The organism is Gottfriedia acidiceleris (assembly GCF_036421055.1).
Lineage (GTDB): Bacteria > Bacillota > Bacilli > Bacillales > Bacillaceae_G > Gottfriedia > Gottfriedia acidiceleris_C.
The window spans coordinates 288,357-346,027 of the sequence record NZ_JAZGQS010000005.1 but is presented as its reverse complement, the minus strand read 5'-3'; the positions used below and the strand labels follow the sequence as shown (position 1 = coordinate 346,027).

Genomic DNA, 57,671 nt, shown 5'->3' with positions numbered 1-57,671 from the left:
TTCAGACATAAATACCCTGCAATTAATCCTATTCATTCAACATCTACACTTTTAGAAGATAATCAACCAGACCATACCCATAATCAAGTACAAAAAGCAGCTCAGAAATTACTACGTAGATATCGTGAGTTACGATCATTAGTAGCAATTCATGGAATTGATTCATTACCAGACAATGAAAAATTAACATATAAACGTGGTGAATTATTAGAAGCCTATTTAACTCAACCATTTTTCGTAGCAGAAGAGTTCACAGGTACAAAAGGGGCATCTGTTAATTTGCAAAATACTTTACAAGATGTTCGAAAACTAATCGATGGTGCTTATGATTCGATGGAAGTAGATAAAATGAATTTTATTGGAAGCCTGTAGAAATATAAAACATCAATGAACAGTGTGATGCTAATGCGTGTGTCACACTCTTTTTTTATTTTACTTAGACATAGTTTTCTGGCGAATGGTAGTATAAAATTTAAGAATTGATTATTTAGTTGATCGTATCGAAGAATTGAAATTTGATTTAGAACCGTTAAATGTAAATATTACATATAGTGAAAATGTGGTTCGAGAAAATAGTATTGTACGAATAGACCGGGAACAATTTAAACGTGTAATGACAAATATCATTCAAAATAGTTTGAAATACATGGATAAAGATGATAAACGAATTACTATAAAATTAATAGATGACAAAGAAAAAATAACGATAAAATTTCATGATAACGGTAAGGGGATTTCTAATGAGGCGCTTCCGTTTATTTTTGATCGTTCTTACCGAGCTGATCAATCCAGGAATCTATCAACAGGTGGAACGGGACTAAATCTCTTTGTAATAATGCGATACTTTGATCATCTTCAATAATTAAAACCTTTTTCATCTTGTCACCTTTACTATTGATTTCTTATTTAATGAAAGAAAAATGTTTGTATATTCACCAATTTGACTTTCTGCCCACACCTCTCCACCGTGCTCTTCTATGATTCTTTTTGCAATAGCCAGCCCGTAAAACCATTTAGTCCAAGTGAATTAATAGCCAGAGTGAAAGCTCATCTTTCAAGGTATCAACGATTAGCAAGTAAAGGTCAAATGAATGAAGAAGAACTTCAAGTAAGGGGACTTACAATTCAAAAAGATTCTAGAAAAGTTCTTGTAAATGGAGAAGAAAATATATTCACAACGAAGGAGTTTAACTTACTTACCTTTCTTGCTTCAAATCCAAATAAAGTATTTAGTAAAGAATTATTATTTGATCGAATTTGGGGGTTTGAAACGGTTGGAGATATTTCAACTGTAACTGTATACATCCGAAAAATAAGAGAAAAAATTGAAGTTGATCCGTCCAACCCGAATTATATTGAAACGATATGGGGAGCGGGATATCGGTTTAAAGATTAAAGTTAAGGGCGATCCTATGAGGTAGTAAGCTGACTTATAGGATTGCTCATTTTTCTTTGCTTAATTGTTTTCAAAGAGAAGAAACATTTAATTCAATACTTCACCAAAATAAAGACAAATATATTCATGTTAAGACAGTGGGATATAAATTTATCAGGTCGTCATACAAAAACTGACAGAAATGATTTAAGAATGATTTAAGAAACATTATCAAGTATGCATATCATTGATGAAAATTTACTAAAATATCCTGCTCTCGCAACTTTAGTAACAGGAATTTTACTTTCTGTCTGGACGCAGTGGGGGTTAGTAAAGTATTATTGGGTTGTTATAAAACTTGTTCTAACTGTCTTAATTATTCTGATTGGTATCTTTTTGATGAATGATTGGTTTGCGTATTTAGTAAAAACCGCTGAAGGATTAGGGTTGAGCGCACTTAATCAAAATAAATTTGAGTCAACCTGGCTTTCGATTATGATAACTGGAATATTTAACTTAAGTTGTTTAGCATTCATGACATTCATTACGTATATTAAACCTTTTGGAAAAATAAAAAAGAATAAAAAAGTGGCAGCTCTATAAAAATTGCTTGATAGGGCGTGCTAATCAGTTAGAAAGTAATACTATTCGAGTATTACTTTTTTTTATGAAAAAAATATCATATTTACAAAAAAATGAAACATTCTAATTAATGTGTTTTTATAATATCAAGTTTGAAAGTAAGCGTTTAAATTAATATGACATTTGTCATCTTTTTCATATGACGCCTGCTACTACCAATGGGAAAATTAACTTATATAATTAGGATTATATAATAATGAAAAGTTACAACATTAGGAAGGAACTTCTAAATGTCAAAAGAAAATCAAAAGAATTTACGAAAGCAAATTATCCCTTATGAAAAATCAAATTTAAAAGCTAGTATTTGGCAAATGATTAATACTTTTATTCCATTTATCTTTTTGTGGTATCTTGCTTATAAAAGTATGTCTATTTCAGTAGTATTAACAATCTTTATTGATATCGTTGCTGCACTATTCTTAATAAGGATATTTATCATCTTCCATGATTGTTGTCATCAATCATTTTTTAAGAATAAAACAGCGAATAAAGTTCTTGGTACAATTACAGGCGTAGTTACTTTATTTCCTTTCAGCCAGTGGAAGCATAGTCATTCAATCCACCATGCGACAAGTGGGAACTTAGATAAGCGCGGAATTGGAGATATGTGGGTTTTAACTGTTGAAGAGTATGTTGCTGCACCAATCTGGACAAAAATACAATATCGTCTATACCGTAATCCATTAATCATGTTTGGTTTAGGACCAATTTATATCGTATTAATTTCAAATCGATTCAATACGAAAAATGCAAAAATAAAAGAAAGACTAAACACCTATTTAACTAATATTTTAATTGTTGGGGTTTCAGCGTTATTTTGCTATACAATAGGTTGGGAAAATTATTTATTAGTGGAAGGTCCGATCTTTTTCATTTCGGCAGTATTAGGAATTTGGCTTTTCTATGTACAGCACCAATTTGAAGACACTTATTTTGAAGAAGATGCGAATTGGGAATATGTAAAAGCAGCCGTTGAAGGAAGTTCTTTTTATAAACTTCCAAAATTATTGCAATGGATTACAGGTAATATTGGATACCACCATGTTCATCATTTAAGTCCAAGAGTACCGAATTATAATTTAGAGTCTGTTCATAATAATACGCTTCCATTACAAAATGTACCTACGATTACACTAAAAACAAGTTTAACATCTTTAAAATTTAGATTATGGGATGAAGAAACAAAGCAATTTGTAGGATTTAAAGATATAAAATCAATCTATAAAGTAAATCACGAAAGTTCAGACACTGTCTGAACTTTTGATGTATTTTTTTTATATTTTTATAAAGATTAACTTTGCTTATATATGATAAGATTGTTAAAGTAGGTCACAAAACGTTTGAATAATGAGGTAAATTTATGTTTAAAAGATATTTAGTTTTCCTAAAAAGTACTGGAATCTCACCATATATTTGGACAGTTTTAGGAATTTCGCCATTTTATTTTATTTTTCTTTCTGCTCACTCCACTTTAAGAATTATTATAGGAATTTTACTAACAATATCATTTTTTATAATCTATCGATTGGCATACATATCAAAAGGATGGTCAATTTTTCTATGGTCATCAATCTTAATCATCATTTCCACTTCAATGAATATACTTTTTAGCTATGTATATTTTGCATTTTTTATAGCATATATGATTGGTAAAAGAAAAAATCGAGCTACATTTTTAACTTTATATATCCTTCATTTAGTAATCACTACAATATCAATTAACGTCACGATTATCCTTCAAGAAGAATTAATTATTAGGCAGCTTCCATTTATTATCATTACTTGGATTAGTGTTATTTTATTACCATTTAGTCTATACAGTCGAAATGAAAGAGGTCAATTGGAAGAAAAATTAGTAGATGCTAATAAACGAATATCAGATCTTGTAAAACTAGAAGAACGTCAAAGAATTGCTCGTGATTTACATGATACGTTAGGTCAAAAACTTTCACTGATTGGCTTAAAAAGTGACTTAGCTAGAAAGTTAATTACAAAGGATCCAGATTTAGCTCAAAATGAATTAAAGGATGTACAACAAACGGCTAGAACAGCTTTGAATGAGGTTCGAAAAATCGTTTCTCAAATGAGAGGGATTCGAATAAAAGATGAACTAATAAGGATCAAGCAAATTTTACACGCTGCTGAAATAGCTATTGAATGTAATGAAAACTTTCAACTTTCAAATGTTTCCTTACTGACAGAAAATATTGTCAGTATGTGTTTAAAAGAAGCTGTAACAAATGTTGTAAAACATAGTAAGGCCACTTTATGTAAAATATCAATTAAACAAATGAAAAATGAAATAATTTTTTCCGTAATAGATAATGGGATTGGTTGTAAAACGGAAAAGTTTACAACTGGTTATGGGTTAATTGGAATGAAGGAACGACTCGAATTTGTCAATGGAACATTAGAGGTAAACTGTGAAAACGGAATGACTTTAATTATGAAAGTTCCAATCGATGTAAAACAAATTGAAGTGGAGGAACTAATATGATTAGGATCGTAATTGCTGAAGACCAACGAATGCTATTAGGTGCTCTTGGTTCTTTACTTAATCTAGAAGATGATATGGAAGTAGTTGGTCAAGCATCAAACGGTGAAGAAGCAGTTAAACTAGTCAAGCAATTACAACCTGACATTTGTATAATGGATATAGAAATGCCTAGTAAAACTGGACTTGAGGCTGCAGAAGAATTAATACCTTTCGATTGTAAAGTGATTATATTAACTACTTTTGCTAGATCTGGTTATTTTCAAAGAGCATTAAAAGCAGGTGTAAAGGGCTATTTACTAAAGGATAGTCCAAGTGAGGAGTTAGCAAGTTCAATTAGAAGCATTATTGCCGGGAAGAGAATCTATGCTCCGGAACTTATGGATGATGTATATGCTGAAGAAAATCCGTTAACTGATCGAGAAAAAGAAGTTTTAGAACTAGTAGCAGATGGTAAGAACACACAAGAAATTGCGGATGAATTGAGTCTAAAAACAGGAACAGTTAGAAATTATATTTCTATGATTTTGGACAAATTAGAAGTTAAAAATAGAATTGAAGCTATAAAACAATCAAAAGAAAAAGGTTGGTTTAAATGATGAAAATGGCAGGACGAATGAAAACAAGAAAAGCAGGTAGGACAAGAATTGAAAACAAAATTTTTCAATCCTTTAAGGCCTAAATCCTGCATTCTGAGTTCATTATTTAGTTTCCTGCTTTTCTTTTTTCTTTTTTTCTAGATTTTGTTTTTCCTTTTCCAGATTTTTGTACTTCTTTAAAAAATTGGTCTAGCTCCTGATTGAACTTATCTGTTTCTTCTAAAAATAAAAGATGGCTACTATTATAAAAAGGAACAAATTTTGAACCTTTTATCTTTTTTTGAATAAACTCACCAGCGGCTAATGGGAAAAAACCATGACTTCCAAAACAAATTAATGTTGGAATATCAACATTACAAAGAGTATCCCGATAATCAACAGCAGTTTGATTAAATACGATTGTACTTGCAACCGCTGGAGGTAATTTATTCATTTCTTTTAAGATCCATTTATGTTCTTTTGGGTCAGGTTGATCCATATACATACCATATATAAAATCGCTATTAAATTTGTTCTGATCTTCTTGGATAGACTGCATGACATTTTTTAAAATCGTAAAATCAAATGCTCCAAACTCCCAATCTGGCCATATATAATCGGAAGCTGATTGATCAACAACAGTAAGCGCCTTAATATTTTTAGTCCCAAATTGATTAACATAATCCCATAAAACAAAAGCTCCCATTGACCAACCTACTAAAATAATATCCTTTAACTCTAGTTTTTCGATAAAGCATTTTAAATCACGAGCGTACTGAGCTACTGTATGCCCATATTGAACTTTTGAAGACTTCCCATGTGCTCGTAAGTCTAAAGTAATGACGCGATAATTTTTACTAAAATATGGTACTTGTTTATGAAAAAACTTACTACTCATCATAACGCCATGAACAAAAACAACTGTTTGACCTTCTCCGTGATCTTCATAATAGAGCTTTGTATGAGAATCAAGTTCTACATATGCCAATTTAATCGCCCCCATTCTCTCCTATATTATTTCATTTCATATTAATTCATGACTATCTTCAATTTCTTAGAATAAGAGTGTCTAAGTAAAAATAACTAAAATAATTACTTTATTACAAACAGGGTATGTAACTGTTTAGGTGTGGATTAACTTGTAAAGACATAATGTTTTTTCTATTTAGAATAAAAATGTGGTAAAATTCAGATAAATGTAGAAATTCAAGTATAGATATGAAATAATGCCTATTCGTTTATTTTTTATAGGAATGATCTTTAAATATAATTTCCTGTAATACATAAAACTGACTAGGGTGTGAATTAATGGAATATGCTGGATTCTATTGGGTAGGTTTAATTTTTTGGTTGTTAATTAGTACTGGATTCATTCTTTTAGTTTTCGGTCTATGGAAAAAATCCTGGAAATCATTAGTAGTTAGTGGAGTTGTATTCATATTACCATCACTATATTTTAGTGGGGGAGAGAGTTGTTTTAAGTTGGTTGTATTTCTTCCAATGATTCCATTAGCATTTGCTTACATCATCAAAAAAAACAATATTTAATTATCTTATTAATCTACTGTTTTGAATGAAAAGGAGAGAATTAAATGAATGTGATTGAAGGTTTTATAGAAGTAACAGGCGGGAAGGTATGGTATCAGTTTCATAATAAAAATTCATCTAAAATCCCTGTTGTTGTTTTACATGGAGGGCCTGGATCATCGCATTATTCCATGCAAGGTCTACATGTATTAGCAGAAGATAGGCCTGTTATTTTTTATGATCAATTAGGTTGTGGAAAGTCTGACCGTCCAACAGATACTTCTTTATGGAATATTGATAGATTCGTAGAAGAATTAGCGCAAATCCGAGAAGCTCTTTCGCTTGATGAGTTTCATATACTCGGTCATTCATGGGGCACAACACTAGCAGCAGCTTATTATTTATCGAAACCAATTGGAGTGAAAAGTATTATCTTTTCAAGTCCTTGTTTAAGCGCTCCATTATGGGCTGAGGATCAAGATCGAAATCGAAAATTACTCGGGCTTGATGTACAAGAAACATTAAAAAAGTGCGAAGAAAATGGATCAACAGATTCAGAGGAATACAAAAATGCCAACGCTGTATTTAACAAACATTTTGTTTGTAGATTAGACCCATATCCAGAATTCCTTAAAAAAGGAAAACACTACAGAAATCCAGAAGTGTACAATATAATGTGGGGTCCATCCGAGTTTCACGTAACTGGAAACTTGAAGGATTTTGACTGCACTTTAAAATTAAAAGACATCCAAATCCCTACAATGTATACTTGCGGTAGATACGATGAAGCAACACCGAAATCAACAGAATATTTCAGCGAGCTAACGCCTAATGGAAAATTCCACGTATTTGAGCAAAGTGCACATATGCCGTACATAGAAGAGCCAGAAGAATATATACAAGTGGTGGAAAGCTTTTTGAAGGAAGTTGAAAACAATTAGATTGTAAAACGTAAGGTTGATACCTTGCGTTTTTTTTGGTAGATTTTTTTAGTTATGGAGTGTTTACGAGTAGGTGGAAAAGGGGGAATTTTTAGTAACTATTAGAGGTATTAATTGGGAAAGAAAAAAAGAAAAAAATTGATTTAGAACACCAAACATAAAATAGGACTAAATATTATTAGAATTATCTGAAATATTTAGTCCTAAAGATGCACATATTCGATTAAATAATCTTTTAATTTTTTATACTAGCGAATACGTTGTCGCCTCATCCACTGAGTCGCAACCCATTTTTCTCCACTAATAACAGGGCTACCTGCATGAATCGTTAGTTTATTGATTGCTTCATCCTGATAAAAATATTCAAAGTATAAAGCAGTGCCTTTTTTGGCGGCAACAGAATAATTAAGTGTAGGAAAAATCGTTTCTCCGCCTTCTTCCACATCATTTAGATAAAAAATGAGTGTACTAATCCTATTATTATTTGTACGATGATTGGAAAAGTAATCAAAATGTGGTTTATACTGTTGTCCAGGCTCGTAATGAAGAACTTGTAATGGTTCAGCATGTTCGATTGGAATATTCATAATCGTTTCAATTCGTTTTTCGATTCGTTTGATTAGTTCCGTTTCGCTTTCCTCAAAAAACATACCACTACTTGTTCGCATCTCATTTTCCTCATGAGTTAATCCAACTTTTGACCGTTTCATTCGTAACTTTGCATGGTTGATTAACTCGTCACATTCTTCATCACTTAAAACATTATCAAGTAAGACAACTAATGGTTCTTCTTTCCGAGTGAGAATCTCAATCTCACGATCAATTGTTTGGATAATCGGCCCAGTATGATCAAAAATGGTTTGTTCGGTTTCCTTTAAATGTTCTACTTTTAACATTTGTCACATCTCCTTGTATATTTTATTAATGCAAGTCCTAGGATAAAGTGGTGAGATCATTTCTTTTAAACATATTTCGTAAAATCATTTTTGTAAAAAAGTAAAAACTGGAATTAGGATTGTTGAATCAAGGCTACTATACACATTGACAAAAAAACTTGTTTTAAGAATAAATTCCTCATTGTATTGTCATTTTCCTGCTTAATTCAAAGCCTATCAGACCGTGTTTAAAGAAAATTTAGAAAATTAAATTTTAGAGTATTAAATTGGTGGGAATTCTGGGGTTTTGTCGAATTTATGTGTTGAAAACTAATTGGATTGATAATAAGGGGGAGTGGTTTGAGTTAAATAAAACTAGAAAGATAAAATTTAATCATATCAAGATAGTAATTATCCAATCTTATGTTATGTTTGATAAAGAAAAAAGGTTAGATGAGATAAAACTAACTCATCTAACCTTTTTAAGCTATTTATTTCATAGGTTGTAAAGCCTTATATCGATCGACTGCTTTTTCATCTGCAGTTTTTGACATTTTATAATGATAGATTGCATCTTCCCAGTCTCCATACATGGGATTTGGTAATTGGATATACTTTATACCTAGTTCCTTTGCTATTTTATCGACATTCTCTTTTCGAGTTTTCAAATCCGCTTTATAAAAAATATCTGATAAATCGTTTGAATTATCGCCTACTAACATAACAATTTCATGTGTTTTTGCAATCTCTGCTTGTCTCGGTCCTTTTTGAGCTGTATCTGTTTTTAAAAATAAATGTTTTGAATCAACATTCGGTAGACCATGTAAATTTAAATTTTTTATTGTGTCATCCCGTGTTTTTTCAGGACGATTTGTAAGATAAAAAACATCTACATTCATTTTTTTTGCTGCATACAAGAAATCTTTTGCACCTGGAATTAAATCAGCTTTTGCCATATGGATCCATTCATCCCAGCCTTGTGGGTAAGAAGTATTATTTTTAATGGACCAAGCAGTATCAGGGGAATTATCAAGGATTGTTTCATCAATGTCTAAAACAACTGCGGCTGGTTTCGCTTTTTTATTTAATTTATCACTTGCCTTCTTTTTAACCATTGTTTCAGCAAGTTCTTCTTTTGCCTGATTATAAATTTGAATTTGCAAAGCCTTGTTTTCAGCAGAGGATTGAAACCAATTAGTAGACATAACATTATGTTCTTGTGTGCTTCTTGCAAATTCAGCTTTACTAAAACCAATGCCAGCCAATGAACCAAATGCAAATGCAAATAAGATAGAGAGAATAATAACAATTTTTTTCATCATAAGTTCCTTTCATATTTATTAAATGTACTAGCTAAATAAAAATTAGGTAGTAAATATGAAAAATTGCCTTTCAAGGTTGTTATTACCTAAAAACTAGAAAATATTCGCCTAGAATTAGAAATTTCATTTACCGTAATATCAGAAATTTCTGAATCATACAAAGAAAGTGATATGATATAAGGGATATATATTTAGAATAAGGGAGGCTCTCGATGACTATTCATTTAGAAATCGTAACAAGAGAAAATTGGGAAGAAGCTTTAAAACTTGAAGTAGATACAAAACAATTGAATTTTGTTCCTTCGGTTGCTGTATCTATTGCAAAAGTATATATAAAACCAGATGGCGAAAATGTGGAATATATTCCATTTGCAATTTATGACGATCAGAAAATGGTCGGATTCATTATGCATGCTTATGAAGAACATACAACAAATAGTTATTGGATAAATGGGTTTTTAATTGATAAACAGTTTCAGGGTAAAGGTTATGGTAAATTAGCATTTTCCGAAATGATAAAATGGATTGTGAATAAATTTCAGCAATGCAATGAAATTCGCTTAACAGTTCATAAAGATAATAATTTAGCTATGAATTTATATAAGAAATCTGGATTTAAACCGACGGGTGACTACTTTGGAGATGAAGCAGTTTGGTATTACATTGTTAAGAGATAACTGAATTTTATTTATTAATTTTGAATAATATGTGAACAATTTCTTAAATAAAAGGAATTAGTACCAATTTTCATGAAATAGTAGGGTATGTCAAAAAAATAGAGGTTTTTACGCTATGGAGAAATGGGAACGGAGACTCATTGAAACGAAACGAGGTACATTTGAAGTATTTTGTAAAGGTGAAGGAGAGCCTTTATGTGTAACACATAATTACTCTGAGTTTAATGATACTGGAGATTATTTTGCAAATTCATTTACTAAATTATTTAAAGTATTTTTAATAAATTTAAGAGAAACAGGTAATTCCGAAAAAGCGCATTTTCCTTATGAATTAAGTATGTTAGAAACAATTTTTGATTTAGAAGAAATTAGGAAAACGTTAGGTTATTCATCCTGGGATTTTGCTGGACATTCTACTGGTGGCATGCTTGGAATTATTTATGGAATCTATTTTTCTAATTCTTTAAATCATAATATTATTGTTGGGGCTGCTGCAAGAGACTATGCAACATTTTCAACAAACTGTATTTATAATCGGGCTCATCCGCAATTTAAGATTATGCAAAAATTAATTGAAAAACTAAAAAGTAACGAATTGTCTAATGAAGAAAGAGTAGCTCTATCAATTGAGCGGACAAAACTATCTTTACATAAGCCTGAACGATATCATGACTATTTTAATTTACCAATCTCTAAAAAAATGTCAGCAATTCGACTAAATTATTTTAATAGGGAATATCAAATTTACGATGTAACAAAAAAGTTAGCAATCATAAGCTGCCCAACTTTAATCATTTGTGGCAAACATGATGTACAATGTCCAATTGAATATTCAGAAGAAATGGCTCAAGAAATTAAAAATTCAAAATTAGTCATTTTAAATGAAAGTAATCATTATCCATTTTTAGAAGAAAAGGATCTATTTTTAAAGGAAGTTAAACAATTTACTACAAAAACACTTGTCTAAATCCGTATTATGGAGTTGTCAAGTGTGTAAACAATTCGGATATAGGGTATTGAGTACTAAATTATGTAATAAAGTAAATTTATTAAATAAACAATCGAGGAACCTAATCCTGATTCCAAAACGATTCAAATGAATCGTTTTTTTTTTAGAATTATTAAAAAAATCCAAATTCATGGTAAACTCATTTTTAATATAAAATAGTTTTAAATATGCTTAAAATTTTTTACTTTTCATTTAAGGAGAATATAAAATGAATTTGCCAGTTCTATTCGTTATTATTGCGTTTTTCTTATCATTAGTTTGTGGTTCTAATTTTAGTCCATTGTTAATTACAAATGTTTTACTTGCTTTAATCGCAGGGATATTATTTGAACGAAGAGAAGAAAAACAAGTTAAGGAATAAATTACTAAACCGGAGGAGGCCTACCTAATTTAAATTAGGTAGGCTATTATAATGATTATATTGATTGGAAAGATTTTTCATTTTTATTGAATTTGCTAACTTCTTGATCAATCACTTTAATTAATAGGATTGTAACTAATACAAAAACAACGTCTATAAAATAGATTAAAATGTTTAAATAAGTTTCTTGTAGCATAATGCCAAGCATTGCTCCCATCATTCCACCCATAATTCCCGCAGTTATACCTTCAAGTACAGACATTAATGATAACGGTTTACCCGTTAAGTATCCTATAAAAACGCCTACAATCATTGACATAATAGTAGGAATTGTTAAATCTGTATTCCGAAAAAAAATACCAAAGATTGTACCCAAGGTGACACTTGTCATCATTGAATTCGTCATACTGATCATTTTTCCAGCTGTACAAGAAAGTTTTTCTTTTTTTCTATTTGTGATTATGATGACATATGATGAAAGTAGAACAGTTAATACAATACTAGCCCATTCTAAGAACATTAAGTTAAACTCCTCCCTATGTAGGATCTTTAGTTGTTCGAGTTATAACGTTCAATTATATGTTGAAAAAGCTTAATTGTATGTATGAGATAAGAATAATTTTATTTTTACTTGTGCTTTCACATTTTTATTACAAACTTAATTTACCTTTTTAAGTAAAGTAATTGTGAGGATTTTATCCGAAAAGGAGTGATGTTCATGAAGAAATTCTTTTACATATTCATAACTATGTTATGTATTTTACTAGTTTGTTCTGGTTGTGGAAAAAAGGTTGAAGTTAAATCGAACCCTTTTTTAGACCATATTCAATTATCAATTTACGAAAAAAAATTAACAAATACAAACCATACACATGTGTATCAAGTAAATTTAGTAGATTCAAATGGAAAAGAAGTAGATGTAGATTCGATTCATTTTAAAATGGAAATGAAAAGTATGAATCATCACGTTCAAGCGAGTATGAAGAAAATTAATACGGGTTTATATGAAGTGAGCTTGGAACTGCCAATGGAAGGTACTTGGAGTAAACAAATTACTTTAAAAAAGGGTAAAAATGAGCGTAAAGTATCAATAAAATGAATAAAAAAGATAGTAAATTTTGTAAACTAGACGATTTTTACTATCTTTTTTTGAGATATAATTGGTTGTCCATTTAAGCCAGATTGGTTTACCTGCTTAAAATAAATAATTAATCTACAACAATATAACCAATCATTGGTGCTCCGTCATGAGAGTGAGTATCACAAATTAATCGGTATGTACCTTCTTTTTTAAAGAATAAAGGTACTTCAGTCGTTTTACCTTTGACAACTACACCCGTAATATTTGTTCCTTCGATATGGAAACTATGTTCTTTTCCGTTTATTCCATGAATCTTTAATTTTACTTTTTGGTTTTTTTCGATTACGATCGTACCTGGGTCCCATCTATAAGCTTCAATTTCCGTGCCATCATCTAGCTTTGTACTGAATTCGGCTGTAATCATATCGATGTCTATTGTTTTTACGTGCTGCTGCTCTACTGCAGTCTGAACTGAATTTGGGGTTAAGTAATACCAACCACTTAATCCAAACACGATAAGGAGAAAGCAAATTAAAAACCATTTTTTCTTAATAAATATAAAGTGCATAAGACACCTCCAAAATTAATCTCATATTATAAAATATGCATATCCAATTAATAACTTGTCTACTAATTCAATTTTCATAAATTACATCATTATTTCTTTTTTTCATACTGTATAAAAGGGAATAATTACTAATTTTGGATTATTCAAGTCTGGTAATCTACTATATAATGGAAATGTAGTAATTTTTTTGGAGGGGATCTGATGTTTAAAAAAGTACTAGCTAGACTAGGAATTGGAGCAGCTTCAGTAGATACAATTATTCATACTCGAGATTTATATCCAGGAAAAATTGTTGAAGGTGTAGTTGAAATTAAAGGTGGTTCAGTTGCACAAGAAATTAATCATATTGGGCTTAAATTAAAGTCTTATGCTAAAAAGAAAAGTGGAGACGATGAGGTAAACGTTAAAATCCAATTACATGAAGAACGTGTATCCGGAAAAATGAAAATTGAAGCGAATGAACAAAAAATAATTCCCTTTTCGTTCCAATTGCCATTTTACACACCGATTACTATTAGACATGGCCAAGTTTGGATTGAGACTGATTTAGACATCGATTTAAGTATAGACCCTACAGATACTGATTTCTTAATGGTTCATGCACATGAAGAATTAGCAAACTTTGTAGAAGCATTTAAAATTTTGGGTTTCCGTTTACGTCAGGTCGAGGTGGAAGCTCAAAATGGTCGATTCTATCAAGAGTGGGAGTTTGTTCCAAACTCTAAAAGAGAATGGCGATTTGATGAAATAGAATGTATGATCGAACCAAATAAAGATGGACTGTTTATGATGGTAGCAGTAGATAAAGCTGGTTCTTATCGTGGTTTAACAGGTTTACTACAGGAGTCATTCGGATTAGATGAAAAGAAAACATCTCTTAGCTTTAAAAATGAGCAACTTAAAGATGTACAATCAATTGCAAAATCGGTAAAGGCATTTTTACAACAATATAACTAATTAAAAAGTGAGGGACAGTATTTGTCTCTTGTTTTTTTATGTTTACCAAAAAATTTCATTCTTTAGACTGAATTTTAATGAATTTATCATAAAAGCTATCCGTATAAGAATTTATAGAATACAATGGTACTTATTAGAAATTAACATATTTATGTTGTAAAGGAGTTTTTATGAGATCTAACGTAAAAAATATGAAATGGATTTCGGGTGGGTTTGAAGCATTACTCGGGATACCTTTTTTAGGTGGTTCGATCGTTATTGGTTTTGGTTATTCACCATTATTTATAGCTTTAATCCTCCACATTATTACACTCGTGCTAGCCAAAAAGGCTGGTGTTTCTGCTAGTGGAAATATTTTTGGGATCGTTACATCTTTTCTTGCATGGATTCCAATATTAGGTATGATTATGCATATTTTATCAGCCATTTTTATTTTAATTGGTGCTGCGGTCCAACGTTCAAAATAGAAAGTTTTATAGTCAAGATCTAATTAGTAAGTTTGTTACTCAGAACAAGACTAACATCAGGTTAGTCTTTCATTATTTTTAAGAAAGAGTGGTAAATTTGGTCTTTTTCTTAATCAGTGGTTTTTTTATACTTCTTATTTTAGGAATTGTCTTAATTATAAAGGGTTTTTTAGTTAAAGGACTAATAGTGATTAGTGCAAGTATCGTTTTTGGAATTATAATGATTATTTACTATGAGCGGAGAAGACGGAATAGGCGATTCGATTGGTGTGATTGTGGTGATTTTGGTTATATCCCTGATTGTGACATCCCTGATTGTCATCATCACATGCCTGATTGCAAACCGGATTGTGCACCTGATTGTGATTGTAGCCCAGATTGTCCAAACTAATAGGGGGATTAATTTTGAATTTAAATTGGTTTCCATGTCATCGTAAGCAAGAAAGGTCATTTCATATAGGCTCTTATACTTTTCCACTTTGTGCAAGATGTACTGCCATACTTTTGGGGTATTTGTTTCTGCCATTTCTATTTATGTTCTCCTCTTTTATATACTGGTGGTACATACCTATTTTAATGACTCCATTATTAATTGATGGATATACACAGAAATGGAAATGGAGAGAAAGTAATAATCTCTTACGTTTCATAACAGGACTCTTATTTGGAATTGCTCAAACAATCTTGATTGTAAGGGCTGTATTATTTTTGATAAAATTTCTTATGTAACTTCTATATCACGAAAATATGAATTTTTTCCTACCTGATTGGTTAAAGTAACATTTAGATTCTTTACTAAGGAGGATTAAAAAAATGGAAGATACACATGAATTTGTCGAAAAATTACATGAAAAACAAAGAAAAGACCAAAAAAATAGAGAACATCAAGGTAATGGAACACCAAACGAAAAATTGCCTACTAAACAACATGGAACAAACAAATAATGAATGTTTTACTAGCCGTGGCAATTGTCATGGCTAGTTTTTATTTGATAAAAGAAAGGAAGACAACTAAATGTCTTCCCGCTCCTTAATTATCCTTTTTTACCATCTATGTGCCTTAGCGTTGCTTCTTAAAATGATCGTGTTCTGAGACTCCATAGTATGTCCATTGACTTGTGATTTAGCATGTTTAGGTCTAGTCCAATTGTGGTAAAATTTCTGAGAATGAGGATCTAAATGATTTTTTAATGTCATGTTTGATTCACCTCTAAGATAATTTAGGATATCTTTGATATTCAACTGAATATCGTTTTTAGTATTTGAAAATTAGTTGAAAAAGATACTATTTTAAGTCACTAAATTAGATTCATGTTTATTTTATTTGTTAATGAAATGAATAGATTATATCACTCTTACAGATTTTACCAGAATTCAATCGATTAAATTTATTTTGAAAGAATTAAACATTTTATTGAACTCTTAAAGCTAAATTTAAGTTTACGCCGCTTTAGATTAATGAATTTTTTAGTGAGCTTCTGATGGAGTAATTGAAGAACAAATAAAATTCACAGAATTATTAGTTGAAAATAGAATTCCATTTATGCAGATTGTTAAATCTAGAAAGAATGAAATGTTTTTTGAGCGTTTTAATTGAAAATCAATTGCATCGTTTTATATTATGTAAATGGATAGATGGAATACATATCACTAAATTTATTCATATGATAACCGAAAAAATTGGAATTAAAAATTTAAAAAGAGGGAAAGAATTAAAGGCGTTCTTAATTTAAAGACATTGTTAATATACTTTTTTCAAAGGGGAAACCGGGATGGATATTCAAAATGAGGTCTTACAATTTAAAATGGATATAGGTGTTAAAAAACCTGATAGTATTAAAAATAAAGAAGTTAAATGTCCATTTTGTGATCGTGAAAACTTAACGGATATTATCGATACATCAGGATCGATCATTTATTTGAAAAATAAATTCCCAACATTAGAAGAAACTTTTCAAACTGTTATTATTGAAAGTGATGATTGTGAAGGAGATCCTTCGAAATATTCGATAACACATTTGACAAAATTATTAACCTTTGCGATTGAAAAATGGGATGAAATGGAATCGACAGGAGAATACAAATCTGTTATTTTATATAAAAATCATGGCCCATTATCAGGGGGAACATTAAGTCATCCGCATATGCAAATTGTTGGCTTAAAAAGCATTGATTATAACAAAAAGGTAACGGATGTGTATTTCGAAGGGATAACTATTTCGGCTGGTAATGGTTATGAATTAAACATTTCTACTCATCCCATTATGGGATTTAGAGAATTCAATATTCTAATTGATAATCGGAAATTTATCCCACAAATGGCTGTTTACTTACAAACTGTTACACATTATTTACTTAACCATTTTTATAAAGGTCTTAATAGCTATAATTTATTCTTTTATAATTGGAAGGGGAAGATTATTTGTAAAATTATTCCAAGGTTTGTTGTATCTCCTTTATTTATCGGTTATTCAATTTCTCAAGTGTCAAATCAGTTAGAAGTACATAAAGATCAAATACTTAGTGTTTACCAAAAAGAATTAGAGGCAATTTCTTCAATATAAAGAAGATCTTTGTCAATTAATTTTATCACTGATAAATAAGTTGTGTGGTAGGATATTTCCACTACAGGGTTATATTGACCACAACATTAAATGTTACCATAAAGTCCATTTTCATATTGACCATTTTATCTTTCATCACTCTAAAAAAAGAGCTTACATGTTGTAAGCTCTTTTTTATATTGGCTAGAGAGGTTTGAGTAAAACCCCAAGAAATATTAACAATCTATTTAAAAACAATTGGACATAATAAATTGAAAGATGAAAATTATTTTAAAATTTGAAGTGCCTATCATCTAATTCAAAGTTTCTTATTAATATGTTTATTTAATGAATAATTCGTTTTTTAGTTCTCTAATTTGCTCAATATGACGTTTTTCATGAATGCCTATAAAAGGAATCCATTGTTTTAAATTGATTTGTCCAAAAATCGGATGTGGCATGCCTTTATCTTCTAATTTATGATCTTTCGTTAGTTCTACAAATTCATGTAGTGATCTTCTAGATTGGTTCAATTTCTCAGTCATTTCTTTTTTAGTAATGAATTGATCAGTTGGTTCAAAATGAGGTGGAGAAGTAATTTTTTTAGTACGATCAGTTGCTAGGTGAATTGGCTTATCTTGAATCACTTCACTAGGTGCTTCATTAAATTTACGTGTCATCAGCTTTACTAATTTAGATTCCATTAAATATAAATGTTCAAGAACTTGCATAATGGTCCATTTTTCATTATTTACCTTCTTATTTAACTGTTCATCTGTTAAATGGTCAATAACTTCCATAAGTTCCTCACGAATTTGGATATTCTCTTTCATCAAATATTCCCCATTTCTATTTTAATAATTGCAAACCAAAATTCTTTTTTAGACTCTATGAATCTAAAATTTGAGTATTTCATAATTAGATAAATATTATGAGTAATCGTTAGAAATAATATAAAAACAAATTTAAATACTTATTTTTAGTTTAATGTAGCTTGTAAATTTTTACAAATTTGAACGTTTTTGAATACTTTTGAATGTTTTAGGTTGTTATTGAATGTTTTTGAAAGAAAATGATTGATTTTTTATTTTTTGTGTCTTATACTTTGTTTTATGAAAGGATGAATTCTATGTTAACTCCGGAAAGACAACAATTCATTATAGAGATGATAAAAAGAATGGGTATTGTGAAATTAAGGGATATTGTAGAGGCTACAAATACTTCTGAGTCCACAATACGACGTGATTTAGTTGAGCTTGAGTCTCTTAATCTCTTAAAAAGAGTTCATGGTGGAGCAGCTTCGATCAATAGCAAAGCCACTGAATTAAGCATGACTGAAAAAACATCCAAAAACGTTCAAAATAAAAAATTAATCGCTGGGCTTGCAGTAACTCAAATTAATGAAGGTGATTGTATCTATTTAGATGCCGGAAGCACTACATTTGAAATGATTCCTTTATTAAAGGGGTTAAATGTAACAGTCGTAACGAATGGATTAATGCATGTTGAAGCTCTTTTCGAAAATGAAGTGTCCGCATATCTTTTAGGCGGAAAAATGAAAGGGCATACAAAAGCGTTGATTGGTAGTATGGCTTCTGAAAGTCTAAAGAATTATCGGTTTGATAAATGTTTTATTGGGACCAACGGTATCCATCCCCAGTTTGGCTATACTACGCCAGATCCTGAAGAGGCGTTTGTAAAGAAAACAGCAATCTCTATGTCTGAGAAAGTATTTATACTAGCTGATTACAGTAAATTTGGCGAAACAAGTTTTGCGAAGATTGGTGACATTGAAGAAGCAATTATATTAACAGATGAAATAGATGATGTACTAGCCAAACAATTTGAGGAAAAAACATCTTTGATAAAGGTAGTGAAATCATGATTTATACAGTAACACTAAATCCTTCAATTGATTACATCGTTGAAGTAGACGATATAGGATTAGGAAAAATTAATCGAATGAAACGGGAAAATAAATTTCCTGGTGGTAAAGGAATTAATGTTTCTAGGGTTTTGAAAAGATTAGATGTCGAAAGCATTGCACTTGGTTTCGTCGGAGGATTTACAGGAGATTTTATTAAAAATGTCTTGGAAAATGAAAGAGTTACAACTGACTTTGTTCAAGTTGAAGGTGATTCTAGAATTAACATAAAATTAAAATCTCAATTAGAAACGGAAATTAACGGACAAGGCCCTGCAATTTCTGAGGAAAAATTAGATCAATTTTTTTATAAACTAAAACAAATTAAAAAAGGTGATTATGTTGTATTAGCTGGTAATATCCCTAATACATTACCATCTGATTTATATGAACAATTGACATTGTGGGGACAAGAGAATGGGATTCATATCATAGTAGATGCAAGTGGAAAAGTACTTTTAGATGTGGTAAAACATCGACCATTCTTTATCAAGCCAAATCATCATGAATTAGGTGACCTATTTGATGTCAAAATTACTTCAATTGAACAAGCAATCCCTTACGGTAAAAAGTTAGTTGAAATGGGTGCTCAAAATGTAGGAATATCGTTTGCAGGTGATGGAGCGATTCTTATTACTGAGTCTAAAGTTTATGTATCAAATGTTCCAAAGGGAGAAGTAATTAATTCAGTCGGTGCAGGTGATTCACTTGTGGCAGGTTTTGTTGGTACTTATGTAAAAACTAATAATATTGAAACTGCATTTAAAGTAGGTGTAGCATCAGGTAGTGCTACTGCTTTTTCAGAGGATTTAACTAAAAGAGAAAAAATTGAAGAATTACTTAATCAAGTAAAGATTGAAAAAGGCTAGGGGGGGCGAACTATGAGAATCACAGAATTATTAAAAATAGATACAGTTCTCATTGATTTAAATTCATCATCAAAAATGTCAGTAATAGATGAATTAATACAGGTTTTAGATCAGGCAGGGAAATTAAACGATAAACAAGAGTTTAAAGAAGCGATTTTAAAACGTGAAGGTCAAAGTACTACAGGAATTGGAGAAGGTATAGCAATTCCACATGCTAAGACTGCGGCGGTTAAGACTCCTGCAATTGCATTTGGTCGATCAAAAGAAGGGATTGATTACGAATCACTCGATGGTCAACCAGCTCATTTATTTTTTATGATTGCAGCGAGTGAAGGCGCAAATAATGCGCATTTAGAAACATTATCTAGATTATCTTCACTATTAATGGATGAAGCATTTCGTGGCTCATTATTAAGTGCAAAAGATTCAAATGAAATTATTCAATTAATTGATCAAAAAGAAAAATCTTTAAATGAAGAAAAAGAAGAAACAGTTAGTGAAGATTCTACACGACCACTAGTCCTTGCAGTAACTGCATGTCCAACAGGTATTGCTCACACTTATATGGCAGCAGATGCTTTAAAGGCAAAAGCAAAAGAATTAAATATTGATTTAAAAGTTGAGACGAATGGATCAACAGGGATAAAAAATGAATTAACAAAAGACGAGATTAATAGAGCAGCAGCGATTATTGTAGCAGCAGATAAACAAGTTGAAGTAAATCGCTTTGAAGGAAAACATGTCATCCAAGTACCAGTAGCAGATGGAATTCGCAAGTCAAAGGAATTACTTGAAAGAGCTGTTAAACAAGATGCACCAATTTTTCATGCTAATCATAGTGGTGGAGGAAGTTCTTCAACGAATCCAGGCTCTGGTATATACAAGCACTTAATGAATGGTGTAAGTAATATGTTACCTTTTGTAGTTGGCGGAGGGATTCTAATTGCGTTAGCATTTGCTTTTGGTGGAATTCATACAAAAGGTCCAGTTGCTGAATTACTAATGAAAATTGGAGGAACTGGTGCTTTTAGTTATTTAGTTCCTATATTAGCCGGTTTTATTGCAAGTTCGATTGCCGATCGACCTGGATTTGTACCAGGGGTAGTTGGTGGATTTTTAGCTTCAAGTGCTGGCGCGGGATTCTTAGGTGGTTTAATTGCCGGTTTCTTAGCTGGTTATGTTGTACTTGGACTAAAAAAAGTATTTTCTAAGTTACCACAATCATTAGAAGGCATTAAGCCGGTTCTATTATATCCTGTATTTGGATTATTGATTACTGGTATTTTAATGGAATTAGTCGTAAATCCTCCTGTAACCTATTTAAATTCAGCTTTAACTCATTGGTTAAGTAGTTTAAATGGTGGAAACGCTATACTTTTAGGATTAATTCTTGGAGGAATGATGGCAGTAGATATGGGTGGACCTATCAATAAAGCTGCATTCACATTTGGTATTGCTGCAATTGCAGCAAATAATTTTGCACCACATGCTGCTGTAATGGCAGGTGGGATGGTACCTCCATTAGGTATTGCTTTAGCTACTACACTTTTTAAATCGAAGTTTACTGAAATGGAACGTAAATCAGGTATTACAAACTATGTTATGGGGATTTCATTTATAACAGAAGGAGCGATACCATTTGCTGCAGCAGACCCTGTAAGAGTAATTGTAAGTTCTGTTGTAGGTTCGTCAATCGCAGGTGGACTTGCAATGGCATTTGGTATTACATTACCTGCGCCACATGGTGGAGCGTTTGTTATTCCGTTAGTAAATAAACCAGTATTGTATATACTAGCTATATTAATTGGTTCAATCATCACAGCGATTATGCTTGGAATTTGGAAAAAAAGAGTAAATGAATAATTAAGTACAATATAAAGGCGACCTTAAAGTCATTACTTTGACTGATAGGTTCGCCTTTTTTATTCAAATGTTAATAGGTATACAAATACTGGAATTTCAAAGTGAATAATAACATTAAATTAACGCAAAATAAATCTAATTTATTGTATGAGTTTGGAAATTAGGTGAAATGCATAATGCGTTCTAATAAACATAACCAAAATAATCGAGATTCAATGATTGAAATAAGTGGCGATTTGAATCGGAATGTAGAAAATGTAAAGAAATCACTAATAAATACAAGTGATTTAACGATTAGACATTTAATGTTTCAAAATAAAAAGATTGTAGTTGTCTATATTAGTACAATTGTTGGTAGAGAAGCTCTTGAAGTCCAAATCATTCAACAAATTATTAATAATCCAAAGGACACAATTCCAAATACAGTTTCAATTAATGATATTAAAAGTTCGTCTTCTTTTGATGAATGTATTCTCAGTATTGTAAAAGGCTACACGCTCATTTTCACAGAAGCTGAACAAAGCGTATTTATTTTAGAAACTACTTCTTTTCAAAATAGATCAATTCAACAGCCTATTAGTGAACAAACAATTAGGGGCTCCCATGATGGATTAGTGGAATGTATACTGACAAATATTAATCAAATAAGACGAAGAATTAGTAATCCTAATCTTGTTGTTAAAACTTTATCAGTAGGTGTAGAATCTGATACTCGATTAGCAGTGTTATATATTGATACGATTGCAAATGAGGAGTTAGTTAAGGAAGTCCATCGAAGACTTTCTTATATAAATGTTGATTATGTCCATTCACCAGGTAATCTTGAGGAATTTATAGAAGACAACCCATATTCACCTTTTCCACAGGTACTGGCAACTGAAAGATCTGATCGAATAGCGGGTAATTTAATGGAAGGAAGGGTTGCGATTCTTACAGATGGTAGCCCATCAGCACTTGTTTTACCAATTACATTTTTCACTTTTTATCAATCACCTGATGACTACAATAGCCGATGGATGGTCGCGTCATTTGCACGTCTTTTAAGATTGGTTAGTTTTTTAATTGCCATATCATTACCTGCATTATATATCGCATTAGTTTCCTTTCATTTTGAAATTATTCCAATTGACCTAGTTTTTAATGTAAAGAGTTCACTAGAAAACGTCCCTTATCCACCATTAATAGAAGCATTAGGAATGCAAATAACATTAGAATTACTTAGAGAATCTGCGATACGTCTTCCAAGCCCAATCGCTCAGACAATTGGTGTTGTTGGAGGGTTGGTAATTGGAACTGCCGTTGTTCAAGCAAATTTAGTTTCAAATACGATGATTGTTGTTATCTCACTTACGGCAATTGCATCATTTGTTGTACCAGATAATGAAATCGGAACCTCTGTCCGATTACTTGGATTTCCTTTAATGTTTGCAGCATCATTAATAGGATTAATCGGTATTGTTTTTGGACTTAGCATTATCCTAATCCATCTATGTAAACTCGAATCGTTTGGATCACCATATTTCGCGCCATTTGCTCCATTTAGAAAATCAGATTTAAAAGATACTGTTGTTCGCGTTCCACAATGGAAAATGAAAAAACGACCATTTGCACCTTTACCAAAGTCGTTTAAACGTGAAAATAATTCTAGAGGATGGGAAAATGATGAAAAATGAAAAAATGCTCTCAATATCGCAATTTACATTCGTCATCATTCAAGCTCAAATTGGTGTGGGATTACTTTCACTACCATATGTAGTCCATAAACACGCCCAACACGATGGTTGGATTTCAACCTTAGTTGCTGGGGGTGGGGTGTTTTTACTTTTACTAATTATGTGGTTACTTGGTAGTAGATTTCCTAAAGATACGATCTATGAATATACAACGAAAATAGTTGGTAAATATATTGGGATTGTCATTTCGTATCTTTATATCTTATTTTTCTTTATTGTTGCGATTTATGTGGTGATTATCACCATTTCTGTACTTAAAAAATGGATTCTTACATTTACTCCGTCTTTTGTATTGATCATATTTATCGTAGGTACAGGGGTTTATTTAGCAAAAGAAAATATGAAAGTAATCGCACGATTTTTTACTTTCGTTTGTGTTCTAATTTTATTTTTGATTTTCTTTGAATTCTGTTCTTACAATAATGTAAATTATCGCTATTTATTTCCAGTTGGACAGGCGGGGGTTAAAAACATCATTCTTGGAGCACACGATGCACTAATTTCAATGATGGGATTTGAGTTCATTTTAGTATTATTTCCGTATGTAAAAGGAAAGCCAATTAAAATTTTAAAAGCTGGAACAATCTCAATTAGTTTTGTTAGCGTCTTGTATACATTTTTTTTAATTACAAGTTATATGAGTTTTAGCAAAGCGGAAATTGCAATTGTTCCCGAGCCAATTTTATACTTACTAAAATCATTATCATATGAAGTGATTGAAAGGTTAGACCTTGTCTTTCTTTCTATTTGGGTTGTACCAATCTTAACCTCATTTGTAACCTATTTATATTTAACTAGTTTCGGAATCAGCAAACTCTTAAAGTTTAAAAGCCATGGTAAAACAACTATTTTTACAGGACTAGCTATCACGATCATCTGTACTTTTTTACCTCATAGTGAAGAATTTGTAATGAAATTTGGGACAATTCTTTCTTTTACAAGTTATTTTTTTATCTTTGTATTACCATTAATTTTATTAATTGTTTCGCTTATTAGAAAAAAGAAAGAACTAGGTAATTCATATGAAATATAAATTAGTTTTGATCTGTTTAATTTGTATTTTGCCTTTAACTAGTTGTTGGGATCAAAGATTACTAAAGGAGTCTAAGCTAGTTTATAGTGCTGGATTTGATCTAGCAGAGGATAATAATATGCTAGTAACTGCAGTCATTAAAACAAATAGCCAAGGTGGAAGTGATCCTACACAAGTTAAAACAACAAATGTCATTATTACTGCCACTGGAAAAACAACAAGTGATGCAAGAATAAAAGTTACTCGAAAAGTAGCAGGGGATTATGCTACTAATAAAACAAGGGTTTTATTACTAGGAGATGAATTGTCTAAACAGGATATTTATCCTATATTCGATGTTATATATAGAGACCCAAGAAGTTCATTAGGGGCAAAAGTTATTATTACTAAGGGACGAGCAGAAGATATTTTAAAACTAAGCAAAGTGGAGGAAACGCTTATAAGTGAAGAAATTTTGGATTTAGTAACTAACGGAGAAAGCCATACGATGGTTCCGATTGAAAATGTTCAAACAATTTGTACAATTATGTTCGACCCAGGTGAAGATATTTTTTTACCGCTAATTGAAAAAGATGATGATAAATTGATTGATATTTCTGGGGTAGCATTATTTAACAATCAAAAATATACAGGGTATAATCTTTTAGGTGATGAACCTACTATGTTACTTTTATTTAAAGATCAAATGAAGAAGTACGCAAGATTTAATGTAGAAGTTAGTCCGAAAGAAAAAGATATTAGGGAACGGTATATAACGATTCAAGTGAAAAAAAATAAGCCGAAAATGAAAATTAAAGTCTCAAAAGACAATAAAATAACCGTAAATTTAAATCTAAAACTGGACGTTGATACACTTGAGTACGCACATGATGAATTAGATTCCATCAAAGAAATTGATAAGTTAAATAAAAAAATTACAAAGCAATTAACAATAAAAGCTGAAAAAATCATTAAAACAGTTCAAGAATCAAATTGTGATGCATTAGGAATTGGCAGACAGTTAATGTCATTTCATCCAGAAGTGTGGAAAAAACTCGATTGGAACAAAGACTATCCTAAAATAACAATTAAACCAAGAGTTGAAGTGAACATTGTCGGAACAGGTATCTTGAAATAATAAAAACCATCCATTGAGATGGTTTTTTTGATTCGTTAGATTACAAAGTAATAAACACAGAAGAAATGACAAAGTGTTCCTAGCATAATAAAAATATGAAAAATTTCATGGAATCCCCAATTTTTAAAAGATAAAAATTTAGGTTTTACTCCATATATGACGCCACCAACCGTGTAGAAAATTCCACCTAAGATTAGCGCGAACATTCCTTTCATACTAATCGCATCAGATAAAGGTGCAAAAGCAAGTATAATGACCCATCCTAAAGCGATATAAAGGGCTGTTGATAACCATCTTGGACAACTAAACCATATCAACTTGAACAAAACACCACAAAATGCAATGAAAGATACAATCGAAAAGATGATCCATCCCAATGTACCTTTTAGACTAATAATACAAAAAGGAGTATATGTACCTGCAATTAAGACAAAGATCATTGAATGATCCATTCGTCTTAAGAAAGCAATTATTTTATCGCTAGCTTTTGCCATATGATAGGTCGTTGAAGCCAAATAGAGAAGAATCATACTTACACCGAATGCAATAACGGCAGTTGTTTGTAATACACTTCCACCAGAAAAAGTAGACTTTAAAACCATCGCTAGTAACCCAAATAGGGATAAGACAGCACCAACTAAGTGTGTCATGGAATTAATAGGTTCACGCATAAAGTTCCCCATGTATATCTCCTCCAACTATGTTATGTAGTTTTGATAACTACATATAAAGTTATCATCAACTACATTATATAGTCAAGTGTTTAAAGAACAATTTTTTTATGATAAAATTAACCCGTAAATTACATAAGAAGAGGACGAAATATGAAAAAGATTAATGAATTAATTGAACAAATAGATATAGATAAAAAAATCTTATTAGATGATATCCCTAATCTTGATCTATATATGGATCAAGTAATCCAATTATTTGATAATAAATTTGCGAAACCAAATTCTAATGAAAAAGTAATGACAAAAACAATGATTAATAATTACGCTAAAGCTAAATTGCTTTTCCCAATAAAAAATAAGAAATACACAAAAAATCATATCATTTTAATCAGCTTAATTTATCATTTAAAAGGTGCACTTTCGATTAATGATATTAAAGAAACTTTAAATGGGTTAAATCAAAGAATACTTGAAAACAATGAAATTAATATTGATGATATTTATTCAAGTTTTTTACATTTAAATGAACTAAACGTTGAAAAGTTTAAAACTGAACTACAACAATCTAGTGAAAATGTAAACAAAGAAATTGAGCATATTTTAGATGATAATAAAGAATATATTGAACAATTCCTCTTAATTACTTCTTTTGTTAATATGAGTAATTTATATAAAAATGCAGCTGAAAAATTAGTAATGGATATGATTGAAAAGCAGAAATAAAATACAAATTTTGGGCTTTTTCGACAGGTAAGGGGTTGTTTTGTTTAGTAGGTTGCTATAAAGTGGCCCCACCTAATGTTTTGTAAAATGGACCAGGCATTAGGGTATTATTGATGGAACTGACTTTCTTTCCAGTTAAAAGCTTATATATATCAATTTTTATTCATTGCAGAAGGCTTTAGATTACATTAGCTAGCTTTTCATTTGAATTTACTCACGATTGTACGTACATTTTACAGGACAAATACCCTAACCGGTATAGGTAATTAATTGTTTTAATTGCAGTACACTTTTTTTGCACAGATAGACTCCCTAATTGCAGTACTCTAGACATGATTTAGTGATCTAAGCACTTATTTGCATCTCATACTAAAATATTTTTTCAAATTCTTGCTCTTTCATTCTAGTATAAGTCCATTTTTCTTAATTAAGTCTATAATAAAATTTAAATAAGACCATGAAGAGCAAAGGGTGATAAAAATTGCATTTAACTGAAAAATTATATTGGACTTTAATCGAATATAAAGACTGGAAGATTTATATTGCTGCAACAATAAATGGGCTATGTTTCGTAGGCTCACAAAGTGGAACCATTCAAGAGTTACTTTTATTTAAGGATAAATACTTTCCTAGAATTGATATGATAGAAGATGAAACAATATTAGAAGTTTATAAAAAAGAAATTATTGAATTTTTAGAGGGTGAGCGAACTAATTTTAAGAGTAGACTTGATTTTCGAGGTACAGATTTTCAAAATTCAGTTTGGAATGCGCTTTGCTCGATCGGTTATGGAGAAACTAAAACTTATTCAGACATTGCGAGTTATCTAAATAAGCCAAAATCTGTTCGAGCAGTCGGGAGAGCAATTGGTGCAAATCCAATATTGATCATTATTCCTTGTCATCGTGTAATAGGGAAAGATGGATCATTAACTGGTTATCGTGGTGGTTTAGAAATGAAGAAAAGCCTTTTAAAAATTGAAACAAGAAACTTAACATTTAGAAATTAATTAGGAGGGGTTTGGATGAAAAGTGAACTATTTTATAAAAATCCAAAAACCATTCTAAATAAAGGTACAGGTTTTCTTTCAGGATATACTCACTCTTTAAATCCTTATACTGGTTGCTCATTTGCATGTTCATATTGCTATGTTAGACAAATGCCAGTCTCACTATTTCGAAAAAAAGAATGGGGTAGTTGGGTTGATATTAAACAGAGTGCCCCTATTATTCTAGAGAAAGAATTGAAAAAGGCAAAAAGTAAAGATAAAGTAACCATTTTTATGTCCTCTAGCACTGATCCCTATCAACCGATTGAATTTAAAGAAAGATTGACTAGAAGTCTATTAGAAGTCATGCTGCAAAATCAGCCGGATTTTTTATTCGTTCAAACTCGGAGTCCGCTTGTAAAAAGAGATATAGATCTCTTAAAGCTATTTAAGGAAAAAGTACGAGTAAGTATGACGATAGAAACTGACTCGGATGAAATAAGAAAGTCTTTTTCACCATCTGCTCCTACTATTAATGCACGACTTAAAACAATCGAAGAACTTGTTAAAGCTGGAATTCCAACACAAGCTACAATCGCTCCTATTTTGCCTAGTAGCGAGGATTTTCCCAAAAAGTTATCGGAAATTGTCCATAGGATTTGTATCGATGATTTTTTCATGGGTGACGGAAGCGGAGGGAAACGAACAGGTCGTCTTGGTATTGAAAAAAAATATACTGAGCTTAATCTAGAAAATTGGTATGGTCCAGATGCTTATCAAATCGTTTATTATCGGTTTAAAAAATATTTTTCAGAGAATCAGCTTTTTATTAGTCAAAAAGGTTTCGAACCATAAACCACAAATTATAAAAATCATTCCATAAAAAACGATAGAAAATTGTGGTATTTTTATAGTAGAACGTTTAGTGTGATTGGAGAGATAGAATATGGCAGAAGTAAAAATAATGAAAAGTAGTTCGGATATTTTGAAAACGTTTCAAACAGTAAGTCAATTACGTCCACATTTAAGAGAAGACGAATATGTTAACACGATTAACAGATTAATTAACACAAATAATTATCAGCTTGTTGCCGTGATCGAAAATGATGAAGTTACAGTCGTTGCTGGTTATCGTTTGACAGAATCATTAGCATGGGGGAAATATTTTTATGTTGATGACTTAATTACAAGTGAAAATCATCGTAAAAAGGGCTATGCCCAACTTCTGTGGAACTGGTTAATGAATGAAGCAAAACAAAATAATTGTGAACAATTCCATTTAGATTCAGGCGTACAACGTTACGATGCTCATAGATTTTATCTAAAAAATAGTTTAAATATTACATGTCATCATTTTCAATTAAATTTTTGATTTATCATTGTGATGCAATTCATGAGGCTGTGAAAACAGTCTCTTTTTTGATTCTAAATTAAAAAAACTTTACAAATATGCTTACGGACAAATTCTTTTATTAATTATTAGATTTGATTTTAGAAAATAGATTAAAGGAATGATATACTATTTTCAAATAGATACAGGAGGCTTTTAGTAAATGAAAGAAAAGAATTCAAAACGGCTTGCCAATATTTCACTAATAGTGGCAACTTGTGGTTTCGCTGCAACTATGCCGTTTCAATCTAAATTATTTCAAATCCTTTCTGGTGGGTTTGAGGCAGCTTTAGTAGGTGGTCTTGCCGATTGGTTTGCAGTAACTGCAATGTTTCGTCATCCACTTGGTTTACCGATTCCACATACAGCTTTATTGCCTAAAAATAGAAAGAAGATTACTGAAGGGATTTTAAATACACTTAATAATCAATGGCTTAGTAAGGAAAGTTTAATTGAAAAGGTAGAAGAACGTGATTGGATTAATCAAGGTATAAATGCTTTTGAAAAGATGCTAGAAAATGATGAATCTAGAAATAAAATGGTTCATTCAATCAAGCAGTTTGGTGCATCTATTCAGGATGATACAATTAGAAAGTTTTTACTAAATACATTCAAACCGACAATAGAATCGATATCATCTCAGAACTTATTAAGTAAGGCTGTCGATACGGTTATTGAAAAAGAATGGGATGCAAAGACATATGAATTTTTAATTAATAAAATCGAAGAAACGGTTAGCTTACCACATATAAAGGAATTAATCGGTAAAGAAGTTATACAGTTTATCGAGCGAAAGTTTTTTATGATTAAAGCTTTTCTACCAATGATTGGAGAAGAGAAAATAACAGAATTTATACATAGTGGATTAATTGATTTACTTTCGGAATTAAAACATCCGAATAGTGACAGAAGGAATTTCATTTTATCGTTTATTCGATTGGAAGCTGAAAAAAATAAATCGAATGAAAATATTATTCGTCAATTGGATGAATGGAAAAATAAAGGCTATGAATATCTTGTAGATCAAGCAATTAAACTGTTCAGAAATAAAATGAATGATGAAGTATTTATTTTAAATGCGATTGAAAAAATGATCAGAAACATTAAAAATTCGAATTGGATTGATAGTATTGAGCAAAGTTTTAAGAAACTATTAAATAATACAATTGAAAAATATCATCACAAAATTAGTGATTTAGTAAGATACAATATTGAAAAATTATCTACTGAAGAAATAACTGATTTATTGGAGAATAAAATTGGTAAGGATATTACTTGGATTCGTGTAAATGGAGCTGTTTGTGGATTTATTATTGGTTTAGTTTTGACGAGCTTAAGATTGATTTTCACATAATATTCAAATAATAAAACGTTCCTTTTAAAGCCTTAATTAAACTGAAAAGTTAATTAAGGCTTTTTCTCATTATGAAAGTAGAAATTGGCAGCAGAGAAGAAAAACGAAGCAGTTACCAATTTGTGGAATTATGTATAAGTGCAGCTACCTCTGTCTTTGCCTAAACTCTACAATTAACGAGTATTCTTTAAATGAAATTAAAAAATCCAATAAATAGAAACATAAGCATTTTAATGGAAATAAAAAATATTTTCATGTAATATAGGTTTGGGTAAAAAATATTTTCCGAATGAATAATTGGAATGAATTATTTGAACTAACATTAGTAGCTCTAAATAAAAATTAAAGATCGTTTGAAAATATATTTTTTATTATCAACTAGTTAAAAGTTCGACTAAGAGGAGGTTTAGTTAATGGATTCTATGTCATTTGTATTGTTCGGAGCCACAGGCGATTTAGCAAAACGAAAAATTTTTCCTGCATTATATAATCTATTTATAGATCAAAAGATGCCTGAGTCTTTTTCAATCATTGGAATTGGTAGGAAAGATTTTTCAAATGACGAATTTCAGAATCAAGTAATGCAATCACTGATTACTTTTTCAAGACGTTCTTTAGAAGATCAAAAAATGGTCCAAGAATTTCTAGATTCAGTTCGTTATCAACAGCTAGATATTACGAATAAAGAAGGATTCGTTGATTTATTAAATTTAGTCAAAGAAAGAGAACTGGAATTACAGATACCTGATAACAGATTATTTTATTTATCTGTAGCACCAGAATTTTTTGAAGTAATTGCATCAAATATTAAGGAAAGTGGACTAGGTACGACAAAAGGTTGGAAGCGACTAATCATTGAAAAACCTTTTGGACGTGATTTGAAAACTGCTAGAGATTTAAATGAAAAATTAAGTAAGTCATTTAAAGAAGATGAGATCTACCGAATTGATCATTACTTAGGCAAACCAATGGTTCAAAACTTAGAAGCTTTAGAGTTTGCTAATCCTGTTTTACAAGCTTTATGGAACAATCAATATATCGCAAATGTTCAAATTACGGCAAGTGAAACAGTCGGTGTTGAAGAACGAGCGGGTTATTATGATAAATCTGGAGCAATTCGTGATATGTTCCAAAATCATATGTTACAAATGTTAATGATGTCTGCTATGCATTTAACTAACCAAAATACAGCAAATGACGTTAGAGCTGAAAAGAAAAAGGTTCTTGAATCTCTTCGACCTCTATCAAAAGAGGAAGTAGTTTCCCATGTAGTGCGAGGTCAATATGGTTCTGGTGAACAAAATGGTAAGAAAGTAGTTGCATATAGACAAGAACCAGGAATTGATTTTTCATCACAAAATGATACGTATGTAGCAGCAAGAGTATTAATAGAAAACGATTTTTGGAAGGGAATCCCATTCTATATCCGTACAGGTAAAAGAATGAAAGAAAAATCTACTCGAATCGTATTTGAATTTAAAAGCCCGATTCAAAACCTTGCCAAAAAGAACAGAACGAATAACGGACCAAATTTATTGGTTATTGAAATTAATCCAAATGAAAGAGTTTCTTTCTATTTAAATAGCAAAAGCGTAGAGGGCAAAATTGAACCTGTACAAGCTGAGTATTTTGCGAATAAAGAAGATCGTCCAGAAGCGTATGAGTTATTAGTTTACGATGCGTTACGAGGCGATTCGAAATTTTTTGCTCATTGGAATGAAGTAGAATTATCATGGCAATGGGTTCAACCAATTTTAGAAGCATTTGAAGAAAATTTAGTACCACTTCATACTTATAAATCCGGTTCATTTGGTCCAGAAGCTGCTGATGAATTATTAGCAGAAGATGGTTTCAAATGGTGGTTAGATACAGATTTTGTACAAGAAAATGAAAACAACAAAACAGATCTAAAAAGGAGTATTTAAATTATGAGCTCGATTTCTACATTATCAATTAATACAATCCGTACACTTTCAATTGATGCGATTAACCAAGCTAATTCTGGTCATCCTGGATTACCAATGGGTGCTGCGCCAATGGCATATGCATTATGGGCAGACCATTTAAAGCATAATCCAAAAAGTTCAAAATGGTTTGACCGTGACCGCTTTGTATTATCAGCTGGTCATGGTTCAAGTATGTTATATAGTTTACTACATCTTGCAGGTTACGATGTTTCATTACAAGATCTTAAAGATTTCCGTAAACTAAATAGTAAAACTCCAGGACATCCTGAATTTGGACACACTGATGGTGTTGAAGCTACAACGGGCCCATTAGGACAAGGGATCGCTACTGCAGTTGGTATGGCAATGGCTGAAGCTCATTTAGCAGGGAAATTTAACAAAGAAGACCTTTCTATTATTGATCATTTCACTTATGCATTAGTTGGTGATGGCGATTTAATGGAAGGTGTTGCATACGAAGCGATGTCACTTGCTGGCCATATGAAACTTGGAAAGTTAGTTGTATTATACGATTCAAACGATATTTCATTAGATGGTACATTAAATCTTTCTTATTCAGAAGATATGAAAAAGAGAGCTGAATCATTTAACTGGCAATATTTAAGAGTAGAAGATGGAAACGATCATGTAGAAATTTCTAAAGCGATCGAACAAGCTAAACAAAACAAAGACCAACCGACAATAATTGAAGTTAGAACAATTATTGGATACGGAAGTCCAAAAGTGGCTGGTACAAATAAAGCCCATGGTAATCCATTAGGTCTTGAAGAAGCGAAAGAAACGAAAAAAGCATATGCTTGGAACTACGAAGAAGATTTCTTCGTACCAGAAGAAGTAAAATCACATTTCAAAGAAATACAAGAAAAAGGCAGTGAAAAAGAGGCTGAGTGGAAGCATTTATTTAATGCATACCGTGAAGCTTACCCAGAATTAGCAGCTCAGCTTGAAAAAGCAATTAAAGGTGAAGTTTTAATCGAAACAGAAGATTTATTAACTTTTGACGAGAATAAAACAATCTCTACACGTGTTGCAAGTGGAGAAGCAATTAATCACTACATTAAAACAGTTCCTGAAATTTTTGGTGGAAGCGCAGATTTATCTCATTCAACAATGACAGATATTAAAGATGAAAGTAAATTTGCGGTAGAATCGTTTGCTGGACGTAATATTTATTTTGGCGTACGTGAGCATGCGATGGGTGCTGCTGCAAATGGTATGGCATTACATGGTGGAGTTAAGCCTTTTGTAAGTACATTCTTCGTATTTAACGATTATTTACGTCCATCAATTCGTTTAGCAGCATTACAAAAATTACCAGTAACATATGTATTCACTCATGACTCAATTGCAGTTGGTGAAGATGGCCCAACACATGAGCCAGTTGAACATTTAGCTGCTTTGCGTGCAATCCCTGGTTTAACAGTTATTCGTCCATCAGACGCAAATGAAACAGCTAATGCTTGGGCATATGCATTAAAAAATACAAATGGACCAATCGCTTTAGTATTAAGTCGTCAAAATTTACCTGTCTTTGAAGAAACAGCATCTAGATTAGATAATCTTTCAAAAGGTGGATATGTACTAACAGAAACAAACAACCAACCAGACTTGATTTTAATCGCTACAGGTTCAGAAGTATCACTTGCAGTGAATAGTAAAAATGAGTTAGAAAAAGAAAACTTATCTGTTCGTGTAGTTGCATTGCCAAGTTGGGAATTGTTCGATCAACAATCAGATGAATACAAAGAGTCTGTTTTACCATCACATGTTTTAAACCGTGTTTCAATTGAAATGGGGATATCTCTTGGATGGGAACGCTATGTTGGATTCAAAGGTAAAAAAATCTCAATAGAGACTTTTGGAGCATCTGGTACAGGTAATGAAGTAATGGAATTATTTGGTTTTAGCACTGAGAATGTAGTAAACGTAAGTAAAACTGTATTAAATTCTTGATTAAATAATATTTTAATTATTTTTTTATCATAAAAATTTTTACTTAGAGAAAAACATTAATATTACTGTAGATATTATGGGAGGATAACGTAATGAAAGTTGGTTTAATTGGATTAGGAAAAATGGGGCTAAACTTAGGTCAAAATTTAATGGATCATAATCACGAAGTAGTAGCTTTTGATTTAAATACTGCTGCAGTTGAAGAAATGAAAGGCTTTGGTGCAGTTGGTACTTCAAGCTTAGAAGAATTAGTAAAAAATCTTGATACTCCAAGAGTTCTGTGGATTATGGTGCCACACGGAGTAGTTGATTCTGTCATTAATGAAGTTAAACCATTCTTATCAGAAGGGGATATTATCATTGAAGCAGGGAACTCTCATTATAAAGAGTCTATTAGACGTTATGAAGAATTAAAAGAATTTGGTATTAGGTTCATGGATGCTGGTACTTCAGGCGGTATGGAAGGTGCTCGTAATGGTGCTTGTTATATGGTTGGTGGAGATCAAGAAGCTTGGGATATCGTAGAACCAATCTTTAAAGATACTTCAGTAGAAAATGGTTACCTATATGCTGGTAAAATTGGTAGTGGACATTTCCTAAAAATGGTTCATAATGGTATCGAATATGGTATGATGGCTGCAATCGGTGAAGGATTTGAAGTATTAGAAAAAAGTGACTTTGATTATGATTATGAAAAAGTTGCAAAAGTATGGAATAATGGTTCTGTAATTCGTTCTTGGTTAATGGAATTAACTGAAAATGCATTCTCAAAAGATGCTAAGCTTGATGAAATTAGAGGCGTAATGCATTCATCTGGCGAAGGAAAATGGACAATTGAAACAGCTCTAGACCTTCAAGCTGCTACCCCAGTAATTGCCATGTCATTATTAATGCGATACCGTTCATTAGATAACGATACGTTCACTGGTAAAGTTGTTGCTGCTCTTCGTAATGAATTTGGTGGACATGCAGTTGAAAAGAAATAAATAAAGTATAAAATAGGAAATATCCCTAATAATTGGAGGAAATTAAAAATGAAATTTTTTATTGACACAGCTAATGTAGAAGACATCCAAAAAGCTTATAAAATGGGCGTATTATCTGGAGTAACTACAAATCCTTCTTTAGTAGCAAAAGAAGGAGTTAAATTCGAAGACCGTATCGAAGAAATTTTAAAATTAGTTCCTGAAGTAGAATCAGTTTCTGCAGAAGTAACGCCAAACGCAGTTTCTGCTGAAGAAATGATTGCTGAAGCTGACGAGCTTATTAAAATTAATGGTGGAGATAAAAATATTACAATTAAATTACCAATGACACTTGCTGGTTTAGAAGCTTGCCGCTACTTAACAAAAAAAGGTGTTAAAACAAACGTAACATTAATCTTTACTGTTAACCAAGCATTATTAGCAGCTAGAGCAGGTGCTACTTATGTATCTCCATTCTTAGGTCGTTTAGACGATATTTCTGAAGATGGCGTATTATTAGTTGCTAAAATTGCTGAATTATTCCGAGTTCATAATATGGACACTCAAATTATTGCTGCGTCCGTTCGTCACCCAGACCATGTTACTCGTGTAGCCTTAGCAGGAGCTCATATCGCAACAATTCCTTACAGTGTTATTGAACAATTATCTAAACACCCATTAACAGATCAAGGTATTGAAAAATTTGCTGCTGACTGGGCAAAAACTTCATTATAATTTGTAAGAAACATTAAATCTAATAAGTATAAAACCCCCATCTTCATTGAAACTCTTTTTGTAGCTATGATATGGGGGTATTTACATAAAACAAGGAATAGAGGAGGAAATAGTAATGAATTCGAATCAGAAATTTGTTGGTTATGTAGGTACATATACAAAAAATGAAAGTAAAGGTATTTATCAATTTATTCTTGATACAGAAAAAGAAAGAATAATGGATGTTAAACCTGTTGCCGAATTAGGAAATCCAACTTATTTAGCAATTAGTGAAGACAATAAGAATCTATATGCTGTTGTAAAAGATGGAAACTTAGGTGGGATTGCTGTTTATTCGATCGATGAAAACAGTAAAGAGCTAAAAAAATTAAACGAACAGCTTAATGAAGGCGCTTCACCTTGTCATATTAGCGTTGACTCAGGTAAGCAAAATATAGTTACAGCAAATTATCATAAAGGAACAATTGAATTATATAAAATTAATCAAGAAAATGATTTTGCAAGTGATATTAAATCGATTATGCAACATGAAGGAACAGGACCGAATAAAGAACGTCAGGAAAAACCTCATGCACATTTTTCTGGTTACACATTAAATGAAAAATATGTTGTTGCAATCGATTTAGGAATCGATCAATTAATTACTTATAAAATCGAAAACAATTCTTTAATTAAAGTAAGCAGTCTTTCAGTTAAACCAGGAAGTGGGCCACGTCATATCACGTTCCATCCGAATGGAAAGTTCGCTTATATAATGACAGAGCTTAGTTCAGAAGTTATTGCTCTACAATTAAATGAAGATGGAAGCTTTACAGACTTACAATATATTTCTACAATCCCTAGCGACTTTACTGAAAACAATCAAGGAAGTGCAATCCATATTTCAAAAGACGGTCAATTCGTATATGCAGGAAATCGTGGTCATAACAGTATCGCAGTATTTAGTGTAAATCAAGATACTGGTAAACTTGAATTAGTGGAAATTACTTCAAGTGAGGGGAATTGGCCAAGAGATTTCGTTTTAGATCCATCTGAGAACTTTTTAGTTGGTTCAAATGAAATGTCAGGGAATCTAGTTTTATATGGAAGAAATAAAACAACTGGAAAATTAACAGTCATTCAATCAGACGTACAAGTACCTGAAGTGGTATGTGTGAAATTTTTAACTGTTTAATCTAAATTAGGAGACTTTTATTATGGATTTTAAAATAACTGATGCTGCCAAAGAAATACTTCGTGCAGTAGACCAAAGTAAAATACTACAATTAGAATTTGACCGTGGAAGCTGTGATGTCGTTAATAATATTTATGAAATAAAAGTTATTAATAAAAGAGAATGTGGTCCTAATGAAAAAATGATAATTGGAGACCAGTTCGAATTTATGGTAAATAAAAATTTTGAAGATGTATACGAAGACCAATTAGTGATTGATTATGTTGATGGATCATTTGTTTTCAAAAATCGAAATCAAATTTTTAATAATCGAATTGGATTAACTTACATTAAATAGGTTTTAGATATCAACGGTTACTTGAAAGATTACGAGAGAAATTTTTTGGAGATGCGATTCTGATTTTGTGAGGGATTAGCGTCTCTTTTTTTAGTTTAAGTTTACCTGAAAAAAATTGAAGAGGGATATTTTTATTGATTAAATCACATATTTTTATAAATTTAACAAATTACATTGTTCTCATTCCTTTCAATAAAATTTAAATTAGTGTTTCTATAGGTGATAAATAATCTCTACTATTTTAGTTTTAGTCGATTTGCTTTAATCTGTTTAGTCATCCAATGTTTATCTGTTTGCACATGATTTTCTCGAACAAACTTTGCAACCGAATGTTTAAAATCATTGTAATGAAATCCATCAGTTAATCGTATAACGTATCCTTCTTGTTCTCCACCCAAATTTGACTTTTTTGTATAGCAAGCTTTTATAGCTTCTTCATTAAATATACCCTTGTATAAAACCGGTGCAGTTTTTAGACCTAATAAATTGGACCATCTAATCGTATCTTCCCAAGATAGGCAGTTATTTTGTTCGTCCCATATCGAAAAGATATAATAATAACTATCTAGTTCCTCATAAAGAATCGAATGCATTGCATAGACATTTTCCCCACAAACTCGCCAATGTTCGGGGATTTGGTAACCAATCGTAGCTTGTAGCATTTTCACCCAATGTCTGGATGGATGGTCTAGGCTATCAGTTGATCTTGCGTGAATCCCATCTCGATAAATTGAGCAATTTTCACCATCTATTTTTTCCGTTACAACCACTTCTTTTCCAATAAAATGGTCAATATTATGAAGTGTTTTATCATCAGAAGTTTTAGATTCTGACCAAGGTAAATGAAATGTCTTTGGATACTTAATTTTCATCTTCTAGCACCTCACTTCGCAAACGTATCTGCTTCACGAAAGAAATAAAGTTTTGCGAGTAATTTATCTCCAAGTAAATGATAAATTTCAGTTGCTCCTTCGTTCCCACCGTAGTTAATTAACATGTGCATTTCGATGATTCCAACTACAGCTTGAATAAATTCATCTTCAAAACCAAGCTCCATTAAAAAATGAAAGGCAATTTGTGAAGAAACTTTTTCATGACCAAAGTATGAATAATACCCTTTGGTAACCTTATACGTCTTACAGAATACCTTCCCAACATCATGAAACAGAGCTGCCATTTGCAGAATTAGTTTGTCATTCTCTTCGTACATTTCATTAATATACTCAATGAGTCCGTATGTGTGTTGACAAAGCGTCATTGAATGAAACGGATTCTCTTGGTCGAAGTCCCTCATTGCATGAAAAAACGGTACTTTATTGAGCTTCTCGAATAACTCTTCGTATGAAACTTTACTTACTAATAGATTTGTTAATTCTTCTTTCGTCATTTCATATGAAAAGGGCTCATGAATTATATGGATGACATCCCATCCTTCATTTTTTAAAGGAAAATCAAGGTTCTTCCTCATTTTAACAAGAATTCGATCTTCGACAACACGCTTTCTCTTGTTATTTCGCTCTACACAAACCTCATACGGCACATCCATGTAATAGCACTCTTTGTGAACGTCTACGAATTTATTTAATGCTTTCATTCGTTTTTTTCGTTCAATATTTGTTGCATCAATGAGAACACTTTTCCCTTCAGCAAGTAAACGATTGGCTCTTTTGTATAATTCCATATACAAAAGATTCGTCCTCTTTTGCTTATTTACATTAAAGAATAGTGTTTGTCGTAACTCATCAGTGGATAAAATAATGGCTTTTTCTTTCTTGGCGATTTTTTTAGCCGTCTCGCTTTTTCCACTTCCAGGAATTCCAATCATATAAATTAATTTTTGCATTTTACTTCCTCCTTTATCTAATGGCAGATAAATAAGGAATTACGATTTGATGGAGTGAAAGTTCGAATTGAACAATTCCACACTTTATATTATATATTCGAATGAAAGCTTCTGATAGCAAAATTTCCATTAATTTGAACGATTTACCATATTTCGGGGTGATTTAATGTGAAGGATTAGTAAAAAAACTATATCACCTTGTTTTATCTGTATAAAAGAGTTGAATAAATAGCGGTAAAATCAGGAAATAACCCAATTGACGGTAAATTTTGTGTGTTGGATAATTAAAAACAATAGCAGCAAAAAAATAGTTAATGGAGGTCACTTGTGTTCAATAAGAAATTAAAGTTCACATTATTGTTATTATTGTGTTTTACTTTCATCAGTTACATCTTCCTTAAGCCTTCTTTACAGATGAACGGAAACAATCAAAAAAATATTCTAGCAACAATACAATCAGTAAACAATGGAGAAAAATCAATTGATATAATTAAAATTTTTGACTTTGGAAATGATCGATATGTAGCTTATTTGCAAAATAATACGCCGTCGTACATTCACTTTAAAAAAGATAGTATTGGAAACTATAAATTTCAAAATGCTGAGTACGGAACACCTGAAAGTGATCATAAAAATAAACTAGATTCAAACTTACAGGACTTTGCTTTGCCTATCGAATATAAAGATCATAAGCCTTTACCTTTGAAAATACTAGTCATCACAAATCATTTTAATACTGTCTCTAAATTAAACGTTCGCCTTGTGAATGCTACTGGGAGCACTGAAAAAGTTGAAATAAAAGTTGGTAGACCGAGCGCTAAAATCATAACAATGTACAAGGCATCGAATGCATTTAGTATAGAAAATAGGTATTTTGATGAACATGGGAAACAGATTAATTAATACATAAAATTGATGAAAGGAGTAGATGAGATTACCTATACGGGTGGCTCATATTTTATTTGAATTGCTTTTCCAAGAAGTAGTAGGATACGGGATTAATTGGATAGTTTGTGATATGATTTAAAATAAAAACATATACTCTAGTGATTATATTTTTAACATTTTAGGGGATGGAGAAATGAAATTTGAGATGCAAAAAGCGAATATGTTGGCTGAAGATATAAATGATTTTGTCAAATTAGTACATAGTAGTTATGAAAATAGTAAATACACATCTACTAATAATAAAGACAAAATCTATCAAATAAAACTACTAATTGAAGAATTTAGATTCCAAGTATTGGCAGATGAACTATTCAGAATTAATCGGTTTGCATGGGACGGAAAATATACATATTTATTGATCGAGAACTTTATAAAAGGAATAAACATTATTGATGAATACGTAGAAAATAATTATAATGAACTTTATATTTTTACAGCAAAACTTTACACTTTAAAAAATGCAATCATTTCATTTAATCATAAGTAAAGTAATGTAACCAAAAAATTAATATAAAAATGCTATTTCCCCAACAGAGGGTAATAGCATTTTAGATTGGTTTGTTAAAGCTTTTTAAACCTAATTGGACTAACCATTAAGAAAGCAAGAATTAAAGTTATCCATGCATTACTATAAAAAAACATGCCCATCCCAGCTAAAGGTAAACCAGCGGCAGGAATAGGTAAACCTTTAAAATAACCGATGGTTGGTTTCGCACTAAATTTTGCTAATCTTAATGCCCCCATCGTTGGAAAAAGGATAAATGCAAGTGAGGTTAAGATTGATGGTGCTGAAATGGAATGAAATAAAAGCGCAGGTGCAACGCCAAAACTAACAATATCCGCTAAAGAATCTAGTTCTACACCAAATTCACTATTTACTTTTAATTTCCTTGCAACTCTTCCGTCAAGAAGATCAAAAATTGCAGCGATGAAAATAAAAATTGAGGATAACATTATTAAACCACTCATATTAAGCGTAATCGATAGAACACCACAAACTAAATTTCCGATTGTAAGTAAATTAGGTATAGATTTTACGACCTGACTAAACAATGTATCCCCCCTAAAACATTAAAAACCTTTCAATAGTATTTTCTAACTATTTACACTTTATTCTTAAATCTTACATAGTTATTTATCAAGTTTGTAAAATTAAAAAAGGATAAAAATACTAAAAACCGAATAATTAATACATATGAGCATATTAAAAAATAATTGAAAGTTTATAGGAGGCATTAAATGAAGGCATTATCCATTTCACTTGGATCAGTACTAGAATTAATTAGAATTATATTGATCTTTGGGTTACTTGGTGCTTTATTTTCAACAGTTGTATCAGAAATATATAATGAAATGGGTGTGAATCTTAATCATACTGGATGGTGGTGTTATTTTGGTATACTTGTTTTAATTTTTGTCATTTATCGAAATAAATTACAATTCAGTGGATGGTATAATGGAAAAGGAAGGGAGAAATTAACTAAATTAGTCACAAAACTATTAATTTCTTGCTCAATCATTATGATATTAATACCTGGCATAATTGAATTAATTCAAGGTTGTAAAATAGTCAATATAGCAGTTACTTAGAAAAAAAACAAGATCGACATTTAGTCGATTTTTATTTTGCCTATACACTTGATGATAGGAGTGATTGAATTGACACTGTTTGGCTATCTATTTTTTTAGGGGATAATTATCGCAATTGCATTTGGTTTCTTTATGCAAAAAAAGTTCGGAACAAAAGCCCCAGATAAAACAGAGAGTCAAAAATTACATGAAGAAATAACGAGACAGACACATAATAATGATCGTCCAAGATTTTAAATTATGGGTGTAGTTATTGAAAAAGAAAAAAGACTAATACATCGAATTAATTCTAATCAATTTGTGATGAAGTTAAAGCTTGAAAAAGTTAATATAATAGAGAAAGTAGTACTTTTACTAAGAAAGGAAAATAACATGAAAAAGATTGATGAATACTTTGAAACAGCAATGGAAGCTTGGAGTATGATGCAAAAAACGACTGATGACGAAGGAGCAGAATGGGCAGAAAGATTCGAACGCTACTTCTATGAATTTATTGATGAACTGAAAAAATGGTGGGAAACGCTTGATTCAAAACCAACAAATATAGAAGATGCAGAAAAGTTACCTGAAGTTAAAAAATGGATGGAGCAAATTCCAGGTCCAGTGCAATTAAATTTTTTAACTGAATTAGAGGATATAGTTGATGGTATTGAGACAGTACGGTTTGATTTTAATGAATAATTAAGCGAATGTTTGGAGGGATACATCTGTCTGTCTGAAAAAGATCCGGATAATGGGTTTAATGTAACCTATAAAGAAGCTAAAATGACGTCTGGGGTAAAAATAATAGAAGAAAAAGAGACAGGAATACAATATTTATTTAGTTGACATGGCTATGCTGGAGTTTGATGTAAATTCTAAATACTATTTCAAAAAGTCACATCGAAAGTATGATGTGACTTTTCTTATTTATTCAGTATGTAATCCGGCAAATATAACCCTTAATCCATATAGAAATTGTTCTTCAAAATCAAAACTATAATGATACTGTTCACCAAAAAATGATGTAAATGCAGTTAATTCTTCGCCAGTGTATGTGAACTGTTTTGCACGATGTTCATCTGCTACAAATGATAATATATAATTGTTAAAAAGGTTACCAGCAACTAGACAGTTTTTATCAGATACCCCGTATTTGGTCAAATTTTCTAAAGTGAATTTTACTGCTTTTAATCTACTCGGTGTTGTTGGCATGGATTGCGCAAAAACTTCTACTGCATCTCGGGTCTTTAATAAAACTCTTCGTACTTCTAATGCTAGAGCTGTTAAAGCTTCTTTGGCATCCTCTAATTCTTCAGGTAGGACAATTTCATGATTTAAGTGCTCAGCAATTAAATCATACAAAGCCTGTTTATCTTTAATATGCCAATATAGGGACGCAGCTTTAATCTCAAGTTCCTTTGCCAAAGTACGCATTGATAAATTACTTATTCCGTCACGATTTAAAATAGCAAGGGATGCTTTTACAATTGCTTCTTTTGTTATAGCCATAAAATCTCTCCAAATATTTATTTGACTCTAACAGTGTTAGATGTTAATCTAACGATGTTAGATAACTAACGCTGTTAGACGTTTTTGTTCTCTTATTGTACTAGAAATATTAACTACTTTAAAGTTCAATCAATTTACCTATTAGTTAAATCAAATAAAAATAAATAATATGGCTTACATTAAAAAGAGATTGGGTGGATATGATGATGATAAATATGCGCAAGAAAAAGGATATTGGTATTTATGGGTATACAGCAAAATGGTATGATAAAAATTCACGAAAAAGTCGTCTAACACAAATGCAAGAATATGCTACCGAAATTAAATCATTAGTTTGTGAAGATGCAAGGATTTTAGAAGTAGCTCCTGGACCAGGATATCTATCTATTGAGCTTGCAAAAATGGGATTTGATGTTACAGGAGTAGAGTTAAGTCCAGATTTTGTTAACATCGAAAAAAATAATGCAAAGGAAGCGAATGTTCTAGTAGATTTTAAAGAAGGTAATGCATCAAACCTACCTTGTGATGATAATACTTTTGATTTTATTGTTTGCAGTGCAGCATTTAAAAACTTTATGGATCCAGTAAAAGCACTATCAGAAATGTATAGGGTTTTAAAACCAGGTGGAACATCACTTATAATCGATATGAATTTTAATGCAACTGCACAAGATATTGAAGGTGAAATTAGAAAAACTGGAATGCAGGGGTTTGATAAGTATTTTGTTAAATTTGCATTTAAAACTTTCTTGAAAAAAGGTGCGTATACAAAAGCAAATTTTGAGATGTTTATAAAAGAAACCGAATTTAAGAATTATCATATTAAGCAAGAGGATATTAGTTTATATGTCTATCTTTATAAATGATTAGCTTATTTATAAAAATTGCCCATTTAAATGCTAGATTCTATAATAAACATAGATAATCTTAGAAAGTTGGGAACTGATTGAGAAAATATCTTTTATATATTTTGTGTTTTAAGATTTCATGGGATCTCATTCATTTTGTATATAAAGCTTGGGGAGAGTATAAACCACAAAATCTAATTCATATTACTATTTCAATTTTAATCGAGTTATTGATTATTTTGACTTTATTAAAAACAAAAAAATCTAGAAAAAGTTTAACAAAATTTGAACATTTCCATACCGAGGCTTTAAATTGCGATGAAAGAAAAGACTACGAAAAAGCGCTTCAAATAAGAGAAGAAGGTCTAAACTTACGATCATTAACTACTTTACAACGTGCAGAATTACATGTTGGTAATGGGGGAACATATTTTTTTCTAAAAGATTATAAAAATGCTTCCATTAGCTTTGATAAAGCTTTTGAGTTAGTTAAACGAGAGAAAATACCTTATGATGAACAATATAAAGTAATGATTGAATGCTATGTAAAAGCAAATCGAAAAGAAGATGCCATAAAACTAGTTGACGAATTGTTAGAAAGACAATCTTACAATAAAAAATTCAAAAGGTTACTACCTATAAAGGATCAGTTATTATCTTAATTTTACTAGTACTATTAATAGGATTCCATTTTAATAGAGAAAATATAAAAAGTCGATTCCTCAGGAGGAAAATCGACTTTTTTAATGTCATATCATTTATTATTCATAAAATTTTGTTTCTCTAAATAGTCTAGAACTGTTTGAGAATATTCATGATGAGATTCTTGTGTATACTTTGCAATCGTATAAATTTGAGCTAGGTTCTTTAATCCTAGTCGTTCTGTCATTTCTTTCAGCTTTGGAACGTCCATGTAACGTTGCCAGCCTTTTTCATTTCTTTCTTTATAGATTTCCAGAATATCTTCTTCTGAATAATCATTATATTGTTCATAATGGACTAGTCCATGTCTTGGAAGTCGGTCACGTAATGCTGGATTTTCTTTTGGATAGCCTAATGAATATCCTACAACTGGTACGACATTTGGTGGTAAGTTAAGAATTTCTCCAATTTGATTACAATTTGCAAGTGTAGAGCCCATGTAACATAGACCAAGACCGGCATTCTCTGCTGCTAATGCACAGTTTTGAGATGCCAATGTAGCATCAATGGCACCAATCATAAAGCTCATGAAATTATCAAAATGTACAGGTGCATCATTAAGCGTAAGCCATTTTCTCATTCGATTAAAATCCACACAAAAAGTTAAAAGAATAGGTGCATCAACAACCATTGATTGCTCCATATGCGCAGAATATAATTTCTTTCTAATTTCCTTGTCTTTTGTGACAATAATGGAATAAGATTGCATATTGCCACTTGATGAGGCACGAATACCTGCATCTAATATTTGATTTAACAGTTCTTGACTAACTTCCTTATCCGCATATTCTCGAATTGATCTGTGCCCATGTAATACATCATTAAATTCCAAAACTTTCACTCCTCATATCAAAAAGATTTCATTAAAAACATAAAAAAACAATCGAAAATCGACAAATAATATAAAATTGTAATTATTTCTGAATAATCAAATTATAATGTAACATATCATAAAGAAACGTTATCGTACATAAATTTGTGCTTTTTTAAAAAAAATTAGTAAAAATTACTCAGTTTAACATTTTTTTAGAATAGTAGTGATGTGTGATGTGTCAAAAAATGTCAAATGACATTTATAAGTAGATTAAAGGTTAATAATTAAATTACTGAGTAAATTTTATTAAATAAAATAAAAAAAATATGAGTGTAAATTTTAGCAGAAAATAGTAATAGATATGCGTAAATAAACAGGAAGCTAGAGAAATAAATTGATTAAAAAAAAATTAAGCCCAGTATACTATTTTAGACTGAGCTTAATTCTTATTTATTTTTTTCATTTAAATTCTTTATTCTAACTTTAAATTCTTAAATTCAATCCGATACAAATCACGACGTCGATCGCGTAATTGACGGACTGATCCAGTATTTCGGGAACGTCTTAATTTTTCAAGGTCAACATCTCCGACTACGACAGTATCAACATTTGCATCACATTCACCAACAATACCATCTCTTGCAAAGCCAAAATCAGAAGGGGAGAAAATTCCTGATTGTGCATATTGAATGTCCATGTTTTCTACATGTGTTAAATTTCCTACTGTTCCTGCAATACAAGTATATACTTGATTCTCAATTGCTCTTGCTTGAGCGCAGTAACGAACACGAAGATAACCTTGGCGATCATCCGTACAAAATGGGACGAAAATGATATTTGCCCCTTGATCAACTGCAATACGAGCAAGTTCAGGAAATTCGATGTCATAGCATATTTGGATCGCGATTTTTCCACAATCTGTATCAAATACATGGATTTCGTTACCTTCTGAAATTCCCCACCATTTTCTCTCATTAGGAGTAGCGTGAATTTTTAGTTGCTTTTCAATTGTGCCATCACGTCTAAATAGATAAGCAACATTGTAAATATTACCATCTTCCTCAACGAAGTGAGATCCTCCAACAATATTGACATTGTAGCGTACAGCAAGTTCGGTAAAAAGTTCGATGTATTGCTCAGTATAAGTTGCAAGCCTACGAACCGCCTGATCGGGGCGTTTTTCTTCCAGAAAAGACATCAATTGTGTTGTAAACAATTCTGGAAAAACAGCAAAATCCGAACCGAAGTCAGCGGCGACGTCAACATAATACTCGATTTGCTTCGTAAAATCAGAGAATGAATCGATTTTTTTCATCATGTATTGTATTGCGCAAATTCTAACTGGGAATGATGCACGATAAACTCTTTTAGATTTTGGAAGATAGTCAATATTACTCCATTCCATCAAAGTGGCAAATGAATCAGATGCCTTATCATCGGGAAGGTAGCGTGTATTAATCCGTTTAATTGTAAAACCTTCCATTAATTGAAATGATAAAACTGGGTCATAAATACTATGTTTTTCTACTGCTGCTACATATTCACGTGGTGACATTTCATCTCTATGTTTATGATAATTTGGGATTCGACCACCAATGATAATGCTTTGAAGATTTAATTGTCTAGCCAGTTCCTTTCGCGCTTCGTAAAGACGGTGTCCAATTTTCATACGACGGTATTCGGGATCAACCATAACTTCAATTCCATATAAATTAAATCCATTCGGATCATGATTTGTAATATAACCATTATCAGTGATGACGTTCCAAGTATGCTGGTCATCATATTCATCGAAGTCAACCATTAAACTTGAACAAGAACCAATAATTTTATCTTCATATTCTACACAAAACTGACCTTCAGGAAAAATACGAATATGACTTTCTAATTGTTCGCGTTTCCATCCTTCCATGCCAGGAAAACAACGGTTTGATAACCTCATAATTTCATTAATATCTTCCATACGTATATTTCGAACTTCAATCTTCTTCTCGTATTTTGACATATCTGTCTCTGACATAATCTCACGTCCTAAATATAAATGTCTCGCTTACTAAGGGACCATAAAAAACCTGTCTATGGATTTGTAAATCACACATTTAGGTTACCCATAATTTACCTTTTAATATGATCTAATTTACGAGTTTATATTAATAATTCAATTGCTAGCTAGTTGGTTTTATAAAAAAGAAAAAAGATGAAATGTCTTTACTCAGAGAGGTTCAATAGTAAGTAAAAGAGCAAAAATATGAAAATTAGTTCCTCATAAAGAGTTCATGAGTAAAAAAAGAGCAAAACTGTGAAAAATAATGCCTCATAAGGGATTCACGAGTAAATAATTAAAAACTCATAATATTGTTATGTAAACTTAATTTGTTTACATCTATCTATCAATATAGGATTAAACGAGTAGAAGGACATTGACTACTTCTAAAAAATGCTTTAAAATTATCTTTAATTCAAGATAATTGAAAGGAGTTGATATGGATTGAATCAAAATGAAATTTCAACTAATTCGCTCCAATTGTATACTGAAATTTGTAAAGCAAATCGATTTTTAACTGATGCTTCTATAAATAATATAAAATGTTTTGGTTTGAATTTAACTGAATTTGCAGTCTTAGAATTGCTTTATCATAAAGGAGATCAGCCAATTCAACAAATTGGAAAAAGGATATTAATCTCCAGCGGAAATATGACGTATGTATTAGATAAATTAGAAGCAAGAAAATATATTGAACGCATTCATTGTCCGAAAGATCGACGAGTTATTTATGCAGCTTTGACTGAAGAGGGTAGAAAAGTAATTAGTTGCATCTTTCCAGCTCATAGTGATTTGATTCATAACTTATTTTCTCAATTAAATTCAGCTGAAAAAGATATGTTAATCTATTTATTAAAAAAGATTGGATTAAGCAATCATTAACCTCAATGTTGAGATAATTTAAATTGAATTAATTGAAGGAAAAGCTGTCAATGACGGCTTTTTTTGTTAAGGCTGGAAATAATAATTAATAGTAGACTAATTGTAAGAAGAGGTATGAAAATTGGAGAAAAAATTTGAAGGAAAATCAATTATTATTACAGGTGGTGCAAATGGAATTGGAGAGGGGATTGCACTTGCATTTGGAAAATTAGGAGCAATGGTTTTTATAGCAGATGTTAATGAGCAAAAAGGTCATAAAGTTGTAAAGAAAATTGAGGAAAATGGTGGAAAAGCAATATTCCATAAGACTGATGTTAGTAAAGAAGAAGACATCATAAATCTTATTCAGACTGTTTTTGATAAATTTGGTAAACTTGATATTTTAATTAATAATGCAGGAATTTCCGCTTTTAAGCCATTTTTAAGTTTATCAACAGATGAATGGGATCAAGTAATAAATACTAATTTGAGAAGCGTTTTTATTTCATCAAGAGAAGCTGCTAAAGTGATGGATAATGGTGGAAGAATAATCAATATGGCATCAACAAGGGCGATTATGTCGGAGCCAAATTCAGAAGCTTATGCAGCATCAAAAGGTGGAATTGTATCAATTACCCATTCATTAGCTGCATCGCTTCAGCCAAATGGTATTACAGTAAACTGCATTAGCCCTGGATGGATTCAAGTTGATCAAAATGAAGAATTAAAAGAAACTGATCATCTTCAACATTGGTCGAATCGGGTAGGTAAGCCTGAAGATATCGCCAAAGCTTGTATTTATTTAGCAGATCCAGAAAATACATTTATAAATGGTCAAAATATCATAATTGATGGTGGAATGACTAGGAAAATGATCTATGAAGAGTAAAAAAGCAAGGAAAGTTAAACTTCCTTGCTTTTTTATTCATTATTAATTCGCTTTTCCTTACTTTCTTGTATTCTAGCTCTAAAAATATATCGTAATAAATAGGGGACAACAATAAATATGAAAAGTGTTCTAAATAGTTGATAACACATAATGACAGTTATATCTGCGTCTACTTCTTTTGCAATTAATGCCATTTGATCCATTCCACCAGGGGCTAAACTAAGTAAGGCACTGATATGATCAATGGTGTGGATATGTGTTAAAAATATACTAGATACTAGCGAAAATGTTAATAAAACGACTCCACTTAAAACTGAAACTAGAACTATTTTTAATTTGTTATTTAAGTTTTCTGGTTTCAATAATAAGCCAATATAACTTCCCATCATTAGCTGTGAGCAATCCAAAATTACAGATGGTAATGCAGGTCCATGTAATCCAGATAAATTAAGGATAATGGTAGCAATCATTGGACCTAAAAGTAGTGCCGTTGGAAAATTTATTTTCTTCCCTAAAATTCCAAATAGTGTACAGAAAATAGCAAAAATAATGATGTTAGGAAATAAGCCGTGCCAGCTAGCTGAAGTGTGCTGAATGGATTCTAATATCGAACTTTTATGTACATTAAAAAATGGACTGAAAATTAATAATGGGACCATAAATATAATCATCATAAGTCTGGAAATTTGTAAGAAAGTGACAATTGTAAAGTCAATATCTTTAATCTCTTCTGCAAGAGCAATCATTTGACTTAGTCCCCCTGGAATGCTACCTAATAAAACAGTTGGATAATGGATTTTAAATACTTTAGAAATTATGATCGAAATTGTAATTGTAAAAAGGATGAGTAAAAAGGTCATCAAAATCATAGAAGTTAATTGATGTCCGATTTGGATAAACGTAGAAGATGTAAATGATAGCCCAATTGTGTAACCGATTATGATCATGGCTGTATCCCGAATTTTACTAGGCCAATACAATTTTATCCCTTTAATTTTAGAAAGTAGAAGTACAAAAAACATTGGTCCAAGGAGCCAAGGTATTGGTAGTTTAATCAATTGAAATATAAATCCACCAATAATTGCAATCATGAAAGTAATGAAAAGCTGAGTCCATTTATTATCGTTGTATTTCATTACCATCGTTTCACTTCTTTTCAAATTATAAAATTTTAATGTATAAATCATGTTTACATTTATTCATCGCGCTTGTTATGTTAATATCATTATTGACCTTAAGTTTATGGTATGCAAGGATTTTGCTCGGTTTACTCGCTAGAATATTTAACAGGATAGCAAAACTAATCGGAGGATATATTAAGGATAGTAAATCTTTTACAATTTTTAATTTGAAAACCCTTGCAAATTTTAATTAGAAAGGACTAATTGAATTGGCTAAACAACAAATAGGCGTAATTGGTTTAGCAGTAATGGGAAAAAACCTAGCTTTAAATATTGAAAGTAGAGGTTTTTCAATTTCTGTATATAACCGCTCAGTTGAAAAAACAGAAGAATTTTTAAAAGAAGCAGAAGGTAAAAATGTAGTTGGAACATTTTCAATTGAAGAATTTGTAAATTCTCTTGAAACACCTAGAAAAATTTTAATAATGGTAAAAGCAGGTGCCCCAACTGATTCTACAATTGAAATGTTATTACCTCATCTTGATCAAGGTGACATTTTAATTGATGGTGGAAATACATACTATAAAGACACTCAAAGACGAAACAAAATGCTATCTGATAGCGGAATTCATTTTATTGGAACAGGTGTTTCAGGTGGAGAAGAGGGAGCTTTAAAAGGACCTTCAATTATGCCAGGTGGACAAAAAGAAGCATTTGAACTAGTAAAACCTATTTTTGAAGCGATCGCTGCAAAAGTAAATAATGAGCCTTGTACAACATATATTGGTCCAGATGGTGCTGGTCATTACGTAAAAATGGTTCATAATGGAATTGAATATGGTGATATGCAATTAATCTCAGAAGCTTACTTTTTATTAAAAAATGTACTAGGCTTAACTGCTGACGAATTACACCATGTATTTAGTGATTGGAATAAGGGTGAGCTAGATAGCTATTTAATTGAAATTACAGCTGATATCTTTACTAAAACAGACGAAGAAACAGGTAAACCTCTTGTTGATGTTATTTTAGATAAGGCAGGACAAAAAGGTACTGGAAAATGGACTAGTCAAAGTACGCTAGATTTAGGCGTACCTACTTCTATTATTACAGAGTCTGTATTTGCACGTTTTATATCTGCAATGAAGGATGAAAGAGTAAAAGCAAGTAAATTATTATCTGGTCCATCAACTGGTACATATAATGGTGATAAAGAGCAACTCATTGAAGATGTGCGTAAAGCACTTTATATAAGTAAAATTTGTTCATATGCTCAAGGATTTGCTCAATTAAGAGCTGCATCGGATGAGTATAACTGGGATTTACAATATGGTGATATTGCAATGATTTTCAGAGGTGGATGCATTATTCGAGCGGCATTCTTACAAAAAATTAAAGAAGCTTACGATCTAGATGCTAATCTTTCGAACCTATTACTTGATCCATATTTCAAAGAAATCGTTGAAAGTTATCAAGGTGCTTTACGAAAAATTAGCGTAGTAGCAATTGAAGCTGGTGTACCAATTCCATGTTTCTCTGCTGCATTAGCTTATTATGATAGCTATCGTACAGAAACACTTCCTGCAAATTTAATTCAAGCCCAAAGAGATTATTTTGGTGCACATACGTATGAACGAATCGATAAAGAAGGTAAGTTCCATACACAGTGGACATAATTTAAATTTTGTTTTCGAAACAAAAAAAAAGTTACCCCCTCGAATTTTGAGGGGGTAACTTTTTTTATATAAATCGTTTTTAATTTTCATTTAATCGATCAGTGACAGGCCACCATTTATGACCATCAACTGTCAATAAAGTATCAGCTTCGTTTGGCCCCATTGAACCAGAACGATAATTTGTAAGTGGTGCTAAATTATTGTCCCAAGCTTTTGAGATGACATCAACAAAGCTCCAAGAATATTTTACTTCATCCCAATGTGTAAAGTTTGTTCCATCACCTAACATACAATCATAAATTAAGCGCTCGTATGCTTCTGGTGTATTAATGCAATCAACGCAATTATTATTAAATGTTAATTGAATTGGCTTTGTGTAGCCTTCATCTGAGCCAGATCTTTTTGCATTTAATTGCAATGTAATACCTTCATCTGGTTGAATATGTATAATTAATAAATTTGGAGACATTGTCTCTTTTGTATTGTAATAAAGATTCATCGGTATATCTGAGAACTGAACAATGATCTTTGTAGATTTTGTCGCCATTCTTTTTCCAGTTCGAATATAGAATGGTACACCAGCCCATCTAAAATTATCGATAAACAGTTTGCCCGCAACAAAGGTTTCAGTTTGAGAATCAGGTGCAACATTGTTTTCATTTCTATATGCTGGAACTTCTTCACCGTTAATTACACCAGTATCATATTGTCCGCGAACAAAATAATCTTTTACTTCGTTTTCATCAATTTTACGAAGAGCTTTAAATACTTTAACTTTTTCACTACGAATTTCTTCAGTTGTTAATTTGATTGGAGGCTCCATAGCGAGTAGTGCCGCCATTTGAAGCATATGATTCTGAACCATATCTTTTAAAGCGCCCGAATTCTCATAGTATTTTCCACGGTCCTCTACACCAAGAATTTCACTAGAAGTAATTTGGATATTTGAAATAAATCGATTGTTCCAAAGCGGTTCAAACATGGCATTCGCAAAACGGATTACTTCTATATTTTGAACCATTTCTTTCCCTAAATAATGGTCGATACGATAGATTTGATTTTCTGAAAATGCTTCACGAATTTCATCATTCAATTCTATAGCACTCGGTAAATCATGTCCAAATGGTTTTTCGATGACAATTCGACTCCAACCTTCAGTATCAGCTAAACCATTTTGTTTTAACTGTTTAGCAATTGTTCCGAAAAATTCTGGTGCCATTGCAAGGAAGAAAACACGGTTACCAGGAATTAAATAATGATGATCTAAGTTTGTTAATAAATTTCCTAATTCTATATATGAAGACGGTTCTAATACTTCAAATTGATGGTAATAAAAATGAGATAAAAAGCTTTCAATCTCAGTCTCAGAGGAAGCAATAGATTGAATTGATTTTTTTACAGTTTCACGAAACTCATCATTTGACCAAGGTCTTCTACCTACACCGACAACTGCAAAACCTTCGTCAATTTTTTGACTTAAAAATAATCTATATATTGAAATAAAAAGCTTTCTTTTTGCTAGGTCTCCTGTTGCTCCAAAAATGACAATAACTGCTTTTGGGTTTACTTTAGTTTTCAATTCATTTACCTCACTTCTTAAACATAAATTACTAACTTATTTTAGTAATAATCATGGCTGATTATACAAAATATGTAAAATCACTTTCAAAAAAATAATTTGAAAGCATTTTCATTAATTACTAAAAAATAAATTAAATTTCCAAATTATTCATCTTATATCATAAACAAAACGAACAGATTCGTAAATAAGAGTCTTGATAATATTTAACTTTTTTCTTAATATTCCTTGTAAACATAGGGGATTTAAATGATTTGGATAATGCAAGTTTTTTCTTAATATAAGAAGTGATCTGTTATTATATGGTTAAAAATTAAAAATTAATTAAAAAATAATAAAGGAAATTTGTCAAAATCTCAGTTTTTTAGTAGAATTGTAATGTACCTTAATCGACATTTGGAAAATAAAGTAAAATTGAAATCGTAATGATTTCTGTTATACTGTTTTTTATAACCTTTTTTGATTGTAAATTCTGAATATAATCAAAAAGTAAATTATGGAAATGATGGGTAATTTATGAGAGTTCCATCGATATCTTAAATAAGCCAAGTAGTGCTTAAACCATTTAAAAAAATAAATGGTTTTGTTATTTTTAGTAAATTAAAAAACTTGGCAAAATTCTACTTCAAGGGGGACTTTTATTATGAAAAAAATTGGCTTAGCTTGGCAAATATTAATTGGTCTTGTTATCGGGATCATTGTAGGCGCAATTTTTTATGGGAATCCAAAGGTTGCTGACTTTTTACAACCAATTGGAGACATCTTTTTACGTCTGATTAAAATGATTGTAATACCAATCGTTGTTTCAAGTATCATTGTAGGTGTTGCTAGTGTTGGTGACACAAAAAAACTTGGCCGTTTAGGCGGAAAAACGATTCTGTACTTTGAAATTATTACAACAGTTGCAATTTTAATTGGATTATTAGTAGCGAATATCGTAAAACCAGGCGCTGGTGTAGATATGAGTATTCTTCACAAAACTGATATAAACACTTATGTTGAAACAGCAAAAGAAGTAAAAAGTCATGGTTTTGCAGATACATTTGTAAATATCGTACCGCCAAATATTTTTTCAGCTTTTGTTGAAGGAAATATGTTAGCAATTATCTTCTTCTCAGTACTGTTTGGTCTTGGAATTACAGCGGTTGGAGAAAGAGGAAAGCCAGTATTAGCATTTTTCCAAGGTACAGCTGATACAATGTTTTACATTACAAATCAAATTATGAAATTTGCTCCATTTGGTGTTTTTGCATTAATTGGTGTTACAGTTTCAAAGTTTGGAATAGAATCTTTAATTCCATTAGGGAAACTAGTTATAACTGTTTATATTACGATGGCATTCTTTATCGTTGTAGTATTGGGCTTAGTTGCTAAAATGGTAGGAGTTAATATATTTAAGTTCATTAAATTAATTAAAGATGAACTGATCTTAGCATATTCTACTGCGAGTTCTGAAACAGTTTTACCTAGAATTATGGAAAAAGTAGAAAAATTCGGAGTACCAAGATCAATTTCTTCATTCGTTATTCCGACTGGCTATTCATTCAATCTTGATGGATCAACTTTATATCAAGCATTAGCAGCAATTTTCATTGCTCAAATGTATGGTATTCATTTATCAATCACTGATCAAATTTCACTAATGTTAGTTTTAATGGTCACTTCAAAAGGTATCGCAGGTGTACCAGGCGTATCGTTTGTTGTATTATTAGCAACATTAGGTACAGTAGGAATTCCAGTTGAAGGTTTAGCATTTATTGCTGGTATTGACCGTATTCTAGATATGGCTAGAACAGCAGTAAACGTAGTAGGTAACTCTTTAGCAGCAGTTGTAATTGCTAAATGGGAACGCGTATTTAAACCAGAAGTGGTGAAGAATGATAATAACGTTGCTATGTAACGTATAATATAGAAAAGATATTTTAAATATAACTCTCAAATAAATTATCTAAAAACAACAGCCACAAGGAAAAAGAAATTCCTTGTGGCTTTTCTATTTTTATAGAAGTTTTTTTAAAGGGAAAAGTCTAAAAACATAGAATATTCTTAATTGTGTTTAATTTAAGTGCTAATTACGCGTCCTTTTGGAAGGGAACCAATTAAGGAGGATAAGATGACAAAATTACTAGATATTACGATAGGGAAACTATTAGAAGAAAAAGCGAAATTACATCCTACTCATGAGGCTGTTGTCTATGCGGATAGAGGTTTAAGGATGAATTACGAACAATTTGAAAACCACTGTAGAGAAGTAGCAAAAGGTTTGATGAGTCTTAGAATTCAAAAAGGCGATCATATTGCAATATGGTCTTCAAATACACCTGAATGGCTTACTTCACAATTTGCAACTGGTAAAATGGGTGGAGTTCTTGTTACAGTAAACACTAATTATCGTACTGCAGAGCTAGAATACTTGTTAAAGCAATCTGATTCAACAACCATTATTTTAATGGATCAATATAAAGACTCTTCATATATTGAAATGCTTTATGAAATTATACCAGAATTAAAGGATGCTGTTCCTGGAGAACTTCACAGCAGTCGACTGCCATTTTTACGAAATGTAATTGTTCTTGGTGAAAGAAAATACCCTGGAACATTCTCGTGGAATGAACTTATTTCCATGGCTAAAAATACTTCAGACATAGAATTGGATAAACGAATTGCAACAATGAGTCCTTATGATGTTATAAACATGCAATATACATCTGGAACGACTGGTTTCCCAAAAGGTGTAATGCTTACACACTCAAATATCGTCAATAATGGATTTAATATAGCTAATTGTATGGAGTTAACAAAGGCAGATCGTTTATGCATACCCGTTCCATTTTTCCATTGCTTTGGATGTGTTTTAGGCACCATGGCCTGTGTTACTGTCGGAGCAACGATGGTACCTGTTCAAGACTTCAATCCAAAAAGAGTACTTCAAACAGTACAAGATGAAAAATGTACTGGATTACATGGAGTTCCTACAATGTTTATCGCGGAATTAAATGAACCTGATTTTTCTAAATACGATTTATCAACATTACGAACTGGAATTATG

The 57,671-nt window shown here is 31.2% G+C and carries 63 protein-coding genes and 2 pseudogenes (2 of these 65 cut by a window edge); 48 read left to right on the top strand and 17 right to left on the bottom strand.

The genetic code is table 11. The features are described from left to right. Together RAH41_RS10650 and RAH41_RS10645 are read left to right on the top strand one after the other, a co-directional pair. A protein-coding gene (locus tag RAH41_RS10650; protein WP_331222417.1) for a hypothetical protein crosses the window boundary here: on the top strand, positions 1-372 show its final stretch. 672 nt of this gene lie to the left of the window's left edge; 372 of the gene's 1,044 nt are visible here — the last part of the coding sequence; its start codon lies beyond the left edge, outside the window; it ends in the stop codon at positions 370-372. A 136-nt stretch (positions 373-508) separates the two neighbouring features. Then, on the top strand, positions 509-862 hold the full coding sequence (locus tag RAH41_RS10645; RefSeq protein ID WP_331222415.1) for an ATP-binding protein: 354 nt from the start codon (positions 509-511) through the stop codon (positions 860-862). Between the two features lie 12 nt (positions 863-874). On the opposite strand, the pseudogene RAH41_RS10640 reads toward RAH41_RS10645, so the two are convergent. Beyond that, positions 875-1,003: pseudogene (locus RAH41_RS10640) on the bottom strand (sensor histidine kinase); the annotation flags it as partial. Positions 1,004-1,006: 3 nt separating this feature from the next. Between RAH41_RS10640 and RAH41_RS10635 the strand changes: the two are divergent. The 5 genes and pseudogenes from RAH41_RS10635 to RAH41_RS10615 form a co-directional block, all read left to right on the top strand. Further along, positions 1,007-1,396: pseudogene (locus tag RAH41_RS10635) on the top strand (response regulator transcription factor); the annotation flags it as partial. 216 nt (positions 1,397-1,612) lie between these two features. Continuing rightward, a complete protein-coding gene (locus RAH41_RS10630) occupies positions 1,613-1,978 on the top strand; it encodes a hypothetical protein (RefSeq protein WP_331222413.1) in 366 nt (121 codons plus the stop codon). A gap of 269 nt (positions 1,979-2,247) precedes the next feature. After that, a complete protein-coding gene (locus tag RAH41_RS10625) occupies positions 2,248-3,273 on the top strand; it encodes a fatty acid desaturase (RefSeq protein ID WP_331222410.1) in 1,026 nt (341 codons plus the stop codon). Positions 3,274-3,377: 104 nt separating this feature from the next. Next, positions 3,378-4,514 carry a sensor histidine kinase gene (locus RAH41_RS10620; RefSeq protein ID WP_331222409.1) on the top strand — a complete coding sequence of 379 codons (1,137 nt, stop codon included), beginning with the start codon at positions 3,378-3,380 and terminating at the stop codon, positions 4,512-4,514. Then, positions 4,511-5,110 (top strand): response regulator transcription factor, encoded by a 600-nt coding sequence (locus RAH41_RS10615; protein WP_331222408.1) that lies wholly within the window; start codon positions 4,511-4,513, stop codon positions 5,108-5,110. Before RAH41_RS10620 ends, RAH41_RS10615 begins: the two co-directional genes overlap by 4 nt. A gap of 106 nt (positions 5,111-5,216) precedes the next feature. Here RAH41_RS10615 and RAH41_RS10610 read toward each other — a convergent pair whose 3' ends face one another. Beyond that, a complete protein-coding gene (locus RAH41_RS10610; protein WP_331222406.1) occupies positions 5,217-6,077 on the bottom strand; it encodes an alpha/beta hydrolase in 861 nt (286 codons plus the stop codon). A gap of 320 nt (positions 6,078-6,397) precedes the next feature. Here RAH41_RS10610 and RAH41_RS10605 point away from each other — a divergent pair, with 320 nt between their 5' ends. After that, positions 6,398-6,637 carry a hypothetical protein gene (locus RAH41_RS10605; RefSeq protein WP_331222405.1) on the top strand — a complete coding sequence of 80 codons (240 nt, stop codon included), beginning with the start codon at positions 6,398-6,400 and terminating at the stop codon, positions 6,635-6,637. Positions 6,638-6,681: 44 nt separating this feature from the next. After that, complete coding sequence (locus RAH41_RS10600) at positions 6,682-7,557, top strand: proline iminopeptidase-family hydrolase (protein ID WP_331222403.1); 876 nt, start codon at positions 6,682-6,684, stop codon at positions 7,555-7,557. Between the two features lie 248 nt (positions 7,558-7,805). On the opposite strand, the gene RAH41_RS10595 is transcribed toward RAH41_RS10600, so the two are convergent. Together RAH41_RS10595 and RAH41_RS10590 are read right to left on the bottom strand one after the other, a co-directional pair. After that, entirely contained in the window at positions 7,806-8,453 is a 648-nt protein-coding gene (locus tag RAH41_RS10595) for a 2OG-Fe(II) oxygenase (RefSeq protein ID WP_331222402.1), read from the bottom strand. Between the two features lie 470 nt (positions 8,454-8,923). Then, a complete protein-coding gene (locus RAH41_RS10590) occupies positions 8,924-9,754 on the bottom strand; it encodes a 5'-nucleotidase, lipoprotein e(P4) family (protein ID WP_331222401.1) in 831 nt (276 codons plus the stop codon). 212 nt (positions 9,755-9,966) lie between these two features. Between RAH41_RS10590 and RAH41_RS10585 the strand changes: the two genes are divergently transcribed. From RAH41_RS10585 to RAH41_RS10575, 3 genes are all read left to right on the top strand, one after another. After that, the gene (locus RAH41_RS10585) at positions 9,967-10,431 is read left to right on the top strand and encodes a GNAT family N-acetyltransferase (protein ID WP_331222399.1); all 465 of its coding nucleotides are present in this window, start codon (positions 9,967-9,969) and stop codon (positions 10,429-10,431) included. A 115-nt stretch (positions 10,432-10,546) separates the two neighbouring features. Then, positions 10,547-11,398, top strand: coding sequence for an alpha/beta hydrolase (locus tag RAH41_RS10580; RefSeq protein ID WP_331222397.1), 852 nt, complete (start codon positions 10,547-10,549; stop codon positions 11,396-11,398). Between the two features lie 250 nt (positions 11,399-11,648). Continuing rightward, on the top strand, positions 11,649-11,801 hold the full coding sequence (locus tag RAH41_RS10575) for a hypothetical protein (RefSeq protein ID WP_331222395.1): 153 nt from the start codon (positions 11,649-11,651) through the stop codon (positions 11,799-11,801). 55 nt (positions 11,802-11,856) lie between these two features. Here RAH41_RS10575 and RAH41_RS10570 read toward each other — a convergent pair whose 3' ends face one another. Then, complete coding sequence (locus tag RAH41_RS10570) at positions 11,857-12,321, bottom strand: hypothetical protein (protein ID WP_331222394.1); 465 nt, start codon at positions 12,319-12,321, stop codon at positions 11,857-11,859. 198 nt (positions 12,322-12,519) lie between these two features. Between RAH41_RS10570 and RAH41_RS10565 the strand changes: the two genes are divergently transcribed. After that, a complete protein-coding gene (locus tag RAH41_RS10565; RefSeq protein WP_331222393.1) occupies positions 12,520-12,900 on the top strand; it encodes a FixH family protein in 381 nt (126 codons plus the stop codon). A gap of 109 nt (positions 12,901-13,009) precedes the next feature. On the opposite strand, the gene RAH41_RS10560 is transcribed toward RAH41_RS10565, so the two are convergent. Next, positions 13,010-13,450 carry a cupredoxin domain-containing protein gene (locus RAH41_RS10560; protein WP_331222392.1) on the bottom strand — a complete coding sequence of 147 codons (441 nt, stop codon included), beginning with the start codon at positions 13,448-13,450 and terminating at the stop codon, positions 13,010-13,012. A gap of 201 nt (positions 13,451-13,651) precedes the next feature. Here RAH41_RS10560 and RAH41_RS10555 point away from each other — a divergent pair, with 201 nt between their 5' ends. The 5 genes from RAH41_RS10555 (at position 13,652) to RAH41_RS10535 (ending at position 15,819) form a co-directional block, all read left to right on the top strand. After that, a complete protein-coding gene (locus RAH41_RS10555) occupies positions 13,652-14,407 on the top strand; it encodes a sporulation protein (protein ID WP_331222390.1) in 756 nt (251 codons plus the stop codon). 170 nt (positions 14,408-14,577) lie between these two features. Further along, the gene (locus RAH41_RS10550; protein ID WP_331222388.1) at positions 14,578-14,874 is read left to right on the top strand and encodes a hypothetical protein; all 297 of its coding nucleotides are present in this window, start codon (positions 14,578-14,580) and stop codon (positions 14,872-14,874) included. A 187-nt stretch (positions 14,875-15,061) separates the two neighbouring features. After that, positions 15,062-15,265 (top strand): hypothetical protein, encoded by a 204-nt coding sequence (locus tag RAH41_RS10545; RefSeq protein WP_331222387.1) that lies wholly within the window; start codon positions 15,062-15,064, stop codon positions 15,263-15,265. Positions 15,266-15,279: 14 nt separating this feature from the next. Beyond that, positions 15,280-15,603, top strand: a complete 324-nt coding sequence (locus tag RAH41_RS10540; protein ID WP_331222385.1) for a DUF2085 domain-containing protein — start codon at positions 15,280-15,282, stop codon at positions 15,601-15,603. 84 nt (positions 15,604-15,687) lie between these two features. Beyond that, positions 15,688-15,819 (top strand): DUF4023 domain-containing protein, encoded by a 132-nt coding sequence (locus tag RAH41_RS10535; protein WP_331222384.1) that lies wholly within the window; start codon positions 15,688-15,690, stop codon positions 15,817-15,819. A 99-nt stretch (positions 15,820-15,918) separates the two neighbouring features. Here the strand turns inward: RAH41_RS10535 and RAH41_RS10530 are convergent, their stop codons facing one another. Then, positions 15,919-16,071, bottom strand: a complete 153-nt coding sequence (locus RAH41_RS10530) for a YpzG family protein (protein ID WP_069032114.1) — start codon at positions 16,069-16,071, stop codon at positions 15,919-15,921. A 575-nt stretch (positions 16,072-16,646) separates the two neighbouring features. On the opposite strand from RAH41_RS10530, the gene RAH41_RS10525 reads away from it, so the two are divergent. Continuing rightward, positions 16,647-17,438, top strand: a complete 792-nt coding sequence (locus tag RAH41_RS10525; protein WP_331222382.1) for a DUF4931 domain-containing protein — start codon at positions 16,647-16,649, stop codon at positions 17,436-17,438. Between the two features lie 320 nt (positions 17,439-17,758). Here the strand turns inward: RAH41_RS10525 and RAH41_RS10520 are convergent, their stop codons facing one another. Beyond that, positions 17,759-18,250: a DinB family protein gene (locus tag RAH41_RS10520; RefSeq protein ID WP_331222380.1), complete on the bottom strand. Its 492-nt coding sequence runs from the start codon at positions 18,248-18,250 to the stop codon at positions 17,759-17,761. A gap of 296 nt (positions 18,251-18,546) precedes the next feature. On the opposite strand from RAH41_RS10520, the gene RAH41_RS10515 reads away from it, so the two are divergent. From RAH41_RS10515 to RAH41_RS10490, 6 genes are all read left to right on the top strand, one after another. After that, positions 18,547-19,302, top strand: a complete 756-nt coding sequence (locus RAH41_RS10515; RefSeq protein WP_331222379.1) for a DeoR/GlpR family DNA-binding transcription regulator — start codon at positions 18,547-18,549, stop codon at positions 19,300-19,302. Next, the gene (pfkB, locus tag RAH41_RS10510; RefSeq protein WP_331222378.1) at positions 19,299-20,210 is read left to right on the top strand and encodes a 1-phosphofructokinase; all 912 of its coding nucleotides are present in this window, start codon (positions 19,299-19,301) and stop codon (positions 20,208-20,210) included. The genes RAH41_RS10515 and pfkB overlap by 4 nt, the downstream gene beginning before the upstream one ends. A gap of 12 nt (positions 20,211-20,222) precedes the next feature. Next, on the top strand, positions 20,223-22,073 hold the full coding sequence (locus RAH41_RS10505; protein WP_331222376.1) for a fructose-specific PTS transporter subunit EIIC: 1,851 nt from the start codon (positions 20,223-20,225) through the stop codon (positions 22,071-22,073). 176 nt (positions 22,074-22,249) lie between these two features. After that, positions 22,250-23,746 (top strand): spore germination protein, encoded by a 1,497-nt coding sequence (locus tag RAH41_RS10500; RefSeq protein ID WP_331222374.1) that lies wholly within the window; start codon positions 22,250-22,252, stop codon positions 23,744-23,746. Further along, positions 23,733-24,839 (top strand): endospore germination permease, encoded by a 1,107-nt coding sequence (locus RAH41_RS10495; RefSeq protein ID WP_331222373.1) that lies wholly within the window; start codon positions 23,733-23,735, stop codon positions 24,837-24,839. The genes RAH41_RS10500 and RAH41_RS10495 overlap by 14 nt, the downstream gene beginning before the upstream one ends. Further along, the gene (locus RAH41_RS10490) at positions 24,829-25,956 is read left to right on the top strand and encodes a Ger(x)C family spore germination protein (protein WP_331222371.1); all 1,128 of its coding nucleotides are present in this window, start codon (positions 24,829-24,831) and stop codon (positions 25,954-25,956) included. Before RAH41_RS10495 ends, RAH41_RS10490 begins: the two co-directional genes overlap by 11 nt. A gap of 35 nt (positions 25,957-25,991) precedes the next feature. On the opposite strand, the gene trhA is transcribed toward RAH41_RS10490, so the two are convergent. Beyond that, the gene (gene trhA, locus RAH41_RS10485; RefSeq protein ID WP_331222370.1) at positions 25,992-26,639 is read right to left on the bottom strand and encodes a PAQR family membrane homeostasis protein TrhA; all 648 of its coding nucleotides are present in this window, start codon (positions 26,637-26,639) and stop codon (positions 25,992-25,994) included. Positions 26,640-26,780: 141 nt separating this feature from the next. Here trhA and RAH41_RS10480 point away from each other — a divergent pair, with 141 nt between their 5' ends. The 11 genes from RAH41_RS10480 to RAH41_RS10430 all read left to right on the top strand — a co-directional run bounded on the left by RAH41_RS10480 (position 26,781) and on the right by RAH41_RS10430 (position 38,216). Next, on the top strand, positions 26,781-27,353 hold the full coding sequence (locus tag RAH41_RS10480; protein WP_331222369.1) for a DUF1836 domain-containing protein: 573 nt from the start codon (positions 26,781-26,783) through the stop codon (positions 27,351-27,353). A gap of 481 nt (positions 27,354-27,834) precedes the next feature. Then, complete coding sequence (locus RAH41_RS10475; protein ID WP_331222368.1) at positions 27,835-28,362, top strand: methylated-DNA--[protein]-cysteine S-methyltransferase; 528 nt, start codon at positions 27,835-27,837, stop codon at positions 28,360-28,362. Positions 28,363-28,377: 15 nt separating this feature from the next. Continuing rightward, entirely contained in the window at positions 28,378-29,196 is an 819-nt protein-coding gene (locus tag RAH41_RS10470) for an SPL family radical SAM protein (protein WP_331222366.1), read from the top strand. Between the two features lie 91 nt (positions 29,197-29,287). After that, positions 29,288-29,713 (top strand): GNAT family N-acetyltransferase, encoded by a 426-nt coding sequence (locus RAH41_RS10465; protein WP_331222365.1) that lies wholly within the window; start codon positions 29,288-29,290, stop codon positions 29,711-29,713. Positions 29,714-29,894: 181 nt separating this feature from the next. Then, complete coding sequence (locus RAH41_RS10460) at positions 29,895-31,085, top strand: DUF445 domain-containing protein (RefSeq protein WP_331222363.1); 1,191 nt, start codon at positions 29,895-29,897, stop codon at positions 31,083-31,085. A gap of 413 nt (positions 31,086-31,498) precedes the next feature. Further along, on the top strand, positions 31,499-33,010 hold the full coding sequence (gene zwf, locus RAH41_RS10455) for a glucose-6-phosphate dehydrogenase (RefSeq protein ID WP_331222362.1): 1,512 nt from the start codon (positions 31,499-31,501) through the stop codon (positions 33,008-33,010). A gap of 3 nt (positions 33,011-33,013) precedes the next feature. Then, the gene (gene tkt, locus RAH41_RS10450; RefSeq protein WP_419471588.1) at positions 33,014-35,005 is read left to right on the top strand and encodes a transketolase; all 1,992 of its coding nucleotides are present in this window, start codon (positions 33,014-33,016) and stop codon (positions 35,003-35,005) included. A gap of 92 nt (positions 35,006-35,097) precedes the next feature. Next, entirely contained in the window at positions 35,098-35,991 is an 894-nt protein-coding gene (gnd, locus tag RAH41_RS10445; protein WP_331222360.1) for a phosphogluconate dehydrogenase (NAD(+)-dependent, decarboxylating), read from the top strand. 48 nt (positions 35,992-36,039) lie between these two features. Then, entirely contained in the window at positions 36,040-36,705 is a 666-nt protein-coding gene (gene fsa, locus RAH41_RS10440) for a fructose-6-phosphate aldolase (RefSeq protein WP_331222359.1), read from the top strand. Positions 36,706-36,820: 115 nt separating this feature from the next. Next, positions 36,821-37,879 (top strand): lactonase family protein, encoded by a 1,059-nt coding sequence (locus RAH41_RS10435; RefSeq protein ID WP_331222357.1) that lies wholly within the window; start codon positions 36,821-36,823, stop codon positions 37,877-37,879. A gap of 22 nt (positions 37,880-37,901) precedes the next feature. Continuing rightward, complete coding sequence (locus RAH41_RS10430; protein ID WP_331222356.1) at positions 37,902-38,216, top strand: iron-sulfur cluster biosynthesis family protein; 315 nt, start codon at positions 37,902-37,904, stop codon at positions 38,214-38,216. A gap of 236 nt (positions 38,217-38,452) precedes the next feature. On the opposite strand, the gene RAH41_RS10425 is transcribed toward RAH41_RS10430, so the two are convergent. Together RAH41_RS10425 and RAH41_RS10420 are read right to left on the bottom strand one after the other, a co-directional pair. Then, entirely contained in the window at positions 38,453-39,088 is a 636-nt protein-coding gene (locus RAH41_RS10425) for an RNA ligase family protein (RefSeq protein WP_331222355.1), read from the bottom strand. Between the two features lie 11 nt (positions 39,089-39,099). Further along, positions 39,100-40,059: an AAA family ATPase gene (locus RAH41_RS10420; RefSeq protein ID WP_331222353.1), complete on the bottom strand. Its 960-nt coding sequence runs from the start codon at positions 40,057-40,059 to the stop codon at positions 39,100-39,102. Positions 40,060-40,386: 327 nt separating this feature from the next. Between RAH41_RS10420 and RAH41_RS10415 the strand changes: the two genes are divergently transcribed. Further along, positions 40,387-40,962, top strand: a complete 576-nt coding sequence (locus tag RAH41_RS10415; protein WP_331222352.1) for a hypothetical protein — start codon at positions 40,387-40,389, stop codon at positions 40,960-40,962. A gap of 178 nt (positions 40,963-41,140) precedes the next feature. Beyond that, complete coding sequence (locus tag RAH41_RS10410) at positions 41,141-41,494, top strand: hypothetical protein (RefSeq protein WP_331222351.1); 354 nt, start codon at positions 41,141-41,143, stop codon at positions 41,492-41,494. A gap of 74 nt (positions 41,495-41,568) precedes the next feature. On the opposite strand, the gene pssA is transcribed toward RAH41_RS10410, so the two are convergent. Beyond that, complete coding sequence (pssA, locus tag RAH41_RS10405; RefSeq protein WP_069032136.1) at positions 41,569-42,060, bottom strand: CDP-diacylglycerol--serine O-phosphatidyltransferase; 492 nt, start codon at positions 42,058-42,060, stop codon at positions 41,569-41,571. 186 nt (positions 42,061-42,246) lie between these two features. Here pssA and RAH41_RS10400 point away from each other — a divergent pair, with 186 nt between their 5' ends. The 3 genes from RAH41_RS10400 (at position 42,247) to RAH41_RS22615 (ending at position 43,425) form a co-directional block, all read left to right on the top strand. Further along, positions 42,247-42,597 (top strand): hypothetical protein, encoded by a 351-nt coding sequence (locus RAH41_RS10400; RefSeq protein WP_331222350.1) that lies wholly within the window; start codon positions 42,247-42,249, stop codon positions 42,595-42,597. A gap of 240 nt (positions 42,598-42,837) precedes the next feature. Further along, the gene (locus RAH41_RS10395; RefSeq protein WP_331222349.1) at positions 42,838-43,278 is read left to right on the top strand and encodes a hypothetical protein; all 441 of its coding nucleotides are present in this window, start codon (positions 42,838-42,840) and stop codon (positions 43,276-43,278) included. A gap of 12 nt (positions 43,279-43,290) precedes the next feature. Then, complete coding sequence (locus RAH41_RS22615) at positions 43,291-43,425, top strand: DUF6440 family protein (RefSeq protein ID WP_419471587.1); 135 nt, start codon at positions 43,291-43,293, stop codon at positions 43,423-43,425. 81 nt (positions 43,426-43,506) lie between these two features. Here the strand turns inward: RAH41_RS22615 and RAH41_RS10390 are convergent, their stop codons facing one another. After that, the gene (locus RAH41_RS10390) at positions 43,507-44,088 is read right to left on the bottom strand and encodes a TetR/AcrR family transcriptional regulator C-terminal domain-containing protein (protein WP_331222347.1); all 582 of its coding nucleotides are present in this window, start codon (positions 44,086-44,088) and stop codon (positions 43,507-43,509) included. Positions 44,089-44,294: 206 nt separating this feature from the next. Here RAH41_RS10390 and RAH41_RS10385 point away from each other — a divergent pair, with 206 nt between their 5' ends. Together RAH41_RS10385 and RAH41_RS10380 are read left to right on the top strand one after the other, a co-directional pair. After that, positions 44,295-44,954: a class I SAM-dependent methyltransferase gene (locus RAH41_RS10385; protein WP_331222346.1), complete on the top strand. Its 660-nt coding sequence runs from the start codon at positions 44,295-44,297 to the stop codon at positions 44,952-44,954. Positions 44,955-45,034: 80 nt separating this feature from the next. Further along, positions 45,035-45,598: a hypothetical protein gene (locus RAH41_RS10380; RefSeq protein WP_331222345.1), complete on the top strand. Its 564-nt coding sequence runs from the start codon at positions 45,035-45,037 to the stop codon at positions 45,596-45,598. Positions 45,599-45,690: 92 nt separating this feature from the next. Here RAH41_RS10380 and RAH41_RS10375 read toward each other — a convergent pair whose 3' ends face one another. Further along, the gene (locus tag RAH41_RS10375; protein WP_331222343.1) at positions 45,691-46,470 is read right to left on the bottom strand and encodes a nitroreductase family protein; all 780 of its coding nucleotides are present in this window, start codon (positions 46,468-46,470) and stop codon (positions 45,691-45,693) included. Positions 46,471-46,924: 454 nt separating this feature from the next. After that, complete coding sequence (locus RAH41_RS10370; RefSeq protein WP_331222342.1) at positions 46,925-48,472, bottom strand: bifunctional GNAT family N-acetyltransferase/carbon-nitrogen hydrolase family protein; 1,548 nt, start codon at positions 48,470-48,472, stop codon at positions 46,925-46,927. Positions 48,473-48,940: 468 nt separating this feature from the next. Between RAH41_RS10370 and RAH41_RS10365 the strand changes: the two genes are divergently transcribed. Continuing rightward, positions 48,941-49,378, top strand: coding sequence for a MarR family transcriptional regulator (locus tag RAH41_RS10365; RefSeq protein ID WP_331222341.1), 438 nt, complete (start codon positions 48,941-48,943; stop codon positions 49,376-49,378). A gap of 121 nt (positions 49,379-49,499) precedes the next feature. After that, positions 49,500-50,246 carry an SDR family NAD(P)-dependent oxidoreductase gene (locus RAH41_RS10360; RefSeq protein ID WP_331222340.1) on the top strand — a complete coding sequence of 249 codons (747 nt, stop codon included), beginning with the start codon at positions 49,500-49,502 and terminating at the stop codon, positions 50,244-50,246. 32 nt (positions 50,247-50,278) lie between these two features. Here RAH41_RS10360 and RAH41_RS10355 read toward each other — a convergent pair whose 3' ends face one another. Beyond that, a complete protein-coding gene (locus tag RAH41_RS10355) occupies positions 50,279-51,388 on the bottom strand; it encodes an AbrB family transcriptional regulator (RefSeq protein WP_331222339.1) in 1,110 nt (369 codons plus the stop codon). A gap of 248 nt (positions 51,389-51,636) precedes the next feature. Between RAH41_RS10355 and gndA the strand changes: the two genes are divergently transcribed. Continuing rightward, positions 51,637-53,043, top strand: coding sequence for an NADP-dependent phosphogluconate dehydrogenase (gene gndA, locus RAH41_RS10350; RefSeq protein WP_331222338.1), 1,407 nt, complete (start codon positions 51,637-51,639; stop codon positions 53,041-53,043). A gap of 79 nt (positions 53,044-53,122) precedes the next feature. Here gndA and zwf (RAH41_RS10345) read toward each other — a convergent pair whose 3' ends face one another. Then, positions 53,123-54,622 carry a glucose-6-phosphate dehydrogenase gene (zwf, locus tag RAH41_RS10345; RefSeq protein WP_331222337.1) on the bottom strand — a complete coding sequence of 500 codons (1,500 nt, stop codon included), beginning with the start codon at positions 54,620-54,622 and terminating at the stop codon, positions 53,123-53,125. A gap of 643 nt (positions 54,623-55,265) precedes the next feature. Between zwf (RAH41_RS10345) and RAH41_RS10340 the strand changes: the two genes are divergently transcribed. Together RAH41_RS10340 and RAH41_RS10335 are read left to right on the top strand one after the other, a co-directional pair. After that, on the top strand, positions 55,266-56,522 hold the full coding sequence (locus RAH41_RS10340) for a cation:dicarboxylate symporter family transporter (protein ID WP_331222335.1): 1,257 nt from the start codon (positions 55,266-55,268) through the stop codon (positions 56,520-56,522). Positions 56,523-56,735: 213 nt separating this feature from the next. Beyond that, positions 56,736-57,671 carry the 5' portion of an AMP-binding protein gene (locus tag RAH41_RS10335; RefSeq protein ID WP_331222333.1) on the top strand. Its footprint extends 708 nt past the window's final position, so 936 of the gene's 1,644 nt are visible here — the first part of the coding sequence; it begins with the start codon at positions 56,736-56,738; its stop codon lies beyond the right edge, outside the window.

Bases quoted from the DNA above. Each gene is read 5' to 3' on its own strand.
- RAH41_RS10570 (WP_331222394.1), bottom strand. From the start codon at position 12,321: ATGTTCTTAGAATGGGCTAGTATTGTATTAACTGTTCTACTTTCATCA.
- RAH41_RS10565 (WP_331222393.1), top strand. From the start codon at position 12,520: ATGAAGAAATTCTTTTACATATTCATAACTATGTTATGTATTTTACTA.
- RAH41_RS10600 (WP_331222403.1), top strand. From the start codon at position 6,682: ATGAATGTGATTGAAGGTTTTATAGAAGTAACAGGCGGGAAGGTATGG.
- RAH41_RS10580 (WP_331222397.1), top strand. From the start codon at position 10,547: ATGGAGAAATGGGAACGGAGACTCATTGAAACGAAACGAGGTACATTT.
- RAH41_RS10615 (WP_331222408.1), top strand. From the start codon at position 4,511: ATGATTAGGATCGTAATTGCTGAAGACCAACGAATGCTATTAGGTGCT.
- RAH41_RS10495 (WP_331222373.1), top strand. From the start codon at position 23,733: ATGATGAAAAATGAAAAAATGCTCTCAATATCGCAATTTACATTCGTC.
- RAH41_RS10370 (WP_331222342.1), bottom strand. From the start codon at position 48,472: ATGTCAGAGACAGATATGTCAAAATACGAGAAGAAGATTGAAGTTCGA.
- RAH41_RS10550 (WP_331222388.1), top strand. From the start codon at position 14,578: ATGAGATCTAACGTAAAAAATATGAAATGGATTTCGGGTGGGTTTGAA.
- RAH41_RS10395 (WP_331222349.1), top strand. From the start codon at position 42,838: ATGGGTGTAGTTATTGAAAAAGAAAAAAGACTAATACATCGAATTAAT.
- RAH41_RS10620 (WP_331222409.1), top strand. From the start codon at position 3,378: ATGTTTAAAAGATATTTAGTTTTCCTAAAAAGTACTGGAATCTCACCA.
- RAH41_RS10420 (WP_331222353.1), bottom strand. From the start codon at position 40,059: ATGCAAAAATTAATTTATATGATTGGAATTCCTGGAAGTGGAAAAAGC.
- trhA (WP_331222370.1), bottom strand. From the start codon at position 26,639: ATGGGGAACTTTATGCGTGAACCTATTAATTCCATGACACACTTAGTT.
- pfkB (WP_331222378.1), top strand. From the start codon at position 19,299: ATGATTTATACAGTAACACTAAATCCTTCAATTGATTACATCGTTGAA.
- RAH41_RS10520 (WP_331222380.1), bottom strand. From the start codon at position 18,250: ATGAAAGAGAATATCCAAATTCGTGAGGAACTTATGGAAGTTATTGAC.
- zwf (WP_331222362.1), top strand. From the start codon at position 31,499: ATGGATTCTATGTCATTTGTATTGTTCGGAGCCACAGGCGATTTAGCA.
- RAH41_RS10530 (WP_069032114.1), bottom strand. From the start codon at position 16,071: ATGACATTAAAAAATCATTTAGATCCTCATTCTCAGAAATTTTACCAC.
- RAH41_RS10630 (WP_331222413.1), top strand. From the start codon at position 1,613: ATGCATATCATTGATGAAAATTTACTAAAATATCCTGCTCTCGCAACT.
- RAH41_RS10555 (WP_331222390.1), top strand. From the start codon at position 13,652: ATGTTTAAAAAAGTACTAGCTAGACTAGGAATTGGAGCAGCTTCAGTA.
- RAH41_RS10560 (WP_331222392.1), bottom strand. From the start codon at position 13,450: ATGCACTTTATATTTATTAAGAAAAAATGGTTTTTAATTTGCTTTCTC.
- RAH41_RS10390 (WP_331222347.1), bottom strand. From the start codon at position 44,088: ATGGCTATAACAAAAGAAGCAATTGTAAAAGCATCCCTTGCTATTTTA.
- RAH41_RS10340 (WP_331222335.1), top strand. From the start codon at position 55,266: ATGAAAAAAATTGGCTTAGCTTGGCAAATATTAATTGGTCTTGTTATC.
- tkt (WP_419471588.1), top strand. From the start codon at position 33,014: ATGAGCTCGATTTCTACATTATCAATTAATACAATCCGTACACTTTCA.
- RAH41_RS10625 (WP_331222410.1), top strand. From the start codon at position 2,248: ATGTCAAAAGAAAATCAAAAGAATTTACGAAAGCAAATTATCCCTTAT.
- RAH41_RS10490 (WP_331222371.1), top strand. From the start codon at position 24,829: ATGAAATATAAATTAGTTTTGATCTGTTTAATTTGTATTTTGCCTTTA.
- RAH41_RS10595 (WP_331222402.1), bottom strand. From the start codon at position 8,453: ATGTTAAAAGTAGAACATTTAAAGGAAACCGAACAAACCATTTTTGAT.
- RAH41_RS10430 (WP_331222356.1), top strand. From the start codon at position 37,902: ATGGATTTTAAAATAACTGATGCTGCCAAAGAAATACTTCGTGCAGTA.
- fsa (WP_331222359.1), top strand. From the start codon at position 36,040: ATGAAATTTTTTATTGACACAGCTAATGTAGAAGACATCCAAAAAGCT.
- gnd (WP_331222360.1), top strand. From the start codon at position 35,098: ATGAAAGTTGGTTTAATTGGATTAGGAAAAATGGGGCTAAACTTAGGT.
- RAH41_RS10605 (WP_331222405.1), top strand. From the start codon at position 6,398: ATGGAATATGCTGGATTCTATTGGGTAGGTTTAATTTTTTGGTTGTTA.
- RAH41_RS10515 (WP_331222379.1), top strand. From the start codon at position 18,547: ATGTTAACTCCGGAAAGACAACAATTCATTATAGAGATGATAAAAAGA.
- RAH41_RS10460 (WP_331222363.1), top strand. From the start codon at position 29,895: ATGAAAGAAAAGAATTCAAAACGGCTTGCCAATATTTCACTAATAGTG.
- RAH41_RS10355 (WP_331222339.1), bottom strand. From the start codon at position 51,388: ATGGTAATGAAATACAACGATAATAAATGGACTCAGCTTTTCATTACT.
- RAH41_RS10425 (WP_331222355.1), bottom strand. From the start codon at position 39,088: ATGAAAATTAAGTATCCAAAGACATTTCATTTACCTTGGTCAGAATCT.
- RAH41_RS10585 (WP_331222399.1), top strand. From the start codon at position 9,967: ATGACTATTCATTTAGAAATCGTAACAAGAGAAAATTGGGAAGAAGCT.
- RAH41_RS10400 (WP_331222350.1), top strand. From the start codon at position 42,247: ATGAAGGCATTATCCATTTCACTTGGATCAGTACTAGAATTAATTAGA.
- RAH41_RS10435 (WP_331222357.1), top strand. From the start codon at position 36,821: ATGAATTCGAATCAGAAATTTGTTGGTTATGTAGGTACATATACAAAA.
- RAH41_RS10385 (WP_331222346.1), top strand. From the start codon at position 44,295: ATGATAAATATGCGCAAGAAAAAGGATATTGGTATTTATGGGTATACA.
- RAH41_RS10480 (WP_331222369.1), top strand. From the start codon at position 26,781: ATGAAAAAGATTAATGAATTAATTGAACAAATAGATATAGATAAAAAA.
- RAH41_RS10410 (WP_331222351.1), top strand. From the start codon at position 41,141: ATGAAATTTGAGATGCAAAAAGCGAATATGTTGGCTGAAGATATAAAT.
- RAH41_RS10575 (WP_331222395.1), top strand. From the start codon at position 11,649: ATGAATTTGCCAGTTCTATTCGTTATTATTGCGTTTTTCTTATCATTA.
- RAH41_RS10535 (WP_331222384.1), top strand. From the start codon at position 15,688: ATGGAAGATACACATGAATTTGTCGAAAAATTACATGAAAAACAAAGA.
- RAH41_RS10500 (WP_331222374.1), top strand. From the start codon at position 22,250: ATGCGTTCTAATAAACATAACCAAAATAATCGAGATTCAATGATTGAA.
- RAH41_RS10470 (WP_331222366.1), top strand. From the start codon at position 28,378: ATGAAAAGTGAACTATTTTATAAAAATCCAAAAACCATTCTAAATAAA.
- RAH41_RS10505 (WP_331222376.1), top strand. From the start codon at position 20,223: ATGAGAATCACAGAATTATTAAAAATAGATACAGTTCTCATTGATTTA.
- RAH41_RS10590 (WP_331222401.1), bottom strand. From the start codon at position 9,754: ATGATGAAAAAAATTGTTATTATTCTCTCTATCTTATTTGCATTTGCA.
- RAH41_RS10525 (WP_331222382.1), top strand. From the start codon at position 16,647: ATGGATATTCAAAATGAGGTCTTACAATTTAAAATGGATATAGGTGTT.
- RAH41_RS10465 (WP_331222365.1), top strand. From the start codon at position 29,288: ATGGCAGAAGTAAAAATAATGAAAAGTAGTTCGGATATTTTGAAAACG.